This window comes from Pseudomonas sp. URMO17WK12:I11 (assembly GCF_007677725.1).
GTDB lineage: Bacteria > Pseudomonadota > Gammaproteobacteria > Pseudomonadales > Pseudomonadaceae > Aquipseudomonas.
This window is the reverse complement of record NZ_VEDF01000008.1, coordinates 108,916-166,084: the sequence shown is the minus strand read 5'-3', so window position 1 is coordinate 166,084 and position 57,169 is coordinate 108,916. Positions and strand designations below refer to the sequence as shown.

Sequence of the window (57,169 nt, the reverse complement as noted above, 5' to 3'; positions counted from 1 at the left end):
ATCTATCGCTATCAGGCAGTATTCCAGAAAACTTTTTATGCCTCTCGAATTCCAGCCCTTTGCCAAGCCCCGCAGAGCCAATGATGGCTGCAACCTCACTCATCTCCCCCGAATCCCCACTGGATTTCGAGACGAAAGTTAGCACGATCGCTCCCGAACTACCTTTTTGAAAAAACCCATGATGAAAATTAATAAAGTAAACTGACTTTGAAACGCCCAATACAACAGATGTTGCAACACCCGGAATCACCCCTCTCATGACCCTCAGAGCGATCAGCTTGTGCACCTGGGCCTTTATTCGATCTCGATTCAGACCAGTAGCCTGGGACAGCCTGGATACTCCGATTCCCCGTACAATCCCAAATTGATCGGCGTATAGAAGCAGAGTGGACAGTAGCAACCGATTACAAACACTCAAGCCACCCTTACAATTTTCCGCAGAAGGGTTCAGTACGTGGTCAATTCTCGGTCTATTTATCACATGGAGCTTTTTGTTTTCGTCTTCTAACAACCTAGACAACTTACTTGACGCCCGATACCCACTCTTGGGGCGTCCCCGCCCGCAGACGATAGGTGTGCGTATCAAAAGATCTTCGGCCACCAATTCAGACAGAGCGCTAGTTACCACACGATCCGTAGCACCTGAGGCCTTGGCTAACTCCTTAACCCCGATTGTGATCGACTCCCACAGCCCGTACAGCTGCACGAACCTTACAAGGACAAGCTTCGTCTCAGGGCTGATCCCAGCCAATTCCATCCCCAACAGAACGCAGTGCATCACCCACCCTCACCTTTTCAGGAAGGCAGCTATTAAATCGCAGAATAACACCCTGTTTCAAGAGCATAAAAAATAGACTACGCTACTACGTAACGTCACTCCGTAACGCAACATTAAAAATCATTCTATATAACCTTTAGTTCTAATAAACGCATTAGCGAGGGATTCATTGAAAAAAGCACAAAACAGACTTGGATGGATAGAAAAAGACAACCCAAACATGCTGAAGTGGGCCATCCGATACCTAAACAACCACAGAGCAAATATTCCCGAGCAAACCACCTACGACGGGCTTATAAGGGAATCTGAGAAATGGCCTGAAAGCAGTGAAATACGAGAGCTTTTAAGAAAAATGAAAGGCGCCTGGCGCCAAAAGAAACTGAGAGAAAGCCTAAATGGGAAAAAGCCCAGCAACTTCATACTTTCGACTTCAGCAAAAAAATGCCTGGAAAATTTAGCCAAATCAAGACGCAGCAACATAACTGAAACACTGGAATGGTTAATTAAAAATGGACTTGAAGTAAAAAGCCAATACCGCGACCAACTCAACGAATTAAACAAGTCCCACCGCAAACAACTCGACAGTTATCAAGTAGCAGCTGTCACTCTCACTGAAAAACTAAGCGAAGCCCTAACCGAAAGCTGCAAATTAACGCTTCAAATTGAAACACTAACCCCTTCCCCAGAAAGTCTCCCAACCCCACAAAAGGACCAGATCGAAAAACTTTTCAGAAAGAAAAAATCAACACTCTTGAAATCAAATACAATCATCAAAAGAGACGCCATACGAACACACGAAAGACAGATACAACCAATAACCCATTACCTTGAGCAGGAGCAGGAGCAATGAAGAGATCATAGAAATCACCCGACCAGTTTTGCAACCGAAAAATCATCAATAACCAGGACGATAGGCGCGCCCTGCGCTCAGCATTTTATATCCGTTTTATAGTTATCCTGTGATCGTTTTTTATTTCGGCACAGCACTGTAATTACACCGGTAATTTTCAATAAAATTCACTTGCCAGCCCGATGCTTCCTACTTCTGAAGATACGACTTGGAGAAGCACCAAGACCAATCTTTAGCATATCATCCACCACCTTCTTACGGACTTCCCTAGCCTGACCACTGGTACCAAATCACACCCATACTGGGAAAGCACCCCTGCCATAACCAAGTTCTCAGAAGTATTCCGTCAAGTCTATTACGGGAGATGCTGCGCTATCACTTTAGGTAGTCTTGAAGGAAGCTCCGCCAGTTTAGCAGCACTAGTCAGATCCATTTTTTTAGTAATTTCAAAACCCTCAAGGTCTATCTTCATATAGACGACAAGAAAACACTTAAAAGCTAAACCTCGATCAAAGTTTTCCGAGCCTGCTCTTCATTGATTGGCCATTTCAGTCAAGATACCCCCAACACCTGAGCGTTCGGACCGACAGAAACATTCCGAGGTAGCAGCTAATAGAAAATACAAATTCTTTATGCCTCGCAAGGTGGGTGCCTTCAGGGTGACGACTGACCCATCGCATATATTCGTAAGCGTCAAGAAAGGTCATACTAATCGCATGACTAGCTCATTACAGTCGAGCGAAAGCCAATTTCCTGCTAGAAAATGAGTGATCAACCACCAAGGACATCCTTATACAACCAAAAACGAAGACATCAATCACGCTTTATCATTCATGACCATAGCGTCGGCCATGTAAGCCTAAGACTGCATCACCTGACGAAACTCGGCGAGATATCCAGCCTGATTATAACTTGTCCGGATTTTTTGCTTCTCTCGGCATGCGCCAATTCACCCTCGATCACGTCCGAGAGAGATCCCATCTAGTTGAGCATGGTCCAGGCGCTGACGCGAATGCCATGGGCTGAAAAGCCGATGTGGTCCTTACCATTCAATGCCTTCGGGTGTTCGACTCAATGTCGTTGCTGTCATGCACTCGTTCGGCTTGCGATAGTTAGGAAATAGCAGCCGACGCCCTACATACAGGTGGGCAGCTCACGTAGCAACTCGACCGCCGGAAGACGTCATTCGACAGGATCCAGATCAAACCCCGCTCACTGCGCGCATCAGCCAGGCCGATCTCCAGGTAAGTGGTAAAGGAACGATATAGCAAAAGCACCACATCAAGACGCCCCAGGGTACCAAGCAAATCCTATCGGTATTCCAAATGGCATCCCCAAAAACTACCTATTCAGTACTTGTAAAATCACTAGCTTACTCTATCTGTTCAGATTAACCCCGGCGCTCGACTTACCCTACCCAGTCGTCCCCCCTTCAGCCCGAAGTGCATGCAACAACCTCGCTAAGGCTCCCTTCCCCAACATTTCTCTCCTTCCGGGCAAGTCCGGTAACCATGGCAAACAGCCATTAAAACAAGGTAAATTCGCCACAGAAATAAGGTCAACAACCACCGCCCGGCTCAAGACAACAAGGAAGTAGCGATGCTCATCCCTAGGGAACCCCCTCCCAAGCACCTGCCCCTGCCGCACCTGACTCCAGCCATCCCGTACTACCGCTCTCCACAAATGCTGCTCGAAAAGCAGCATGGCCGTAGATAGGAAGCCTTCATGCCTCAACCATTCCGTTTCCAGAGTGCACTGCCCGCCGGCTCCAGCGCCACAGAAGCTAACATCTTCATCCACGGCTACAGCGCCGGGCATAGCGATGAGGACAAGCAGCTTCTTCTCGACAAGATCCCCGAGCAGCTAAAGCACTACACCAACATTTTCGCGTTCTGGCCTTCGAATCATATCTTCCGGTTCGACAAATCTTCGCTCTGGAAAATTGGTTCAGCTGGTCTAGGTGCCGGAGCCACGTTCATCGGCGCGCCCATGGGTTCTCTAGGACTTGTGGGCACTCTCGCCCGAGACCGGTTGGGTAACTTCACTCAGGCTCGCGCACGCGCGGAAAGCATGGGTACGGTATTACTCGACCAACTTCAGGACTACCTGAACAGCCACCATCCACAGATCAAGACCATCAACCTGATCGGCCACTCGCTCGGCGGCCGACTGGTCATCAGCAGTCTGAAAAGTTTTTCGAGCAGGCAACAGTTGATCATCAACGATGTACTGCTGATGGCGGCAGCCGTCGAGGTCACCGCTATCGAGGCACGCAAAATGCGCGGCGCACTTCAGGGCCGATTGATCAATGCCTATTCGAAGGCAGACAAGACCCTGCTGCTGAACGTGGGTGAATCTTGCCTAGGGCGTAACGAAGCCGAGCACTTCGAGAGCATCGAGATGAATGACTTCGGCCACACCGATTACTGGGAGCGGCTGCCCGAAGTACTGACCAAATCACGCTTCAAAGCGTGCTTACCGCCCTCCCCAGAGCCCACTCAATCATCCGCTCCAGAAAAAAAGCCAACCCGCGCGCCCAAACAACCCGCCAAAGCAAACACGATGAAACTCGAACTGAACAGCCCACGTGACGTTTACCAGCAAATCAATGATGAACTGGCACTGATCATTGCTGAACTGCGACACCCTTCGGAAGACGAGGCCTTGAACCAGGCCCGAGAAGAGGCGCTCCAGCGCCTCAACGAACATCGCACAGCCCTTTACGAGCGGCTCGCCGAACTTGAGAAGAACGCCGAGTGGAACACATTCACCATTGCATTCTACGGAGAGACCGGCGCGGGCAAGTCGACCCTGATCGAAACCTTGCGCATTCTGCTACAAGAGCCCGGCAAGCGGGCCAGCCAGCAAGCATTCCGCAAGTTGCGCGAGCAGTATGGGATGACCGAAGAAAAACTGCACCAGCTGCAACAGGACATCAAGCAAACCGAAGCGCAACTTGACGAACTGACGCAGCAACTGAGTGCCACAATGCGGCAGTTCGAACAACCCTTCAGTGAAGCCCAGAGCGCACTCGACCAAGCTGATGCCCGATCCAGCGAATTGCATCAACAACTTGGGACGGAGTTCGAACAACACGAGCAGGCGCATAAGGATGCCCTCGCGGCCGTTACCAGGCTGCATGCGCTTCTCGCCACACGCAAAAGCACCGCCTCTCTCTGGCAGAAGCTCTTGAGTCTGTTCAGGAAGATGCCCGAAGAAATCGAGCTGAACAAGGTCACCGCCTCACTGGCCGAGACCACTCAGGCACGCGACAACGCCGCAGCTATCCTAAACGCCGAACAACAGAAGACCCGCCAAGAACGCCTTGCGCTAGAGTGGCAACTGGATTCGGTAACTGTGGCGCGCGACGACGCCAGTGCGGCACTTGCCGCCCAACAGGCACAGGCAGCCCAACAGCAACAGACGCTCGTTCAGCAGCGCCTGGAAAGTGAGAGCCAGCTGGCAGACCTGGTTGGACAGCTACAGCTGCATGCCGATGGTGAAATCATCGGTGACGGCCGTGCCGACTATACCCGAGAGACACAGCGCTACGAGTTCGAGCTAGACGGCCAGCCATTCGCACTGCTGGATGTACCAGGTATCGAGGGCAAGGAAGGCCTGGTACTCGAGCAGATAGAACGTGCAGTGCAGACGGCTCATGCAGTGTTCTATGTCACTAACCAGCCAGCACCGCCTCAAACGGGCGATGGGCAACACCAAGGCACACTGGAGAAGATCAAGCAGCACCTGGGGGCGCAAACCGAAGTCTGGGCCATTTTCAACAAGAAGATCACCAGCCCCAGGCATTCTTTGGGCAACAGACCGCTGGTTTCCGATGACGAAAGCATCAGCCTTGCTGGGCTGAACGAGAAGATGGGCGAGCAGCTTGGCAAACACTATCAGGAGGTGTTTCCACTAAGCGCGCTGCCGGCATTCCTCGCCTCCACCGACCATCTTGCGCCAGGCTCGCAGAATGCCAAACGTCGCATCAAAGCGCTTGAGGACTTCGGCGCCGACGAGTTGCTGGAAAAGTCCCGCCTGCGTGCCTTCCTGCAGTTGCTGGGTGACCGGTTGATCCTCAACGGCAAAGCCAAGATCGTCCGGGCCAACTTCAACAAGGCCAATGATGCGCTCAACCAGACCACCACGACACTTTCAGGCGTGCAACAAACCCTGAGCGCCCTGTCGAGAAAGCTCTCTCAAGAAGAGCAAAGTGCCAAAAGTCAGCTGAGCAGTAGCTACCAAGCGCTGAAAAAACGGCTGGAAGCCTGCGGCGAGACTTTGATCGATGACTTCGCCAGCACCGTGCGCAACAGTGTCTACAAACAAATCGAAGCAGATATCAGCAACGACGCGTTCAAAAGCACCTTGGCCGAGGAGCTTGAAACCCAGCAAAAACTGCTGGGCAAGCAGCTACCGGTGGCTGTGAACGCAGAAGTCGGCAAATTCCAGAAGGCGGCCGAAGATATTCTCAAACGCTTCGAAAAACATGCTCAGGAACTGACTGCAAGCTATGCAAAGCTGGGCAGCATGCGCTTCAACGAGCATTTCAACCTCAACATAAAAATCGATAACGGCATCAACGTGATCGGGCTACTGGCCAGTCTTGCGGGGATCGCTGCGGCACCATTTACTGGCGGGGCCAGTCTCTGGTTCGTCGGCGCCTCGGTAGTTGCCGCACTCGTCTCGGTCGGTAAAGCCATTTTTAGCGCGCTCAGCTCGGACTACAAAAAGTCCCAACAACGTCTGGCCCTTGATAAGAATCTGCGCAGCGCTACCGAGCAACTGCGCGAAACACTACACGCAAGCCTGGACGCTGCCCTAAACGATATGCAGGAAACGATCGAGCAACTCGACCACGCACTGGAAGCACCTGCCAAACAGGCTGCAAACCAGGTGAACACGCTGACTCGCTCGACCAACCGCCTGAAAATCCTCTCCCGCCAAATCGAAATCGCAGGAAACCTGTAATGGAAAACACCCTCAAGACGTTCAAGGCCCAACAGGCGAGCGCACTGACATTGCTCGACAGGCTGCAAGAGTTTCTCGGGCAAGGCGCACAGGCCGGAATACCGATTGATCCTGCGTTGATCGGCAAGCTGCAGAATGTCATCAGTGGTATGTCTGGTGAAAAACTCAAGGTCGCTCTGATTGGAGGCTTTTCCGAAGGCAAGACCTCTATCGCGGCGGCCTGGATGGAGAAGCTGGATAAGACCAGCATGAAGATTAGCCATCAGGAGTCCTCCAATGAGGTGAAAGTCTACGAGGTCGGCGAAGACTTCGTGCTGATCGACACCCCTGGGTTGTTCGGCTTCAAGGAGCAGGAAAATGCCGAAACGCACAGCCTCGAAAAGTACAAGGACATTACCAAGAAGTACGTGAGCGAATCGCACCTGGTGCTTTACGTGATGAACTCGACCAACCCTATCAAGGAAAGCCACAAGGATGACCTGACCTGGTTGTTCCGCACTCTGGGCCTACTGCCCCGCACAGTGTTCGTCCTCAGCCGCTTCGATGAGGTGGCCGATGTAGAGGACGAGCAGGACTACCAGTCCAACCTGCAGGTCAAACGCGACAACGTGGTAGGTCGACTTCGTGAACAGATCGGACTGACTGACAAGGAGGCGACCGAGCTGTCCATCGTCGCCGTCGCCGCCAACCCCTTCGACCTGGGTGTCGAACACTGGCTGGCCAACCTCGAGCAATTCAAAGAGTTGTCGCATATCGAAACCTTGCAGACGGCTACCACAGGCAAGATCCAGCAGAACGGAGGCAGCGTCGCGCTGGCCAACGAAATGCGCGCCAGCGTGATCCGTGACGTGCTCAACAACCAACTGCCTGTTGCCATCGAGAACGATGAGAAGGTTGCACAGGAGGTTGGCCGGCTTGACGAGCTCAACACGCGTCTGGTCAAACAGCTGGCAGTGACTGGGCAGCAAATCGAAGATGCACGCATCAACCTACGCAACTTTGCCACACGCTACTTCTCTGACCTGATCCTTCAAGCCAAGGGTTCCAGCCTGGAAACCTTCGGTGACTTTTTCGAGCGAGAAATTGGCGCAGAAGGCATTATCGTGTCCACTCGCCTGCAGAACGAGTTCAGCCGTCAAACCCAGTCGATCACGCTTGAGGTCGAGAAAATGCAGGTTGGCTTCGACAGTGAGGTCAACCACTTCAATACCACCGTCAAGGCGCTGGGCAAACAAGGCATCAACCATGTGCTCAAAGGCAACTTGATAAACAACACCACGGTACTGGCCGCGCGCGATGGCCTGACGACGATTGCCAAGACGGTGGGCATGGATATCGGCAAGTACCTGAAGTTCAAGCCATGGGGCGCCGTGAAGTTTGCCAAAGGAGCAAACGGAGCACTGGCCTTTATCGGGGTAGCGCTTGAAGCCTGGGATAGCTGGGAACAATACAAACGCGAAGAAGCGTTCAAGAAGACTGTCGTTGAAATAGTCAGTAATTTCGAGAAGCAGCGTCAGGACTTCCTTGACCTGGTCAACTCCGAACGCTTCAAAGAGCAGTTCTTCCCCGACTACTTGCTGCTCAACACACGTCGACAAGAGCTGCAGACCAATGTGGATGAAAGCCGTTTACGTCAACAGCGCTTCCAAGCCTGGCGCGTTGAGGCCGAAGCCATCGACGCAGAATTCAAGAAATTGAACTGACTGGCTTCAAGCGCCTGCTGCAAAACGCAGCGGGCGCCTGACGACTGAGCGACCCGCTCGGAGACCAGTCGTAGCTGACCTGATCTCGATCAAACAGTCGCTCATGGCTGACAATCACACCATCATCGGCAATAACGACGATCCGAGGGGGATAGAGCCAACTGCTGACCCACTTTCCAGCACAATCGCAGGGTACTGAATAGCGATTGCGAGCCAAGTTGATCAGGGATGTGCTGGAAACACGAACCGTGCCCTCTACATAGCTGTCGAAAGGCGTTGGCATCGGCATCATTCCGACGCGCTCCAGTTCCAAGACTTCGACGACGGTAAGGCCGCTGTACTGCGGGTGGATCAGCTCGTACCACCTGGATCAGTTTTCGATCAGCAGCGACTAATAGCACCACATCAGGACGCCCAAGGCGCCAAGCAAATCCTATCGGCATTCCAAATGGCATTCCAACGAAAAAAATCAACCGATATTATTTATTAAAATCAATATATTAAACAATCTGTTCAGATTACCCCGGCTCTCGCGACGACAAGCCCTGTCGCCCCCCAACCACATCCTCGCACCACCTCCCCCACTCGAATATCTCTCCCATGCCAACCACCCCCCTCCCCTACACCCTAACCTGCCCCAACTGCCCCTGGAAAAAAACCATCCTCCCCCCAACCGAAGTCCTAACCCCAGACCTCCACTGGTTCACCCACTGCCCCAACTGCCAAACCCCATCCCCGCCCCGCCGCGCCGCTACACACAAAGAGACTCTCAAAGCCCGCCTATCCCACTTCCTAGCCCACCACTGCCAACCCCCCGCCCCCCACGCGACACAAACTGTCGCCCCCGTCCCCCACCATAGGCCCACGCCCCAAGAGCCAACCCAATGAACCCCCACACCCAACACCGGCGCCCGAAATATTTGATAGCACAACGCCATCCATTTAAGTACGATCCACCCCATCTTGACGCCATTCTCTTGGCGCCCAGTTGTGACAAATGACAGGAAGTTGAAATGTCCCAAGCCAAGGACACGTTGCTAAGGCTCTTCGCCTTGCTCCGGCTGATCCCCACCGAACCGCATCGGATCGCGACGCCCACGCTGCTGGAAAAGCTCCGTGACAGGGGCTTCTCGGTGACCCTGCGTTCCATCCAGCGCGACCTGAGCCGGTTGTCGATCCCGTTCTCGCTGCAGTGCGATGACAGCGAAATGCCGTTCCGCTGGAGCTTCACCCGCGAAGCGCCGCTGCGGCTGGAAGACATGGACGCGCCCACGGCCTTGGCGTTGTTCCTCTCCGAAGGCCACCTGAGCCCAATCCTGCCGCAAAGCGTGCTGGACCAGCTGGGCCCGCAATTCCGCCGCGCTCGCAACTACCTCTACGGTCTGGGCGGCAATGGCCTGGCGGACTGGGCCAGGCGGGTGCGCTCGCTGCCCAATGGCAAAGCCTTGCTGCCGGCGCCGGTGGGCGCAGACACCTGGGCGCAGGTTTCGGCCGGGCTGTTGGAGCGCAAGCAGCTGCTGGTCAGTTATCACAGCCGCAGCAAGGGCGGGCTCAAGCAGTTCCGTCTGCACCCGGCTGGGCTGGTGTCGCGCCATGCGGTGAGCTATCTGCTGGCGTCGGTGGAGGGCTATGGCGATCTACGCCAGTTCGCCTTGCACCGCATGGCCGAGGTGCGTCTGCTGGATGAGGCGGCGCATGCGCATGAAAGCTTCGATGTGGATGCCTATATCGCCAGCGGCGTTTTCAGCTTCCGCGAGGCCGATGGCCAGGTGGAGTTGATCGCGGATGTGCGTCCGCAGATCGCGGCGCTGCTCAAGGAGACGCCGCTCAGCGAACAGCAGACGTTGAGCGGCGTTTCGCTGGAAGGCTGGCATCGCCTGCACGCCGTCGTGCCGCTGGACCGCGAGACGCTTTGGTGGATTTTTGCGCTGAACGACAACATTCGCCTGCATGCCCCGGACGTCTGGGTGGATGAAGTGCGCGAGCGGATTCGTTCGATGCATGCGCTTTACCAGAACACGTACACAACCCCGCAACTGCAACCTGCCTGACCTTCACAATCAAAAGGACATTGCCATGCCACTTCCCCTGATCCTCGGCGCTGCGGCGCTGGTGAGTGCTGCCTACGGTGCCAAGAAAGGCTACGACGGCTACCAAAAGCACTCCGAAGCCGACGACATCGTCAACGCCGCCAAAGCGCGTTATGCCGAGAAGAAAGACGCCTTCGATGTGCAGGAAAAAGCCACCAATGCCGCACTTGAGGCGCTGGGTCGGGAAGAGCTGGAAATCGGCAAGAAATTCGATGAGTTCAAGACCCTGGCCAACGCGTTGCTGGAAAAGCTCAACGCAGACCGCCAGGACAAGCTGAAAATCAACATTCCCAAGCACAAGCTGCAGAGCATCGAGAGCTATAGCTACACCGCCGTTGGCGTGCTGGGCGCCACGGCAGGGGCCGGTATTGCGGGCGCTGCGGCAGGGTTTGCGGTGTACGGTGGCGTGATGGCGCTGGGTGCGGCATCGACCGGCACGGCGATCTCGTCGCTGGCCGGGGTCGCGGCGACCAATGCGACGCTGGCGGCGATTGGCGGTGGCTCGCTGGCCACCGGTGGTCTGGGCATGGCCGGCGGCACGGCGATTCTGGGTGCTGCCGTGGCAGGGCCAGTGCTGGCGATTGCGGGCTGGGCCTACGACAGCCACGGTGATGAAGCGCTGAAAAACGCCAACAAGGCCGACCGGGAAGTGGACAGCGCGATCAGCAAGTTGCGCAAGGCGCAGAAGCAGTTGAGCAAGGCTGAAGACTACGCCTTCGATATCAACGATGTGCTGAAGTCCGTCTACGGGCAGTTCGACAAGTACTTCGAACACCTCAAGTACGCGGCTCGGCGCATCGAAGACATCCGCTCGCGCAAGCTCGACCCGCAGGCAGAAATGGCCAGCATGAGCGAGAACATCCTGCGCGCGATCAACAACGGTTTCACCTTGGCGGCCATCCTTGTCGACCTGATCACCACGCCGCTGTTCAAGGTCAAGGAAGTCAACGGCAACGTCGTGAAGGACGCCAACGACGTGCCGGTCATGGCCACCGACGCCGACGGCTCGATGATTCTCAACGACGACAAGCTGCAGGCACAGATCACCCTGACCCAGAACAAGGCGGCACACGTCGAGCCTGCCTGATTGCACGGCGGGGCTGCCCGGCCCCGCTGCGCCCCTCCCACATTTGCCAAGGACGCCTCCATGCACGCCGCCGCGCGAGATTTCCCCTGGGCCGAAGAGCTCGAGAAAACCGTCATCACCAGCCTCACCACCAGCTTCGGCCTGGACTTCTTGCTGTTCAAGGATAAACAGGGCGGCGAGGTGGACACCATCCACAACGTGCGCAACGGGGTATGGGCGACGGAGGCCGAGCGCCAGCATTTCGAAAAAGAAACTGCCCACTACGACTCGGCGGCCTATCACAGCCACGCCAACTACGTCGCCACCGGCAAGCGCGATAAGGCCAGCCAGGCAGCGGGTACGTTGGTCGACCCGTATCGCAACACCGTCATGCCTGCGCATGAGCAGCGCAACCTCGATCATGTGATCAGCGCCAAGGAAATCCACGGCGATGCCGGGCGCATCCTCGCCGGGCTCGATGGGGTGGAGCTGGCCAATCAGAGCAGCAACCTGCAGACCACTCACGAGACGGTCAACAAGTCAAAGAAGCAAACACCCATCGATGCGTATCTGAACAAGCTACCGGGCTTGATCAGCAACCACGAAAAGTCTCTAGCCGGCGACCGCACGCGCCTTAGCAGCATGCCGAGGGAAACCCCACAGCAGCAGCACGAAGCGCGGGCGCTGGAAGACAAGATCCGCAAGACCGAGAGCAAGATCAAGGAGCTCAAGGCGGTAGACCCAGATGGCATGCGCAAGCGCGATGCCGAGGCCAGGGCACCCTACGACCAGCAGATCAACGCGGCGTACTACACCAGCAGCAAGTTTCTGCACCAGACTGCCCGCGCTTCGGGCGCCGCAGGCCTGGCCATGGGTACGCGGCAAATGCTCGGCCTGGTGATGGCCGAAGTGTGGTTCGAGCTGCGTGAGCAACTGCCCGCGTTGCTGGACAAGCTCAAGCAGCGCTTCAGCCTGGATGCGTTCGTCGACAGCATCAGCAAGACGCTCGACGGCATCTGGAAGCGCGTGCAGGCGCGATTCAAGGATTTTCTGGTGGCGTTCAAGGACGGTGTGTTTGCCGGGGTGCTGGGTAGCCTGACCACCACCGTGTTCAACATCTTCGCCACCACCCAGGCAATGGCGATCAAGATCATTCGCGAGCTATGGGGGCAATTGGTCAAGGCCGTCAAGGTGATGGTCTTCAACCCCGACCAATTGAGTTTCGTCGAACAGTGCCAGGCGGTCACCTCGCTGCTGTCGGTCGGCGCCGCGACGGTAGTGGGCACCATGGCCTATACGCAGCTGGTGCCGCTCCTGAGCTTCCCGTTCGGCACCGAGCTGGCGGCATTCGCCGGTGCCCTGGTCACCGGGGTGGTGACCCTGGGCCTCAACTACTTCCTGCTGCACAGCGCCATGGCGCACAAGCTCTGGGCCTTCATCGAGTCGCTCACGCCCCATGCCGGCAGCGTTCAGGAATTCCAGGCGATCAACGCCGAGCTGGACCGTTACCTGATGGAGCTGAGCCGGCTGGAGTTCAACCTCGACGTGGTGGAGTTGCAGGCGTTCACCGAGGAGCTCGCTGCGTGCAATGACGAGATCCAACGCAGCGCCATCCTGCAGCAGACCGTGACGGCCCGCGGTATCGATCTGCCATTCGAAGTGGGTAACACTGCGAGCACGCGAAACTGGCTGGCGTCGCTGGTATGACGCCTACGCCGTTCCCTTGCACCCAGTGTGGGCAGTGTTGCCGCAATGTGCACTTGGCGCAGCAGACGCGTTACCTGGATCGCGGGGACGGCGCTTGCCGGCATTACGATGATGCCGGCAAACAGTGCCTGATCTACGCGACACGCCCAGAGATCTGCCGGGTCGACCGGCAGTATCAGCTCAATTACGCCCAGCGGATGAGCTGGGACACCTTTGTGCGGTTGAATGTGCACGTGTGCGAGTCATTGCAGAAAAGCGCCGCCCAACCTGCACCTGAGTTATCAATCGATCATGTCTAGCAGCGAGATGTTCATGAGTATTTTCGAGCGATTCAAACAGCTTTCACCGGCATTGAAGATCTTCGCTTCATTGGCATCGTTCTTGAGTAGCGTGGCCGGTATCGCAGCGTTGTACTTCCTGTTCAATCCGATCACCCCCTTCAACCCTGAGCTCGTAGGGCGCTGGAACAGTGACTACGCCTATCCCATCACCGACGGGACCGTGCATTTCAAAGGCCTTACCAACGTTTTCCACGAAGGCAGATACAACGTCTCTGGTGTCATCACCGTCGAAGGCAGTGTCAAACAGCAGCCGTATACGTTCATCTACAACATCGTCGGCGCTGGCAGTTGGACTGCAGACAGCGAGCGGATGTCGATCACGCTGCAAACCATCAATTCGACGCCGAAGAGCCTCGAGCTGTCTGGAGTCGCGATTGATCCGCTGCTGGTCGAGAAAATCACCGGCAAGCCTCTGCCGGGATTGAGTGACGCGATGCCTAGCGGCATGTCCGACGAATACAAGCTGGAGTCCGTGGCAGCTGATGCGGTCGTACTCCAGGCTACCGATCCGTTTGGAAAGCCTTTTCAGATTGAGATGCATCGTGAATCTTGAGAAGTCAGGCGCCCAACTGCTGCTCGTTGATGGGCCTGGTGCGAGCTAATGAAAGAGGGCGTGGACAGGGGCAAGCCTGTTACGCCCCACCACTCCCCGCCCCCACCCCACGCCGCACCTTCTCCAGCAACTCCCCCAACCGAAACGGCTTCACCAGCATATCCATCCCCACCCCAAGGAACGCCTGCCGATCCATCGCCGCATCGGCATACCCGGTCATGAACAGCACCGGCAACCCCGGTCGAAAGATCCGCGCCATGTCCGCCAACTCGCGCCCGCTCAAGGTCGGCAAGCCCACATCGGTCAGCAGCAGGTCAGGCCCCGGATCCTGGCGCAGTAGGTCCAGCGCTTCATCGATGGTCGAGGCCAGCGAGCAGCGGTAGCCGGCATCGGTCAGGGCTTCGGCGACGGACACGCGCACCGAGGCCATGTCTTCGACGATCAGCACGTGCTCGCCATTGCCCTGCACGTCCGCCTGCACCTCAGGCTCGGCGATCATCGCCGGGTCCTGGGTGGCGGGCAGCATCAGGGTCACTTCGGTGCCTTCGCCGAGCACGCTGCGCAGCACCACGTGGCCGCCGGACTGGCGGGCGAAGCCATAGATGGTCGACAGGCCCAGGCCGGTGCCCTGGCCCAGGGGCTTGGTGGTGAAGAAGGGGTCGAAGACCTTGTCCAGCAGCTCGGGCTCGATGCCGCTGCCGTTGTCGCGCACGCTGACGGCCACGTAGGTGCCATCGCTGAGGTTGGGGTCGCCGTGCACCTGGGCGGTGGCGGTGGTGACCCAGATGCGACCGCCCTTGGGCAGGGCGTCGCGGGCGTTGATCACCAGGTTGAGCACGGCGCTTTCCAGTTGCACCGGGTCGACCAAGGCGGTGACCGGCTGCTGCGACAGGTCGAGGCTGAGGGTGATGCGTTCGCCGATGGTGCGGGTCAGCAATTCTTCGAGCGAAGCAACGCGCTGGTTGACGTCGACCGGGCGGGTGTCCAGCGGTTGCTGGCGGGCGAAGGCCAGCAGGCGTTGCGTGAGCACGGCGGCGCTGCTGGCGGAGCTCAGGGCGGCATCCACGTAGCGCGGGACCTTTTCCGTGCGGCCTTCGGCAACGCGCTTGCGGATCAGCTCGAGGCTGGTGATCACGCCAGTCAGCAGGTTGTTGAAGTCGTGGGCGATGCCGCCGGTCAGGCTGCCCAGGGCGTCCATCTTCTGCAGTTGCAGCAGTTGCGCTTCGGTGCGGGCGCGCTGGGCGACTTCCTTGGCCAGCTGGGTGGTGGCGTCGTCCAGGCGCGCCAGGTGCGAGCGCTCGCGGTGGCGGTGCTCGGTGATGTCTTCGACGAACACCAGGCACAGGCCCGGGGTGCGATACGGCGACAACTGCCATTCAGTCTCGCGCGGCTCGCCGTGCAGGCGCATGCCCAGGTTGCCGCGCCAGCGTTTGCCGGCGCGCAGGTGCTGGCGCAGCTCTTCCAGGGCCAGGGCCTGGCCGTCGGCGAAGCACTCGCGCAGTTGCAACGGGTCGCGGTTGTCTTGCACCAGGTGGGCGAACGCGTGGTTGCACTCGTGCACCTTGAGCTCGGCGTCGAGCACGGCGATCGGCGCCGAGACGCCACGGAAAATCTCCTGGAAGCGCGCCTCGCTCTCGCGCAGGGCGCGCTCGCTGTCGCGCACGCGCATCAAGGTGCGCAGGGTGGCGAGCAGCACGTCCGGGTCCACCGGGTGGATCAGGTAGGCGTCGGCGCCGGCGTTGAGGCCGGTGATGATGTCGCCGCTCTGGATCGATGCTGCCGATACGTGGATCACCGGCAGCAAGGCGGTGCGGGTATCCTGGCGCAGCAGCCGGACGATGTCGAAACCGCTCATGTCAGGCAGGTTGACATCGAGGATCAACGCGTCGATCTGCTGCTCGCGGATCAGCGCCAGGCCTTCGCCGCCGGTGCCGGCTTCGAGCACCTCATAGCCATGCACGCCCAAGCGTCGGCGCAAGGCGTAGCGAGTCGCTGCGTTGTCGTCGACGATCAGCAGGCGCACATCAGGTTTCATCGAGGTTCTCCTGGGCCAGGGCCAGCGGAATGGTTACATGAAAGCATGAACCGATCCCTGGCTCGCTGGTGACCCCGACTTCACCGCCCAGCAGCATGGCGAAGCGCTTGCACAGCGACAGGCCGAGGCCGGTGCCGCGTAGACGTTTCTGCAAGGGCGAATCGACCTGGGCGAAGTCCTCGAACAGGGTGTTGAGCAACTCACCGGGGATACCGATGCCCGTGTCGCTGACGGCGAAGCGGATCATGTCCTCGCCTTGCAGCTGCGCAGACACCCTGACCTCGCCACGGGAGGTGAACTTGACCGCATTGGAGATGAAGTTGCGCAGTATCTGCGCAAGCTTCTTGTCGTCGGTATACAGCCGGGGCAAGCCCACCGGCTCTTCGAAGATCAGGTCCACGGCGCTGGCGTCGACGATCGGCCGGAACATGCCGCGCAACGCCGAGAACAGGTCGAACATGTCGAACCAGGCCGGGGAAATGGTGATGCGCCCGGCTTCGATCTTGGCCAGGTCGAGCAGGTCGTCGACCATGTCCGACAGCTCGCGGGTGGCGGTGCTGATGAACGCGACCTGGCGGTGCTGTTCAGCCGACAAGGGGCCGTCCAGCTCGTCGGACAGCAACCCGGTGATGCTCAGGATCGAGCCCAACGGGGTGCGAAATTCGTGGCTCATGTACGACAGAAAGCGGCTTTTCAGGTCCGAGGCCTGGCGCAGTTGCTCAGCCTGGATGTCCAGCTCGGCATACAGCGCCAGCACGCCTTGGTTGGTCTCGTCCAGTTCGGCGCGCAGTGCATCGTTTTCGGCCTGCAAGCGGTCCAGCAGGGCCGCCTGGTCAGGTAAGGGTTCAACCATCAATGGGCTCCAGGTCGACCACCAGCACCGTCACGTCGTCCCGCCCACGGCAGAAGTCGCGGTGCAGGACGGTCGCAATGACGGCCGGGTGGCGATGCACCAGGCCTGGGTAGTCTTCGAGTTTCCAGCGCGACTGCAGGCCGTCGCTGTACATGATCAGCAAATTGCCATTCACCTGAGCGTAGTCGAAGGCCTGGGCCTTGCGATACTGGCTGCCGACGATGCCCGGGTGCGAGGCCAGGCCACGGGCCTTGACGCCATCGACCAGGTTCGTGCCGATGTTGCCGATGCCGAGAAACACCAGGCGCTGGCTGTCGGCATTGTGCTGGGCGATGGCCACCGCCCCGCCGCGCGTGCCGTTCATGGCCTGGTGCATGCGCTCGAGCAGCAACGTCGGGTCGATGAACGGGGCAGCGCCGAAGGCCTGGGCACCCGCCTGCGCTGCCGCCTCGGCTTCCGGGCCGTGGCCGAGGCCATCGATCACCAGGGCGCTCAGGCAGTTGCCGTCGATCGCCACCTGCCAGGTATCGCCACAGGCAGGGTCATCGTGCAGGGCGTGATGGCTGACGCCAATGCGCAGGTCGGTGTGCTCGCCCTTGCGCCGGTACAGGCGCGCGAGGATCACCGAGCCACGCTCATCGGTGTGCACATCGAACACCTGGGCCAGGCGCGCGATGGCGCCCAGGCCGATGCCTTGGGTGCCGCCGGTGGAAAAGCCATCGGTCATGCAGGTGCCGGTGTCGAAGCCTTGGGCGCGGTCCACTGCCAGCAGCTCGATACCGCCGCCACTGGCGCCCGGCACCGCACGCAGGTGCAACTCGCCGCGCTGGGCGTGCTTGAGCACGTTGCTGCACAGCTCGGTGGCCAACAGCGCCACGCGGCCGGCATCTTCGGCGTCGAAACCTTGCTGTTCGGCAAGCCTGTGCGCAGTGCGCCGGGCGTGGCCGACCTGGCTGGCTTCCTCGAGCGGCAACACCAGCGTGCGACTGGCCAGAATGGTCATGCCCATCGCGTGATCGTCACCCGCGTGCCCTCGCCAGGCACGGTGTCCAGCTCGAATTCATGCACCAGACGGCGCGCGCCGGTCAGGCCCAGGCCCATGCCACTGCCCGAGGTCCAACCGTCGGTCAGCGCCAGCTTGAGGTCGGGAATGCCTGGGCCTTCATCGCGGAACACCAGGCGCAGGCCGAGGCGGCCGATATCGTCGAGCACCTCCCAATCCATGTCGCCGCCACCGCCATAGACCACGGTGTTGCGCGCCAGCTCGCTGACGGCGGTGACCAGCTTGGTCAGGTCGACCAGGCGCATGCCGCACTCGCCTGCCAGCTTGCGTGCCAGCTGGCGCGCGAGCACCACATCCTGCTCGATGCGAACCGGCAGGCTGCCGCTGTCCTTGACGATCATGCGCGCCTCACGATCTGGCTGAGCCGCTGCATGCCCCGTTCCACGTTCAGTGCAGTGCTCACGCCGGGCAAGGTCAGGCCCAGTTCGACCAGGGTGATGGCCACCGCCGGCTGCATGCCGACCAGCATCACCTGGGCATCCATGAGGCGCGACAGGCTGGCGATGTCGGCGATCATGCGGCCGATGAAGGAATCGACCATGTCCAGCGCCGAGATGTCGATCAACACCCCGCGCGCCGAGGTGTAGCTGATACGGTCGGTCAGGTCGTCCTGCAGGCGCATGGCCAATTGGTCATGCATGTCGACCTGAATGGTGACCAGCAGAAATTCGCCCATTTGCAGGATCGGAATGCGTTCCATGCTTTATACCCGCTCAGTGAGGGTGACACCCAGACGCGAAAGGGCCAACTTCAGCGCGTCGGCGAGGTTGGCCTTGGTGGTCAGCGTGCCCAGGTCCAGGCCCAGGTGCACGATGGTCTGCGCGATCTGCGGGCGCACGCCGCTGATGATGCAGTCGGCGCCCATCAGGCGGATCGCCGTGACGGTCTTGAGCAGGTGTTGCGCCACCAGGGTATCGACGGTGGGCACGCCGGTGATGTCGATGATGGCGATTTCCGAGCCGGTGTCGACGATGCGTTGCAGCAGCGACTCCATCACGGTCTGGCTGCGCTGCGAATCGAGGGTGCCGATCAGTGGCAATGCCAGCACGCCATCCCACAGCTTGACCACCGGGGTGGACAGCTCCAGCAGCTCTTCCTGCTGACGCTTGATCACCGCCTCGCGGGTGCGTTGGTAGATACGGATGGTGTGCATGCCCATGCTGTCGAGCAGCTCGGAAACCACCCACAGCTGTTCGGCCAGGCGCTCGGGTTCATCGCGGTAGTGGGCCTGGAGCAACTTGAACAATGGCCCCTTGAGCGCCAGGATGAAGTTCACCGTCTGGTGCGAGTCGTGGCCCAGTTGGGCACGGCTGGTGGAGAGCTTTTCCAGGAAGCGTCGAGTGTCGTCCCAGGCCGGCGCGGCGATGTCGCTGCCCGCGTTTGCTTGCAGGCCGTCGATCAGCAGTTGCAGAAACGCCTGGGTTTCCTGATTGACGGTTTGTTCCTTGATGTTGCGCGTGGCACCGCTGGCTTGCAGGCTCGTGGTCCACTCATTGAGCAGCTGTGCCTGGTGGGTCTTCATGCCATCCAACGTGCTGCCGTGCAGTGCTGCCATGTGCCTTTCGCTCCTGTGCGTTGAGGCCAGCATCCCCCTGTGATCGCTGGCCTGCAAAGAATGACATCTTCGCATTCATTTAGTTGTCATTGCACAGAAAGATAGTCGCATTAGGCCATTGGCGGGGCTGCGGGTGTGGGGGGATGCGTGAATCGAGCGCCGCTTGCGCGGCGCATCGCGAGCTATGCTCGCTCCTACGGGGGGGGCTGGGCGGTCACGGCACCAACCGTAGGAGCGAGCGCAGCTCGCGATGCCGCGCAAGCGGCGCTCACTCTCACAGGCGCAAAAATGCCCCCCTCACCCCACCGTACGCACACCCACCGCCTGCGCATGCCCTCGCGAGGTAACGCTACCGAAGGAGGAAATAACGATCGCCAAGCCCAAGGTCGAGCTCACTTCGGCGCGGTGCTCAGGCGTATACATCATCACCGCCAGGATTCTGCGCGCTCACGGCACCAACCGTAGGAGCGAGCGCAGCTCGCGATGCCGCGCGAGCGGCGCTCAATTTCACAAGCGCAAAATGCCCCCCTCACCCCACCGTACGCACACCCACCGCCTGCGCATGCCCTCGCGAGGTGACGATACCGAGGAAGGAAATAACGATCGCCAAGCCCAAGGTCGAGCTCACTTCGGCGCGGTGCTCAGGCGTATACATCATCACTGCCAATGAAGATGATCACTGCCCAGGTCAGCTTGAGCGGCGCATCGCGAGCTATGCTCGCTCCTACGGGGGCTGGGCGCTCACGGCACCAACCGTAGGAGCGAGCGCAGCTCGCGATGCGCCGCGCAAGCGGCGCTCACTCTCACAGGCGCAAAAATGCCCCCCTCACCCCACCGTACGCGCCCCCACCGCCTGCGCATGCCCTCGCGAGGTGACGATACCGAGAAAGGAAATAACGATCGCCAAGCCCAAGGTCCAGCTCACTTCGGCGCGGTGCTCAGGCGTATACATCATCACTGCCAATGAAGATGATCACTGCCCAGGTCAGCTTGAGCGGCGCATCGCGAGCTATGCTCGCTCCTACGGGGGCTGGGCGCCCACGGCACCAACCGTAGGAGCGAGCGCAGCTCGCGATGCCGCGCAAGCGGCGCTCAATTTCACAAGCGCAAAATGCCCCCCTCACCCCACCGTACGCGCCCCCACCGCCTGCGCATGCCCTCGCGAGGTGACGATACCGAGGAAGGAAATAACGATCGCCAAGCCCAAGGTCGAGCTCACTTCGGCGCGGTGCTCAGGCGTATACATCATCACTGCCAATGAAGATGATCACTGCCCAGGTCAGCTTGAGCGGCGCATCGCGAGCTATGCTCGCTCCTACGAGGCGCTGGGCGGTCACGGCACCAACCGTAGGAGCGAGCGCAGCTCGCGATGCGCCGCGCAAGCGGCGCTAAATCTCACAGGCGCAAAAATGCCCCCCTCACCCCACCGTACGCACACCCACCGCCTGCGCATGCCCTCGCGAGGTGACGATGCCGAGGAAGGAAATAACGATCGCCAAGCCCAAGGTCGAGCTCACTTCGGCGCGGTGCTCAGGCGTATACATCATCACCGCCAACGCGCCTGCAATGAAGATGATCACCGCCCAGGTCAGGTACGGGAACAGCCACATGCGGAACTTCAGTTCGGTGTTCTCGCGCTCCAGGCGGCGCCGCATGCGCAGTTGCGAGATGGCGATGACCATGTACACCAGCAGCGCGATGGCGCCGGAGCTGGCCAGCAGGAACTCGAACACGCCTTTGGGCGCGAAGTAGTTGAGCACCGCGATGGCCGCGCCGATCAGCGTGCTGCCGAACACCGCCGCGCGCGGCACGCCGACCTTGGACGTGTGCTTCAGCAGCGCCGGCGCATCACCACGCTTGGCCAGCGAGTACATCATCCGCGAGGCGATGTAGATCGACGAGTTCATGCAGCTGGTCACCGCCACCAGCACCACCAGGTCGACCATGAACGCAGCGTTGGGAATGTTCATGATTTCCAGTGCCCGTTGGTACGAACCCACCACCGCCAGCTGCGGGTCGTTCCACGGCACCACCGAGATGATCACGAAGATCGACAGGATATAGAAAGTGCTGATCCGCCAGATCACCGAACGCGTGGCCTTGGCGATGTTGCGCGACGGGTCGCTGGATTCCGACGCGGCGATGGTCACCGCCTCGGTGCCGATGAAGCTGAACATCACCGTGATGAACGCGCCGATCACCGCCGACCAACCGTTGGGGGCGAACCCGCCGTGCTCGGCGATCAGCCCGCTCAGGCCGCTCACTTCGCGGTTGGGCAACCAGCCCATCAGCGCGGCGAAACCCAGGCCGATGAAGCCGAGAATCGCCGTGACCTTGAGGATGGCGAACCAGAACTCGAACTCGCCGTACTTGGCCACGCTGAACAGGTTGGTCCCCGCCAGCAACAGCACCGAGGCCAGGGCGAAGATCCAGCTCGGGATATCCGGGAACCAGGCGTTGAGCACATGCCCGGCAGCCAGTGCCTCGATCGGGATCACCAACACCCAGAACCACCAGTACAACCAGCCGATGGTATAGCCAGCCCAGCGGCCGATGGCCTGGTCAGCGTAGGTAGAGAACGATCCAGTGTCCGGGTGCGCGACGGCCATTTCGCCGAGCATGCGCATGACCAGTACCACCAAGGTCCCGGCCACGAAGTATGAAAGTATGGTGGCTGGCCCGGCCGCCGCAATGGCGTGCCCGGAGCCTACGAAAAGTCCGGCACCGATGATGCCCGCAATGGACAGCATCGTTACATGACGTGGCTTGAAACCTTGTGCAAGGTTGCCATCAGATCCCACGGTGTTCATTGATCTTGTTCTCTTTTTGCTGACACAAGGAAGGACGGGCAGGCGTAGGCGAAAAATATCTCCTTTGAAATCAATAAGTCGACAGGTTGCCGGTGTGCTGTTGTTGATCTTTGGCACACGTCACAGAGCAAGATGCCGGTGCGGTTCGGGGTTCATTTAAGCCCCGCGAGGCTGTGGGAAATTACACGAGAACGCCTCGGAACTGTTCGATCACGACAGGGCTTTTCCAGAAACGCCAGATGTCGCGAATGGCATGTCCGATCGCGCCACGGGTCCGTCTGGAGCTTTCGTTTTTCATTTGAATGTGTGTCTGGGCAGTCATCATCGGGCACAAAAAAGCCCCGGTCTCCCGGGGCCGCTGTCGCTCAGGCGTCTGCCTACGCCTGCCCAGTCCGCTCGAAGCGCCTGGCCAGCAACAGGTAAGCGAAGATCCCCAGCACGCCATGGGCGGCCACGAACCACAATGCGTTGTTGAACGAGCCGGTACTGGCCACCACGTAGCCGATCACCAGCGGCGTGACGATGCCGGCGACGTTGCCGATGCCGTTGAACACCCCGCCGCACAGGCCGACCATTTTCTTTGGCGCGACATCCGACAGCACCGCCCAGCCTACCGCTGCCAGGCCCTTGCCGAAGAAGGCCAGGGTCATCATGGCGATCACCGCGGCGTTGCTGTCGACATAGTTGGCCAGCACCAGGCTGGTGGACAGCGCCATGCCGATGACGAAGGGTGTCTTGCGCGCCTTGGAGGGATGCACGCCCCGGCGGATCAGGTAATCGGAGACGAAGCCGCCGAGTATGCCACCGGTGAAGCCGCAGATCGCCGGCAGTGCGGCCACCCAGCCGGCCTCCATGATGGTCATGCCGCGGCCCTTGATCAGGTAGATCGGGAACCAGGTGATGAAGAAATAGGTGAGCGCGGTGATGCAGTACTGCCCCAGGTACACCGCCCACAGGTTGCGGCTGGTGAACAGTTGCAGCACTTCGGCGCGGGTCGGCTTGCTCGTGGCGCTCTTGCGCGCTTGCTCGAGGTCGACCAGGGCGCCGCCTTCGCGCATGTAGTCGAGCTCTTCCCGGCTCAGGCCGGGGGCGCTGTGCGGTTCGTGGTACAGGCGGAACCACACCACGCTCAACAGCAGGCCCAGCACGCCCATCCAGACGAATACCTGCTCCCAGCTCAAGGTGTGGGTCATCCACGCCATCAATGGGGCGAACACCACCACTGCCATGTACTGCGCCGAGTTGAACAGCGCCGAAGCCGTGCCGCGCTCGCGGGTCGGGAACCAGCAACTGACGATGCGCGAGTTGGCCGGAAACGCCGGCGACTCCACCAGCCCGAGCATGAAGCGCATGGAGAACAGCGCCACCGCTGCCGACGCTCCGGCCAGGCCCATCCAGCCAACCGTGCCCTGCAGCAAGGTGAACAGCGACCAGAGGATCAGGCTGATGCCGTAGACCCGGCGCGCCCCGAAGCGGTCCAGCAACCAGCCGCCGGGCACCTGGCCGAGGGCGTAGGCCCAGGCGAAGGCCGAGAAGATCATGCCCAGCATCACCGGGTCCAGGCCCAGGTCCTTGAGCACTTCGGTGCCGGTGATCGACAAGGTGGCACGGTCGGCGTAGTTGATCACGGTGATGACGAAGATCAGCGCCAGGACCAGGAAGCGATGGCGACCGACCCCGGCCACGACCGGGGATGCGGCGACGGCGGATTTGCTATTCATAGGACCCTCTTGCTTCTCGTTGGAAGCGATTGTTCTTGTACAGAGAAGGTGTGGCCCGCAGGGCCTGGTGCTACCTGTGCCCGCGCACGGGCCCTACAGGTCGATCACCCGATTGGGCGGTGCGTCACCGCGAAAACAGGCCGCAAGGTTGTCCAGCACCATGCGCCCCATCTCCAGGCGGGTCTGCAGGGTGGCGCTGCCGCGATGGGGTTGCAGGCTAACCTGGTTCAGGTCGCGCAAGGCCGGCGGTACGTAGGGTTCATCGACGAACACATCCAGCCCGGCGCCGGCGATGCGCCGTTCCCGCAGCGCCTCGACCAGCGCCTGCTCATCGACCAGCTTGCCCCGCGCCACGTTGATCAGGTAGCCCTGCGGGCCAAGGGCATCGAGCACGTCGGCCGTGATCAGCACCTGGCCGCCATCGGCGGAGGCGGCGACCACCAGCACATCCACCGAGCGCGCCAGCGCCAGCAGATCGGCCTCGTAGCGGTAGCCGCTCGCCGGTTGTTCGTGGCGAGCGTGATAGGCGATGCGCATGTCGAAGGCGGCGGCACGCCGCGCGATGGCCTTGCCCACTGCGCCCAGCCCGACGATCCCCAATGCGCTGCCACTGACCTTGCGCGCCAGGGGCAGGTTGACCGTCCCCCACAAACCCTCGCGCACCAGCCGCTCGCCCTCGCCGAGCCGGCGCAAGGTGCTGATGATCAGGCCCATGGCCAAGTCAGCGACATCGGCGGTGAGCACGCCGGGCGTGGTGGTGACCTGAATGCCGCGTTCGGCGGCATGGACCAGGTCCACGGCGTCGGTGCCGATACCGCTGATGGCGATGATTTCCAGGGCGGGCAGCTGGTCCATCAGCGCGTTGCCAAGCCCTTTCGCGCCACCGGTGACCACCGCGCGGATGCGTGGGCCGACGGCGTCGAGCAGGCGCTGCGGATCATCGTGCTCATACAAGCGGTGCACCTGGTAGGCGCTCAGCAATTCGGCGTCGATGGCCTCTGGCACGGGCTGGGTGAGCAGCACGTCGATGGGAAGATTGTTCATCGGGAGCATCCGGCAGTTCGAAGACATGAGTCGATGCTAGGCCGGCATTTGATACAGGTCTAATATAGATGCTGGATCGAATAATTCAGGAATTGAATCATGGAGCTGCACCAGCTGCGCTGTTTCGTGGCCGTGGCCGAAGAGCTGCATTTCGGCCGCGCCGCCACCCGCCTGCACATGACCCAGCCGCCGCTGAGCCGGCAGATTCAGCTGCTGGAGCATTCGCTTGGGGTGCTGTTGCTCGAACGCAACAACCGTCAGGCACGCTTGACCTTGGCCGGGCAAAGCTTTCTCGAAGACGCCCGGCGGATCCTCCAGGTGGCCGAGTCGGCCAGCCAGTCGGCAAGGCGCATCGCCCACGGCGAGGCGGGTCGGCTGACGCTCGGTTTCACCGCTGTCGGCAGCTACAGCATGATTCCGCGGCTGCTGGTGCATGCCGGGCAGAGCTTGCCGGATATCGAACTGGTGCTCAGCGAGCGTATTTCCTCGACCCAGGTACACGACCTGGAAGCCGGCCTGATCGATGTCGGCCTGGTGCGCCAGGTGCTGCCCAGCGCGCGGGTGGAATACCTGCCCATCCACCGCGAGCCCTTCGTCGCTGCCCTGCCCGCCGGGCATGCCCTGGCGGGGCGCGAGCGGCTGCGCCCGGCCGACTTCGATGAGCAGCCGTTCGTGATGTACAGCGCCAATGAAGGGCGTTACTTCCACGACCGCATCGCCAACCTGTTCGCCCGCCACCAGGTGCAGCCGCGTTACCTGCATCAGCTGGGGCAGACGCATTCCATTCTGGGGCTGGTCAATGTCGGACTGGGTTGCGCCGTGGTCCCGGCATCGGCCCAGGCCTTGCGCCTGGAGCAGGTGGTGTTCAAGCCGTTGGTGGGGATGGAACAGCAGGCGGAGATTTTTCTGGCTTTCTGCCGCGATAACCCCAACCCGGTACTCGGGGCATTCGTGCAAATGGCGCGGGCGTTTTTCGAGGCGGGTTGATGCTCGGTTTGGCGAGCAGACACAGGCCTGTCATTTCAAAACCCAACGCACTGTTCGTCGGGCCAACTGTCTTGCTCAATTCATCACTCAGCGAGGCACGTGTGGGAGCGGCCTTGTGTCGCGAAAGGGCCGCAAAGCGGCCTCGGCAATGCTTGCTGCGAAGCTGTAATCCTGGGGGCGCTACGCCCCCCTTTCGCGACACAAGGCCGCTCCCACAGGAAAACTGCTCTGGTCTCTAAAGCAACGGTTGCGCTGGATGCTTAACGCACCAGACAAGGCCGCTTGTTATCGAAGCTCCACCCCGGAATCAGGAACTGCATCGCCACGCTGTCATCGCGCGCGCCGAGGCCCATGTTGCGGTAGCACTCATGGGCCTTGGCCAGTTGGTCTTCATCCAGCTCCACACCCAAGCCCGGCCGCTGTGGCACGCGTACGTGACCGTCGACGATCCGCAGCGGGTCGCGCGTCAGGCGCTGGCCGTCCTGCCAGATCCAGTGGGTGTCGATCGCGGTGATCTCGCCCGGCGCCGCAGCGGCCACCTGGGTGAACATCGCCAGGGAAATATCGAAGTGGTTGTTGGAGTGCGAACCCCAGGTCAGGCCCCAGTCGTGGCACATCTGCGCCACCCGCACCGAGCCCTGCAGGGTCCAGAAATGCGGGTCGGCCAGCGGGATGTCCACCGATTGCAGCTGAATCGCATGGCCCATCTGCCGCCAATCGGTGGCGATCATGTTGGTGGCGGTCGGCAAGCCGGTGGCGCGTCGGAACTCGGCCATCACTTCTCGGCCGCTATAGCCGTTCTCGGCACCGCACGGGTCTTCGGCATAGGCCAGCACCGCGTGCTTGTCGCGGCACAGGGCGATGGCCTCTTTCAGTGACCAGGCGCCATTGGGGTCCAAGGTGATGCGCGCCTGCGGAAAACGCTCGGCCAGGGCAGTGACCGCTTCCATTTCCTCCTCACCGCGCAGCACGCCGCCCTTGAGCTTGAAGTCGCTGAAGCCATAGCGCTGCTCGGCAGCCTCGGCCAGGCGCACGATCGCCTCCGGGGTCAGGGCTTTTTCATGCCGTACGCGCAGCCAGTCGTCATCGGCATCGGCTTCGTTGCGGTAGGCCAGCTCGGTCTGCTGACGGTCGCCGATGTAGAACAGATAGCCCAGCATCTTCACCGCTTCGCGCTGCTGCCCTTCACCCAGCAACGCGGCCATCGGCACGTTCAGGTGCTGGCCGAGCAAGTCGAGCAGCGCCGCCTCGATGGCGGTGACCGCGTGCACGGTGATGCGCAGGTCGAAGGTTTGCAGGCCGCGCCCGGCCGCATCGCGGTTGGCGAAGGTCTGGCGCATGGCATTGAGCACGCGCTGGTAATGCCCGATCGGCTGGCCGACCACCAGGCTGCGGGCGTCTTCCAAGGTCTGGCGGATCTTCTCGCCGCCCGGCACTTCCCCCAGGCCGGTATTGCCCGCGCTGTCGCGCAGCACCACGACGTTGCGGGTGAAGTACGGGCCGTGGGCGCCACTGAGGTTGAGCAGCATGCTGTCGTGGCCCGCCACGGGGATTACGCGCAGGTCGGTGACGACGGGGGTGCTGCTGTGAACGGCGGGTTGGGTCTGCATATTCATCAGGGATTCTCGCTGTCAGTGGGTCTGGCCCAAGGCCGACGGGGCCTTGAGGTCATCGCTAGGGGCGCCCTTGGGGCGAATGCGCACGAAGAACACGGCAATCGCCGCCAGCACCGAGGTCACGGCCAGGCCATACAGGCCGCCTTGAATCGACCCGGTCTGCTGTTCGAGCAAGCCGAAGGTGGTCGGCGCGACGAAGCCGCCGAGGTTGCCGACCGAGTTGATCAGCGCGATCACCGCCGCCGCGATGCGCGCATCCAGGTAGCCCTGGGGAATCGGCCAGAACAGCGACGAGGCCGACTTGAAGCCGATGGCGGCGAAGCACACCGCGACGAAGGCGAAGACCGGCCCGCCAGTGGTCGACAAGAACATGCCGATGGCGGCGATCAGCAGCGCCCCGGCCACCCAGGCCTGCTGGAATTTCCAGCGGCTGGAGCCGGCCGCGAAGACGTACATGGCGATGATCGAGATCAGCCAAGGGATCGAGTTGAAAAAGCCGACCTGCAGGTCGCTCAGTTCACCCATGCGCTTGATGATGCTCGGCAGCCAGAATGTCGCGGCGTAGATGGTCAGCTGGATGCAGAAGTAGATCAGGCAGAACAGCACGATCTGGCGGTCCTTGAGCAGGCTCCAGGCCGACGGTTTCACCGCACCGACCGCCTCGCGTTCACGTTGCTCGCGGTCGATGGTCGCCACCAGGGCGTCCTGTTCGGCCCGGCTCAGCCACTTGGCATCATGCGGCTTGGAGTCGAGCCAGAAGAACACGAAGAAGCACAGCGTCACCGAGGCCATGCCCTCGATGAACAGCATCCACTGCCAGCCATGCAGGCCCAGACCCTGGATCTGCATCAGCGCACCGGCCAATGGCCCGGAAATCAGCGAAGCCAGCGCCGAGCCGCTGAGGAAGATGGCAATCGCCTTGCCGCGCTCGGCCCCCGGCAGCCAGCGGGTGAAGTAGTAGATCACGCCGGGGAAGAAGCCAGCTTCGGCGACCCCCAGCAAAAAGCGCAGCACATAGAACTGGGTTTCGTTCTGCACGAAGGCCATGGCGGTCGCCACCAGGCCCCAGGTGAACATGATGCGGGTCAGCCACAAGCGGGCGCCGACCTTTTGCAGCAGCATGTTCGAGGGCACCTCGAACAGCGCGTAGCCAATGAAAAACAGCCCGGCACCGAAACCGTAGGCGGCAGCGCTGATGCCCAGGTCGCTTTCCAGGTGCGGGCGGACGAAGCCGATGTTGACGCGATCGAGGTAGTTGACGATGAACATGATGACGAACAGCGGCAGGACGTGGCGCTTGACCTTGGCCACGGCGCTGGCCAGGGCCTCGCCTTGGTTGCGGGCAGGCGCAGAGAGGGTGTCGTTCACGAGTGAATCTCCCACTAATTGTTTTTGTGCGGGTCGAGTTGTCTGGCAGGGCAGTGAGACGGAGCATATGCCGGCCACAGTTGTACGACAAGATGTCAATCTTCGCTGAAGTGGCAAAGTACAAGCTGATAAATGGTTATTTAGTCGTGAAAATGTCGCGATTTGATCAGTCAGCGGAATTCGCCGCGCAGAAAAAACACGCTGAAATTATTTTTATCCGTTAACTTGTCATACAAGTTGACCGCCTCAAGGATCCGCCATGACCCAGCCCCTGGCCAAGCGCAGCCATAGCCGCACCCACGACCTGGTTTCGAGCCTCACCCAGCAGATCCTGCTCGGCACCCTCAAGCCCGGCGACAAGCTGCCCTCGGAAAACACCCTGGTTCGCGAGCACGGTGTCAGCCGCACCGTCGTGCGCGAAGCGCTGTCGAAATTGCAGGCCTCGGGGCTGGTGGCGCCGCGCCACGGTATCGGCTCGTTCGTCATGGCGCGCCAGGACCCACCGGGGCTGCGCGTCGGCGCCGAAAATGCGGCGAGCGTGCGCGACTTGCTGGAGCTGCGCATTGGCCTGGAAGGCCAGGCCGCCGCCCTGGCCGCCCTGCGCCGTACCGACCAGCACCTGGCGCGCATGCGCAAGGCGCTGGATGACTATCAGGACCTGGCGGCCGCGGGGGACAGTTGCATCGAGGCCGACCGGCGTTTCCATCTGCTGATCGCCGAGGCCACCGGCAACCTGTATTTCAGTGAAATGATGGCGCAACTGGGCAATGGCCTGATCCCGCGCAACCGCATGGCCCTGGCCGAACGCAGCGGCGCCAAGCTGGCGCGCCAGGCGTATCTGGCCAACCTCGAGCATGAGGCGATCCTCAATGCCATTCGCCGGCAAGACGCGGATGCCGCGCGGGCGGCGATCTGCCTGCACCTGTCCAACAGCCGGGACCGGGTGCTTGCGGACTGAAGCCCGCAGGCTGGGGGTTGCAGGCCGCCCCGCGTTCAGGCCAAGGCGCGATCCACCAACACTTGCAAGCGCCCGCGCGAGCAGCGCTCGACCCGCGCCTGCACGCCATACACCTCGGCCAGCAACTCGGCTTGCAGCACCGCTTCTGGCGCCCCGCACGCCACCACCCTGCCCTCGCGCAGCACCACCAGGCAATCGGCATGACTGGCCGCCAGGTTGATGTCGTGCAGCACCGCCACCGCCAGCAGACGGTGCGCCATCACGCGCTCGCGCACCGCTCCCATGACCCGCAGCTGGTAATGCAGGTCCAGCGCGCTGGTTGGCTCATCGAGCAGCAGCACCTGGGGATTGCGTGCCAGCAGTTGGGCCAGCGCCACCAGTTGCCGCTGGCCGCCGGAAAGGCTGTCCAGCGAGCGCTCGGCCAGCGCCTCGATGCCGAGCTGGCGCAGGGCGTCGTAGGCATGGCCGAGCAGGTCGTCGCCACCGCCCACGCGCAGCGCCGCGACGATGCTTTCCAGCACCCCCAGGGCAATGCCCGGCGGCAACTGCTGCGGCATGTAGGCCAGACGCCGCGACCGCTCGGCAAAGCTCAGCCGGGTGACGTCCTCGCCATCCAGGCGCAAGCCGCCGCGCATGCGCTCGAGCCCCGCCAGCGCACGCAGCAGGGTCGACTTGCCCGCGCCATTCGGCCCGACCAGCGCCACCAGGCTACCGGGCGCCAGCGGCGGCAGGCTCACCCCGTGCAGAATCTGCCGCGCGCCGTAGGCGACCGCGACGTTGTCGATCAGCAGGCTCACAGTTTTCTGCCCCGGCGGAACACCAACAGCACGAACACCGGCACCCCCACCAAGGCGGTGACGATACCCACCGGCACGATCACCCCAGGCAGGATCAACTTGCTGGCAATCGACGACAGCGACAGCATCAACGCCCCCACCAGGGCGCTGGCTGGCAGCAGAAAGCGCTGGTCCTCGCCCACCAGCAGGCGCGCGATGTGCGGCCCGACCAGGCCGACGAAGCCAATGGTGCCGACGAATGCCACGGCAGTGGCCGACAGCAGGCTGATGCGCAGCAACGAGGCAAAGCGCAGGCGCCGAGTGTCGACGCCAAAGCTGCGGGCACGGTCTTCGCCCATGCGCAGCAAGGTCATGGCCGGCGCAGCGCGCAGGGAGAACGGCAGCACCAGCGCCAGCACCAAGGCCAGCATGGCGAGCTTCTGCCAGTCGGCGCGGGCCAGGCTGCCCAAGGTCCAGAACACCAGCTGCTGCAACACATCTTCCGTGGCCAGCAGCTGCAGCAACGACACCAGGGCATTGCAGCTGAACACCAGGGCGATGCCGAACAGCACCAGGCTTTCCACCCCAGCGCCGCGCAGCCGGGACATGGTCTGCAGCAGCACCACCGAGAGGCAGGCGAACACGAACGCCATTACCGTCACCTGCGCGCTGGGGGCCAACCAGGCGATGCCCAGCGGGTAGGCAATGGCCAGCGACGCGCCGAGCGCTGCCGAGGACGACACGCCCAGGGTGAAGGGGCTGGCCAGTGGGTTGTCGAGGATCGCCTGCATCTCGGCACCGGCCAGGGCCAGCGCAGCGCCCACCAGGATGGCCATCAGCGAGTACGGCAGGCGTACGTTCCAGATGATCACGCGCTCGGTGGCGCTCAGCGTCGCTGGGTCGAACACCCCTTGCAGCAAGCGCCCCAGGCCCATGCCGGAGGCACCGCTGGCCAGGTCGCCGAGCACCGACACCAGCAGCAACATTGCCAGCGCCAGCACCAGCGCGGCGCGCCGCCAGAGCACCCGACGGTAGTGCCAGGCGGCCAGTGCGGCGCCGTCATGGGCGAGCGCGGTCACTGCGCGTCGACCCAGTACTGGCCGTCCAGGCCGACCTTGAGCATCTGGTTGATCTCGGCCATGGTCGCCTGCGGGTCGACGTCCTTGAAGCGTTCAGGGTGCACCCAGCGGGCCATGGCTTCGATGGCGAGGATGTTGAACGGCGAGTTATAGAAGTCATGCCACAAGCCATGGGCCTGCCCCGCCTGGATCGGCCGCAGCGGGGCGAACTCGGGCCGGGCGGTGATCTTGGCCAGGCTCTGGCGTGCGGTGTCGAGCGATACTCCAGCGCCCAACAGGACGCCGGGGGCGCGGTTACCGGTGGCGATGTACACGTCCGGATCGGCCTGCAAGACGTATTCGACGCTGACATCGCCCAGCGCACCGGGCACCACATCGGCGCCGATGTTATGCCCGCCCACCGCTTCGACCACACTGCCCAGGCCGCTCTTGCCGGTGGTGTGGCCAGGCGCCTGCCAGACGCCCGGAAGCAATTCGAGGAATACCTTCGGCCGCTGCGCGGCGGTGATGCTGGCCACGCTGTCGGTGACGTGCTTGAGGTGGCGGTCATACAGGCTCAGGTATTCCTGAGCCTGCTGTTCACGGCCAAGCAAGCTACCCAGCGCCTGCATGCTGACGTGGGTGTTGCGCATCGGGTGCACACGGAAGTCGATGAACAGCACCGGTACGCCGGCCTTCTCCAACAGGTCGGCCACCGGGCTGTGCTGGGTCGGGCCTTCGCCAGCGATGCTGAAGATCGCCAGGTCCGGCTTGAGCGCGAGGATCTGCTCGGCGCTGACGCTCTGTTCCGAGGCCTGGCCGATCAACGGCAGCTTGGCCACTTGCGGGTAGGCCTTGGCGTAGACTTCGTAGGTATGCGGGTCGAGCAGGCGCATGTCGTTCTGCCAGCCGACCACGCGCTGGAAAGGGTTGTCGCGGTCGAGCAAGGCCAAGGCGAAGAACAACCGCCCTTCACCCAGCACGATGCGCTGCGGCGCATGCTCGAGCGCGACCGTGCGGCCAAGCACATCGGTCACCTGCACGGCGCTGGCGCTGGGGGCGAAGGCGCTGGCGCTGGCCAGCAACAGGAGGGCGGGCACAAGGCAGCGCCGCAGACGAGACAACAGGCACATCGGGGAAATCCTCTTGAAGAGAATCAATCGCATCTGGAGCCGGGCATTCTAGCCAGCCCCATCCCCTGTCGATGTGCGCAAATGTATTGGCTTGTCAGCCGCTCATTACACGCAAGACCGCAAGCCGCTCCTCAACCCAGCAGCACCTGCAACGCTCGGCAATCGGCAGCGTGCCAGTCGGTCAGCGCCGGCCAGGGGTTATCCGGCAGGTTGACCAGCACCGTACGCGCGCCAGCGGCCCGGCCGCAGGCCAAGTCGAATTGATGATCGCCCACCATCACCATCTCGCCCGGCGCCACGCCCCAGGCCCTGGCGATACTCACCAAGCCGTCGGGGCTCGGCTTGGGCTCGGCCTCATCACGCCCGAGGATGTGCTCGACCGCAAAGCAGTCGGCCAGGCCGATCGCCTCGAGGGTCACATGGGCCAGCTCGCGGGCATTGCGGGTAAGAATCCCCAGCCGGCAGCCGCGCCCGGCCAACTCGCGCACCAGCTCCACCGCGCCGGTGGCTGCCGTCGATGCCAGCGCCAGGTCGCGTTCATGCTCCAGCAGCCAGGCATGCTTGGCGGCGGCCTCGGCTTCAGGCAGCGCCGCCAGGTGCCCGAGAATGTCGTCTTGTGGCGGGATGTCCAGGGCCACGCGAATGGCCGCGAAGTCATGCACGGCGACGGTGAGGGTGCCGTCCATGTCGAACACCCAGTTGCGTACCTGGCCCAGGCTCATGCCCAGTCCTTGCGGTGGCGAATCAGCCCTTCCTGGGTCGACGAAGCGACCAGCTGGCCGGCGCGATTGAAGATGCTGCCGCGGCAGAAGCCCCGCGCGTTGCCGGCCCAAGGGCTGTCGGTGGCGTACAGTAGCCACTCATCGGCGCGCAGGTTGTGGTGGAACCACAGCGAATGATCGAGGCTGGCGATCTGCATGTCGCGCTGCCACACCGATTTGCCATGGGGCAGCAAGGAAGTGGTCAACAGGCCGAAATCCGAGGCGTAGGCCAACAGGTATTTGTGCAGTGCCGGCACATCCGGCAGCGTGCCATCGGCGCGGAACCAGGCGTATTTCACCGGGTCGCCAGGCTTGGGGTTGAACGGGTCGCGCTCGCTCACCGGGCGAATCTCGATCGGCTTGGCGCACAGCACCTTGTCGCGAATCCGCTCGGGCAGCTTATCGGCATGGGCACGCGCCAGCTCGACCTCGGTGGCGAGGTTCTCCGGGCCGACCACATCCGGCATCTGCACCTGATGCTCGAAGCCTTCCTCGTCATATTGGAACGACGCACTGCAGGTGAAGATCGGCTGGCCCTTCTGGATCGCCGTCACCCGCCGGGTGCTGAAGCTGCCGCCATCACGCACGCGATCGACCGAATACACCACCGGCAAGCTGGCATCGCCGGGGCGCAGGAAGTAGCCGTGCAGCGAGTGCACGTGGCGGGCATCTTCTACCGTCTGGCTGGCCGCCGACAGCGACTGGCCCAGCACCTGGCCGCCATACAGCTGGCGAAAGCCAAGGTCCTGGCTGCGCCCGCGAAACAGGTTCTCCTCGATCGGCTCGAGGCTCAACAGGTCGACCAGGTCGTCCAACACATGACTCATCGGGGGTTCTCCTCGTAGGAGCGAGCCTTGCTCGCGATGCGCCGCGCAGCGACGCTCGATTTCACAGGCGCTGAACATCTTTCGGCAAGCACCTTTCAGGGATGAGAAATGATACAGGGTTTGTCATCGGCGCCGCGCGTGGCCGTTCATTCAGTGCGCAAGGTCCGTTCCCAGTGCGCACGGTCCATGCGATACAGCACATGCCGACGCAGCGGATGATCGGCCGGCAGGCGTGGGTGATCGAAGCTGCCCGTCAGGTCCTGTTGCATGCCGATCGCCTGCATGACCTTCTGCGACGGCAGGTTGCTCTCGGTGGTGAAGGACACCACCTCCTCCAGGCGCAACTGCGCGAAGGCGCAGCGCAGGCAGGTCCACGCCGCCTCGCTGGCAAAGCCCAGGCCCCAGTGACGCCGGGCCAGGCGCCAGCCGATCTCCACCGCCGGGCCGAACGGCGCCTCGAAGTTGACGTTGAGTAGCCCGGTCATGCCGATGAAAGCGCCACTGTCCTTGCGCTCCAATGCCCACAGGCCGAAGCCGTACTCGTTGAAGTGGCCGCGAATACGGCCGATCAACGCCGCCGCCTCCAGGCGCGTCAGCGGCGCAGGAAAATAGCGCATCACCTGTGGGTCGGCGCACATCGCGGCGAATTCGCGCAGGTCGTCGTCCTGCCATTGGCGCAATACCAGGCGGGCGCTCTCCAGGTGGAGTATGGGGGTCATGGGGTGTACTCCGGCTTTACCGACGTTCAGTCTACAGCGTAGGCGCGGCCTGGCGCTTTACCCAGCGCGCGGCCAGGGTTGGCCAGCGCGGGGCAATAACTGGCAAGATTGGCCCTGGCCCTGACTGCGAACCACCCATGCCGCTGCCGCTGATCTACCACGATGACTACAGCCCAGAATTCCCAGCCGAGCATCGCTTTCCGATGGACAAGTTCCGTCTGCTGCACGACCACCTGGTGCACAGCGGGCTGACCACCGACGAGGCCCTGCTGCGCCCGCAGATCTGCCCCAACGACATCCTTGCCCTGGCCCATGAGCCGAGCTACATCGAGCGCTACATGAACGGCGAGCTGTCGCGCGAGGACCAGCGCCGTCTCGGTCTACCGTGGAGCGAGGCATTGGCGCGGCGCACCGTGCGCGCAGTGGGCGGCTCGCTGCTGACCGCCGAGCTGGCACTGCAGCATGGCATTGCCTGCCACTTGGCCGGTGGCACCCACCATGCCCACTACGATCACCCGGCCGGTTTCTGCATCTTCAACGACCTGGCGGTGATCAGCCGTTACCTGCTGGCGGCCGGACGCGTGCAGCGGGTGCTGATCTTCGACTGCGATGTACACCAGGGCGATGGCACTGCGCGCATGCTCGAAGACACGCCCGAAGCCATCACCGTGTCGCTGCACTGCGAACAGAACTTCCCGGCGCGCAAGGCCCAGAGCGACTGGGATATCCCGTTGCCGCGCGGCATGGGCGATGCCGCCTACCTGCAAGTGGTGGACGATGCGCTCAACTACCTGCTGCCGCTGTACCAGCCCGACCTGGTGCTGTACGACGCGGGTGTCGATGTGCACAAGGACGACGCCCTGGGCTATCTGCAACTCACCGATCAAGGCGTGGCAGCCCGCGATGAGCGGGTGCTGCGCCATTGCCTGGGGCGTGACATCCCGGTAGCCGGGGTGATTGGTGGCGGCTATAGCAAAGACCGCGAGGCCTTGGCCAGGCGCCACGGCATCCTCCACCACAGTGCCGCGCGGGTCATCGGTTGTTCACAATGACTGTGGAGCCGCTTGTGGATAACCTGCGGGAAAGGCGCTGCAGCCCAATGCCGGCAAGCCCTGCAGGACTGTGATCATTTTTTGACCAGTGCTCGCAGGTGGCGTGCTGCGTTAGAATGGCGATCTTTTCCACAGCCTGCCGTCGACCATGCCTGATAAATCCCCCGCATTCCCCTCCTCGGCCGTCGTCATCGGCGGCGGCCCTGCCGGCCTCATGGCCGCCGAGGCCATGGCCCAGGCGGGCATCGACGTGCAGGTGTTCGACGCCATGCCCTCGGTAGGTCGCAAGTTCCTGCTGGCCGGGGTCGGCGGCATGAACATCACCCACTCGGAAGCTTATCCACAGTTCGTGGCGCGTTACGCTGAGCGCCAAGGCGAGATCGAACAGCTGCTGCGCGGGTTCGATGCCGATGCGCTGCGCCAGTGGATCCACGACCTGGGCATTGAAACGTTCATCGGCACCTCGGGCCGCGTGTTCCCTACCGACATGAAAGCCGCGCCGCTGTTGCGCGCCTGGCTCAAGCGCCTGCGCGACCAAGGCGTGGTTATCCACACCCGCCACCGCTGGCTGGGCTGGAATGATGATGGCAGTCTGCGCATCGCTTATCCACAAGGCGAGTTGCGTGTGCACGCCGATGCCGTGGTGCTCGCCTTGGGTGGCGCAAGCTGGGCACGCCTGGGTTCCGATGGCAGCTGGCAACCCATGCTTAGCGAACGTGCTGTGGATATCTCGCCGCTGCGCCCGAGTAATTGCGGATTCGAGGTGCAAGGCTGGAGCGCACTGCTGGTGGATAAGTTCGCCGGGGCGCCACTCAAGAACATCGCTCTGAGCATGCCCGGCATGACCCCGCGCAAAGGTGAGTTCATCCTCACGGCGCAAGGCGTTGAGGGCAGCCTGGTGTACGCCTGGTCGGCGCAACTGCGCCAGGCCATCGAACGCACCGGGCATGCCCAGCTGCTGCTCGACCTGCTACCGGACAAGCCTGTGGACAAGATCGCCCAGGCACTGGCCAAGCCGCGCGGATCGCGCTCCATGGCCAAGCACTTGCACGGTCAATTAGGCATCGATGGGGTCAAGGCAGGGTTACTGCGCGAACTGACAACGCCTGCGACCTTCACTGATCCACAGGCGCTGGCGCAGGCGATCAAGGCATTGCCGATCACCTTGATCAGCACGCGGCCGTTGGATGAGGCAATCAGCAGCGCCGGTGGCGTGCGCTTCGAAGCGCTGGACGCCGGCTTGATGCTGCGCGCCATGCCAGGCGTGTTCTGCGCCGGCGAGATGCTCGACTGGGAGGCGCCGACCGGCGGCTATCTGCTCACCGCCTGCTTCGCCAGCGGGCTGCAGGCTGGCCGAGCGGCGGCGGCATGGCTGCACGCGGCGCGCTGAGCACGCCGGTGCTTACGCAGCTCAGGGCTTGCGCTTGCGCGGGCCACCTTTGAAGCTGGGCACCTTGCGCACGGCCTTCACCGCTGGCTCACTGGCACTGCCGTCGGCACTGTCCATCCAGCGCCCCAGGCCACGCTTGGCGGCGTTTTCCTTGGGTTTCTTAGGCTTCTTCGGCTTCTTGATCACCTGGCCGCTGGCGTCGGTCATCGGCACCCGGTGCTCGGGGATGAAGTCCGGTTCTTCGTGGCGCGGCAGGGTCTGACGGATCAGCACCTCGATGGCCGAGAGCATCTGCACCTCATCGGCGCACACCAGCGAGATGGCCTCACCCTTGTTACCGGCACGCCCGGTGCGGCCGATGCGGTGCACATAGTCTTCGGCGACGATCGGCAGGTCGAGGTTGACCACCAGCGGCAAGTCGTCGATATCCAGGCCGCGGGCGGCGACGTCGGTGGCGACCAGCACCTGGATCTCACGCGCCTTGAAGCTGTCCAGGGCGCGCTGGCGGGTGGCCTGGGGGCGGTCACCATGGATACCGTCGGCGTTGACGCCTTCCGCGAGCAAGCGCTCGACCAGTTGATCGACCCCGTTGCGGGTCTTGGCGAACACCAGCACCTGCTTCCAGCGCTGCTTGCGCAGCAAGTGGCAGAACAGGTCGGCCTTGCGCTTCTTGTCCACCGGCACCAGCCACTGCTTGACCGTGTTGGCGGCGGCGTTGCGCGGGCTGACCTCGATGCTCAACGGATCGTTCAGCGCCAGCCCGGCAAGCACGCGGATCTGCTCGGAGAAGGTGGCGGAGAACAACAGCGTCTGGCGCTTGCGCGGCAGCGCGGCGTACACCGCCTGCAGTTCTTCGGCAAAGCCCAGGTCGAGCATGCGGTCGGCTTCATCGAGCACCAGGGTCTGTACCTGGTTGAACTTCAATGCGTTCTGGCGAAACAGGTCGAGCAGACGCCCGGGGGTGGCCACCAGCAGGTCGACCCCACGGCGCAGCCTCATCATCTGCGGGTTGATGCTGACCCCACCGTAGACCGCGTAGGTGCTCAGCGGCAGGTTCTCGGCATACTCACGGACATTGGCGTGCACCTGCTCGGCCAGCTCGCGGGTCGGCACCAGCACCAGCGCGCGGATCGAGTTGCTGGCGACCTTCTCACCCTCCAAGGCCAGGCGCTGCAACACCGGCAGGGCAAAGCCTGCGGTCTTGCCAGTGCCGGTCTGGGCGGCGGCCATCAGGTCGCGCCCTGCCAGTACGGCAGGGATGGCCTTGGCCTGGACGGGGGTGGGCGTGCTGTAGTCGAGCTGCTGCAAGGTGCGCAGCAGCGGTTCGATCAGGCCGAGTTGGGCGAAATTCATGGCAATACCGTCAGGGGGGTTCAGCGAAGGCGGCAAGTTTACCCCAACCACCCCGGCTACTTGCAGATTTCGCCCTGCAACGGCCGCACCGGCGCCTTGCGCCACTGCGGCAAGCCGATCAGCACCACGGCGCCGATGATCACCGCCATGGCCAGGCATTCCTCGGCACCGATGTGTTCGCCGGCGAAGACGATCCCCAGCAACACCGCCACCGCCGGATTGACGTAGGCGTAGCTGGTGGCGGCCGCCGGGCGCACGTGCTTGAGCAGGTACATGTAGGCGCTGAAGGCGAGAATCGATCCGAACAACACCAGGTAGGCCAGCGCGCCCCAGCCGGCAGCGCTGGGCATCTGCGTCATGCGCTCGCCAGACAGCGCGCTGCCCAGCAGCAGCACGGCGCCGCCCACCAGCATTTCGGCGGCACTGGCCATCGGCCCTGCTGGCAGCGGCAGGCTTTTGCTCCACACCGAGCCGAAGGCCCAGGACGCCGCGGCGAACAGGATCAGCGCCGCGCCCAACGGGCTGGCTTGCAGGTTGGAGCCGAAGTTGAGCAAGGCGATGCCGAGCAGGCCGAGGAGGATGCCGGCCCATTCCAGGCGCGAATTGCGCTGACCGAACAACAGGCCGAAGACCAGGGTGAACAGCGGCACCGTGGCAATCGCCAGTGCCGCGACCCCGGAAGCGACGCCAGCATGTTCGGCCACGGTGACCCCGCCATTGCCACAGCTGAGCAGGAGAAAACCGATGGCGCCTGCCGAGCGCCACTGCGCCCAGGTCGGTGCCGGTACACCGCGCCAGCGCAGAAAGCCGTACAACAGGCCACCGGCGATGATGAAGCGCACCCCGGCCATCAACAGCGGTGGCCACGACGCCACGCCAATGCGAATGAACAGGTAGGTCGAGCCCCAGACCAGGTACAAGGCCAGGAAGGCGCCGATGAGCAACAGCGGGAAGCGACGTGAGGCAGGCATGGCAGGCAACTCTGAAATCCGTTTTCGGGTGACCGAGTCTAGAGCGCCAGCACGGTGAACATAAGCTACAAAACCGCTCGAATCGAGCAGCACACTTTAGCGAATGCGGTCAGGCGTACTTGGCCAGGGCGTCGCGCACCTTGGCCGCTGGCACTTTCTGCAGACGGCACAGCAGATCATGCGACAGCTGCTCGACACCGTGGCTTTGGCGCAGAACCCCGGCCAGGTGCTGCAACAGATTGGCGGCCATTTCCGCATCGGCCATGGCCCGGTGCGCGGTGCCGGTGTGCGGCAAGCCAGCCCAACGGGTCAGGGTGCCCAGCTTGTGGTTGGGCGCGGCCGGCAGCAGACGCCGCGAGAGCAGCAAGGAGCAGGCGAACGACTGGCTGCGACTACGGCCGATGCGGCCCAGCTCGAAGTCCCAGAATTTCTGGTCGAATGCCGCGTTGTGCGCCAGCAGCGGCGTCGCGCCGACGAACTCGGCCACTTCGTTCATCACCTGATCCACCGGCGGCGCGCTGCGCAGCATGGCTGTGGTGATACCGGTCAGGCCGGCCACGAACGCCGGCACCGGCACGCCTGCGTTCATCAGGCTCTGGTAACGCTCGACGATGCGACCACGCTCGAGCATCACCACCGCCACTTCCGTGGCGCGGCAGCCGGTACCAGGGGAAATGCCGGTGGTTTCGAAGTCGATGACAGCGATGCGTTCCATGAAGACCTTCAGTGCTTGAGTAACAGTGCGCCCTCGATGGGCACGTAGCGGCTGGCGGCGCGCACCAGCGACAGGGCGGTAAGGCCGGGCACGCCATACACCACCGCCTCGGTGCCGTGGCGCTGGATCACGCGTTCGAGCAGCAGGTCGAAATCGCCATCGCCGGAGGCCAGCACCACCTGATCGACGCGGCTGGCCGCATCGATCACATCCAGGGTGATGCCCACGTCCCAGTCGCCCTTGGCCGAGCCGTCGCTGCGCTGGATGAACGGTTTCAGGCGCACCTCGAAACCCAGGTTGCGCAGGATCTGCTGGAACTGCTGTTGCTTGCTGTCACCCCGATCGATGGCATACGCCACCGCCTCGACGATCTGGCCTTCGGCGCTGACCGCCTGCCACAGCGCGGTGTAGTTGAAATGGCAGCCATGGGCCTGGCGCACGGTGTAGTAGAGGTTCTGCACATCGGCGAACAGCGCGATCTTTTTCACCTTCAAACCTCGTCACGACGGGCGCCACACGCCCTTGCAAGGCCGCCAGTATGCCAGAGCGATCAGACGAAGGTATCGTCATCGGAGAAGAAGCCGCCATCATCGCTGCCGTAATCGGTGTCGGCCCAGCCGCCCTGGTCGTTGTTCCAGGCGCCATCGTCGGCGACCTGCTGCTGGGCGCCGGGGTCGTTCCAGCCCCCTGTATCGCTGGCAGGCGCCGGTTCTTCCTTGAGCACCTCGACCACTTCTTCAGGTTGCGCATGGTGGTTGAACAAGCTGCTCACACCTTGCGCCAGCAGAACGCCGCCGGCAACGCCTGCGGCGGTCTGCATGGCGCCACCGAGGAAACTGCTGGCCCCGCCACGGGCCGGCGCTGCAGCGAAGCCGGGTTGCTGCGACTGCGCTGGCGCTTGGGGCTGGGCAAAGCCCGGCGCGCTGGGTTCGCGCCAGCCACCGCCTGGGGCGGCCGCGGCACTGGGGCGCTGCGCCTGTGGCTGAGGTTGCGCGGCGGGCTGCGGGTCGCGGGCGCCAGCACCGAAGATGCTCGAAAGGAAGCCACCGCCACTGTTGCCACTGCTGCTGCGGCTGGCTTCGAGTTGGGCACGGGCCTGCTTGAGCTCGGCCTCCAGCTGCTTGTTCTGCTCGTCCAGCCGCTTGAGCGCCGCTTCCTGGACCAGAATGGCCTGGGCCATGTAGTAAGGCGCCGCCGGTTGCGCGCGCACATGCTCTTCGATGCGCGCCTGCGCCTGCGCGTCGCGCGGCTGGCTGGGATCCTCGGCTTGCTTGATGCGGCCGAACAGGCCGTCGATCAGGGTTTGTTCATCAGTGTTCATTGCGGCTACCTCATGGGCGAGCAGGACATCGGACAGGACTAAGATGGGGCGCGCCGGGCGCGTATTCAATCACGCCGCCGGTGAAACTTTTTTCAGCAAGCGAGCGCGCTGGGCTAAAGTTAGGCCCCTGTTTTGACTGTCCTGCGATGTAGACCGATGAATCCGCTGAGCGTACTGCGCGACTCCTTTTATTTCTTCCGTGGCCACCTGGCCAGCATCATCAGCCTGTGCCTGCCGCTGGTGATACTCGAAGCGTTCACTACCCAGGTGCTGTACCGCCAGCTGGGCGAGCAGGCGTCACCTGCCTACGGCATGCTGATCAGCCTTTTGTTCTACCCGTTGTACAGTGCCGCGCTGATTCTCTACCTCGATACTCGCAGCAACGGACAAGACGTGCCCAAGCGCGACCTGTTCGCCCGCGCCGTGCAGCTATGGCCGCCGCTGGCGCTGATGATCATGATCAGCTCGCTGCTGATCATGGCTGGCCTGGCGCTGCTGGTGTTCCCGGGCATCTGGATCATGATCAACCTGGTGTTCGCCGAATACCTCCTGGTGCTGCGCGGGTTGCCCGTGGTGCAGTCGATGCGTGAAAGCGCGCGCATGACCACCGGGCATTTTCTGCGCATCATGATCTGCGTGCTGGGCGTGTTGGCACCGATCTGGCTGATCGATGGGCTGCTGCTGATGGCCTTCCCGGAGCCGGCACCGGCCGTGGAGTTGGCGCTGAACAGCCTCAGTGGCTTCTTGCAACTGTTCAGCACGGTGGTGCTGTACCGCTTGTTCATGTTGCTGGAAAGCAACGCCAGCTGAACCGCCAATGCGCGGAAATTGTTCAGGCTGCGGGTGCAGCGCACCCACGGTCAGGCTCTGGGTTCACATCACCACCGAGAGCCATCATGGATTCAGCACTCAAAGCCCAGTTCGCCCGCTCGTTCAGCGGCCGTTTGTATGTTCGTATCGACGGCTGGGATGCGCCACTGTGCCCAGGGCAGGCCAAGGCCTGGGATGCCACCACCAGCCTGCTTGCCAAGATGCACGACGGCTGGCTCACGGCCGGGGGGCACGAGGAGGCAGCCGCGCTTCAATTCGACTTCGACTCGATGACCGATGACCGCCTGCACTACCACATCAGCCTGGTCGGTGCCGGCGCGCCGCAGAAATTGGGCATCAGCCGTAATGGCTATCTGGGTTTCTACCGGGTCGCCGAAGTCACCGACTACTGGAAGATCGAGCCCTTGCGAATGACCGCCCAAGGCCTGGTCTGCAACTTGCGCGACCATCAGGGCCAGCGCGCCGCGGTAGCCGCCGACACCCGCCTGGGCGGCTCGGGTGAAATACCGCGCGATGGCAGTCAGGCCAAAGCGTTCATGAATGTCAGCCATGGCGAGACGTTCGAGTTTCTGCTGAAAGTGATCAGCTAAGCCGGGGCTCTGGAGGAAGCCGTTCAAGCTCCAGCCAGGCCGTTCCCACCCCTTAGAGTGCGATCTCGTCCAAAACGGAGATTGCACCATGGATCAAACCCTACAGGACACCTACGGCAAGTCGTTCACCGGCCGGCTCTACGCCATTGCAGTGGAACAGCTCGTTCCGCTGCGATTGAGCCGCAGTTCGGATAAGTGGAACTGGGGCTTCACGCCCCAGGACGATTGGCTGATGGCTGGTGGCGAAGCCAGCTCGATCAACCTTCAGTTCGAGTTCGACTCGCACACTGACGACCGCCTGCATTACCACATCAGCCTGCCCAACAGCGGCAATCCAGCGAAGCGACTGGGCCTGAGCCGCAACGGCTACCTCGGTTTCTACCAGCTGGCGGAGGTCACCGAGTACTGGAAAGTCGAGCCGCTGGAGATGACCGACGAGGGGCTGATCTGCTACCTGCGTGACCATCGGGGTCACCGGGTCGCGGCCCTGCGGGACGAGCCGCATCACAGTCGGCAGGCCATGTACCTGCTCAACACCCAGGAAGGCGAAGTCCTCACCTTCCTGCTCCAGCGCAACGCCTGAAACCCGTGCTCAGGTGCCGCGCGGCTTGGCCCGCGCGGTGGCCTCGGCGACCAGGGGGTCGTCTGGCCAATAGTGTTTCGGATAGCGCCCCTTCAAATCCTTCTTCACTTCGGCATAGGTCGTGCGCCAGAAATTGGCCAGGTCCTGGGTCACCTGCACCGGCCGGCGCGCAGGCGACAGCAGATGCAGCTTGACCTGCTGGCGGCCTTGGGCGATACGCGGCGTGTCCGCCAGGCCGAACAGCTCTTGCAGGCGCACCGCCAGGATGGGCGGATGCTCGCTGTAGTCCAGGCGAATGCTCGACCCTGAAGGCACGGCCAAGTGGGTCGGTGCCCACTCGTCCAGGCGTTGCGGTAACGGCCAGGGCAGCAGGTTGCGCAGGATCGACGCCAGGTCTAACGCGGCAAAATGGCTCAGCCGCGTGACCTTGCCCAGGTAGGGCTGCAACCAGCTTTCCAGATCAGCCAGAAGCGCATCATCGCTGAGGTCGGGCCATTCGCTCTGGCTGTCCTTGGCAAGATCCAGTTGCCGTAACAGCTCCACCCGCGCCTGCCACTGGCGCAGTTCCGCCGTCCAGTTCAGCAGGTTCAGCCCCTTGCGTCGCAGCAGACCGATCAGCGCCTTGGCGCGGGCTTCGTCGTCCAGGCCTGGTAACGGCTCGCGGCTGACGATCAGCTCCCCGACCTTGGTTTGACGCTCGGCCACCAGCACCTGCTGGCGTTCATCCCAGTCAAGCACATCGACCCGCTCGACCTGCTCGGCCAGCACGTCGTCGAGCAACTGCGGATCAAAGGCGGCTGCCAGGTAGATGCGCTCCTCACGCTGACCTTGCCGGCTGCCCAGGTCGGCGATCACCAACCATGGGTACTTCATCAAGGCATCGGCTTCGCCGAACAGCGCCGCGCGGCCATTGGCCAGGCGATATTCGGCGCTGCCTTCACGGCGCTGCTGGGCGACGCGGTCCGGATAGGCCAGCGCCAGCAAGGCGCCCAGCCAACGCGGATGCTCCGGATCGGCGACCACCGCCGTGGCCGCGCCGCGCAGCAGGCCCTGATACTGCCTGGCAAGCTGGCGCACACGCTGCACGCCGCCCTGGCTGGGCCGAGCACGCTTGCCCGGGCCGCTGAGCAAAGCCAGGCGACTGTGCAGGTCGGCACCGCCGCCACGCTGAATGTCACGTTCGCCGAGCAGGGCGGCAACATCGCAGGCCATGGGTGCCAGGCCCAGCGCCTGGCCCCTCAGCAACAAGTGAGCGATGCGTGGATGCGCCGGCAGTTGCGCCATGGCCTGACCGTGCTCGCTCAGGTGCTCACGGCTGCCCGGCCGGTAGGCGCCGAGGCGCGCAAGCAGATCCTGGGCTTGGGCGAAGGCCGCCGCAGGCGGCTGGTCGAGCCAGCGCAACTGCGCAGGGCTGACACCCCAACGGGCCAACTGCAGCGCCAGCCCAGCCAAGTCAGCCTGCATGATTTCTGCCGTGCCATGGGCGGCCAGCTGTGCATGCTGGGCCTCGGACCAGAGCCGGTAGCACACCCCCGCTTGCAGACGCCCGGCACGGCCGGCACGCTGAGTGGCGCTGGCGCGGGAGATGCGTTGGGTGTCCAGGCGCGTCATGCCACTGCCGGGATCGAAACGTGGCACGCGGGCCAGGCCTGCATCGATCACCACGCGCACGCCATCGATGGTCAGGCTGGTCTCGGCAATGTTCGTGGCCAGCACGATCTTGCGCAACCCCGCGGGTGCCGGGTCGATGGCGGCGCGCTGGGCATCGAGGTCGAGCTCGCCATGCAGCGGGCACAGCACGAGGTCGCGGCGATCGCCCAGTTCATCCTGCAGGCTCTGGTGTACCCGGCGGATTTCGGCCTGGCCCGGCAGAAACACCAACAGGCTGCCGGGCTGCTCGGCCAGCGCCAGCAGCACGCTTTCCAGCACCCGTGGCTCGATGAATTCACCCGCCTGGAATGGCCGGCTCCAACGGATATCGACAGGATGCATGCGGCCCTCACTGCTGACCACCGGTGCATCGTCGAGCAGCCGCGACAACCGCTCGCCTTCGAGGGTCGCGGACATCAGCAGAATCTTCAGCGGTGGGTCGTCACGCAACAGTTCTCGACCATTGAGGCACAGCGCCAAGGCCAGGTCGGCGTCCAGGCTGCGCTCATGAAATTCATCGAAAATCACCAGCCCCACCCCTTCCAGCGCCGGATCGGCCTGCAGGCGGCGAGTCAGGATGCCTTCGGTGACCACTTCAATGCGTGTACCAGGCCCCACCTTGCTGTCCAGCCGAATACGGTAACCCACCGTCTGCCCGACCTTCTCCCCCAGCTCGCTGGCCAAACGCTCAGCCGCCGCCCGAGCGGCCAGGCGGCGTGGTTCGAGCATGATGATGGTCTGCCCGGCCAGCCACGGCTGGTCGAGCAGGGTCAGCGGCACGCGGGTGGTCTTGCCGGCGCCGGGGGGCGCTTCGAGCACGGCTTCGTCACGGGTGTGCAAGGCCTGGCGCAAGGCAGGCAGGGCGGCATCGATCGGTAATGAAATCATGGTGGTCCTCGAACAGTGACGCGAGTATAACGGCGAACCGGCCCTGCCCTGTCATGGTCTTAGCTGCAGGCGCTGGCGTTTCGCTTGCCCCGCTCGACACCCTTTTGGAGATTCACATGCGTATCCCCTCCCGCCTCATCGGTGGCGCCCTGATCGCCACGCTGCTGACCCAGCTGACGGCCTGCGGCACGATTTTCTACCCTGATCGCCGTGGCCAGATCGGCGGCAAGATCGACCCGGTGGTGGCTGCCATGGACGCCATCGGCATCCTCTTCTACGTCATCCCTGGCCTGATCGCCTTCGGCATCGATTTCGCCACCGGCGCCATCTACTACCCCGGCGGGCATACCGCCCAGGTCGATCCCGCCAAGCTGCATGAAGCGGTCGGTGCCGACGGCAAGGTCGACAACTTGAAGTTGCAGGCGATTCTGCAAAGCGAACTGGGCCAGCGCCTGCCGCTGGACGATCCGCGCCTGATCCAGCACCGCGGCAGCGTCGAGCAGCTGGCCGGCCTGGGCCTGGCGCCTGCCGCCTGATCCGCCCAGGAGCCGTTCTGCCGTCATGATCACGCCCGCTGAACACCAACGGCTGCTGCGCCTGGCCACGCGCGCCTCGCTGGCCGTGGCCAGCCTTCTGGTGGTCAGCAAGGCCGTGGCCTGGTGGCTCAGTGGCTCGGTCAGCCTGCTCGCTGGCCTGACCGATTCGGCGCTCGACGCGGTGGCTTCGTTTCTCAATCTGCTGGCAGTGCACTACGCGTTGCGCCCGGCCGATGATGACCACCGCTTTGGCCATGGCAAGGCCGAAGCGCTCGCTGGCATGGCCCAGGCGCTGTTCATCGGCGTCAGTGCGGTGCTGATCGGGGTGCAGGCCGTCAGGCGCCTGCAAGACCCGCAGCCGCTCGGCGATACCGGCATCGGCATCGGTGTGATGCTGCTGTCGCTGGTGCTGACCATCGGCCTGCTGGCATTGCAAGCCAAGGTCATTCGCCTGACCGGCTCGACCGCGGTGCGCGCCGACTCGCTGCACTATCGCTCCGACTTGCTGCTCAACGGCAGCATTCTGCTGGCGCTGCTGCTGGCGCGCGTTGGCTGGCCGCAACTGGATGCGCTGTTCGGCCTGGGTATCGCGCTGTACATCCTCTGGAGCGCGCTGCAGATCGCCCGCGAAAGCACCGCGATCCTGATGGACCGCGAGCTGCCCAGCGAGATCGGTGAGCAGATGACTCAGCTGGTGCTGCAGATTCCGGGGGTACTGGGCGTGCACGATGTGCGCACGCGGGTGTCGGGCAACCAGTGGTTCGTGCAATTGCACCTGGAGCTGCCCGGCCAGTTGCCGCTGCACGAGGCGCACACTTTGTGCGTGCGTGCCTCGGAAGTCATTCGCCAGCACTATCCGCGCGCAGATGTGATGGTTCACGCCGACCCTGTCTGAACTCAATCGACGCTGTAACCGCGACCGCTCAGGCAGGCGCTTAGCGCTCGCCGGTAGTTGCTCGCCACTTGAGCGGCCGGTGCGTAGGGCGCAGTGGCGGGATCGAAGCCCGACTCACTGACGGCCCAGCGATGGCACTGATAGCGATCCTGGTCCTGCTGCTCCGGCCCTTGGCCATGCATGGGGTAGGCAATCACATCATAGCCAGTGCTCGGTGGGGCGGCGGCGGGCAGCGGGGGTGGAGCGCTGGCAGGCGGATTGACCACCACGTACTGCTGGGCGTCCGCCAAGTATTGGTAGTAGGTGTCGGCGACCAGGAAGAACAACGCGCCGCCCAGCCAGACCTCTCGTGCATAGGGCGGCAGGTAGTCGACGCGCACGCCGCGCGGCGGCGCCACCACCACATAGCGATCACCGTGGGGGCGGTACCAGTAGCCAGCAGAATAATAGTATTGCTCGCCGCGGTACGGCACCTGCCAGTACCGGTCGGGAAAACGATCGATGCTGTGCCCCGGCCGATAACGCGGTCCCGGCCCCCAGCCATTGCCATGGCCATCTGGCCGTCCCTGCCAGTCGCCACCGGGGCGCTGGCCCGGGCCGCCTGCTTGCCAATGGCGGTTATTGCCGTTGTAACGCGGAATGTCCTGGTAGTAACCGGGCCGAGCGGGCTGCGTTTGCTGCACCTGATCGCGGGAATTGAGCGCTCGGCCAGGGCCGCCATCGTTGCCATGCCCCTCACCCGGCACCTCTGCCAGCGCCCCGAGGCTGATGCCCAGGCCCAGCACACCAACACCTGCCAACTGCCAGATGCGCGACTTCATGTTGTTCCTCACGGTCTAGTGAACGCACGGCTGCCAGTCTAACGCGCGCGCGCCGTGGGCAGATGAAATCGCGGCCATGAAAAAAGGGAGGCCTGGGGCCTCCCTTTGGGAATTGTCGTCCGTGCTCGGCGCTTGTGGCCCCGGCTCACCTCACAGCGTCTTGTAGAAGCCGTGTAGCCCGGGGGCCTGCAGATCCTGTTGGATGGCTGGCCGCGACCGCCCGCCTAGGGCGCGTCGCCGTGGACTGATGTCCGGGCAGTGATTCTGTTGATAAAGATAAGGGAACGGGCGCGGCAGAGGATTGCGAATATTGCTCGGATAAATAGCGCTTGCGCAATTTTTAACCCTGGATTGATAATTCACCGCAATCCGCAAAGAAACGAGGCTTTCCATGAGCAAACTTGATCGCTACGACCTGAGCATCCTCGCCGAATTGCAGCGCGATGCGCGCATTTCCAACCAGGAGCTGGCCGAGCGCATCGGCTTGTCGCCCTCGCCGTGCTCACGCCGAGTCAAGCAACTGGAAGACGACGGTTACATATCGCGCCAGGTCGCCTTGCTTGACCGCAAGAAGCTCGGCCTTAGCCTGACCGCCTACGTGCTGATCGGCATGGACCGGCATACCCCTGAACGTTTCGAAACCTTCGAAGCGGCCATCCGCAACCTGCCGCAGGTGCTCGAATGCAGCCTGGTGACGGGTATGGATGCCGACTACCAGCTCAAGGTGGTGGTGCCTGACATGGACCACTACCAGAAACTGTTGCTCGGCAGCCTCACGCGCATCGAGGGTGTCACCAGCGTACGCTCGAGCTTCGTGCTCAACCAGGTGCTGGCGAGCACCGAGATGCCGTTGACCCACCTGCGCTAAGCGCGCTGCCGTTCACCACTGCTTATCTGCCTGGAGGCCTCGATGGATCCCGCCGTATTCGAAGAATGGATGATGATCGTGCTGGTCAGCGTACTGATCGGCTTCATGGGCTTCATCGTCTGGGACCTGGCGAAAAAGTCCAAGGCCGGGCGCTTCGGCACGATGATCCTGTTCTTCGTGCTCGGGCTCGGCGTATTGGCTTTCATCATCAAGAGCGTGGTGGTGGGCTTCATCGAAGGGGTCTAGGCGCTGGAGCCTGTCCCGCTTCTGTAAGGCTACAGCGGCACTTCGCGCCAGCAGCCCTGCGCCAGGCCATCGAGCGTCCAATCGCCGATGCGCACCCGCACCAGCCTCAACGTCGGCAGGCCCACGGCCGCCGTCATGCGCCGTACCTGACGGTTGCGGCCCTCGCGAATCACCAGCTCCAACCAATGGGTCGGCACGCTTTTGCGAAAACGCACGGGCGGGTTGCGCGGCCATAGTTGCGGCTCGTCCAGGCGGCGCGCCTCGGCCGGCTGGGTCGGTCCGTCATTGAGCTGCACACCGTCGCGCAAACGCTGGAGCTGTTCCTCGCTCGGCTCGCCCTCGACTTGTACCCAGTAGGTCTTGGGCAGCTTGTGCTTGGGGTCGGCGATACGCGCCTGCAACTTGCCGTCATTGGTCAGCAGCAGCAGGCCTTCACTGTCCCGGTCGAGGCGACCGGCCGGGTAGATGCCCGGTATGTCGATGAAGTCCTTGAGCGTCGCGCGCCCTTCGCCGTCGCTGAACTGCGTCAGCACATCGAAAGGCTTGTTGAACAGGATCAAGCGCGGCTCGGCCGGGGGCGCCTTGGCCTGGCGACGCGGGCCGGAGGGCCGCGCCGATGGGCGGCGCGGCTTGGAACGGGGTGGCAGGGGCATGGATCCTCAGCGGAACGGCGGCTCATCGAAGCTGCGCAGTTTACGCGAGTGCAACGAGTTGAGCTCGGTGCGCAGCAGATCGAGGGCGGCGATGCCGATTTTCAGGTGCTGGCTGACGGCGCGGTTGTAGAACGCGTTGGCCGAGCCCGGCAGCTTGATCTCGCTGTGCAGCGGCTTGTCGGACACACACAGCAAGGTGCCATAGGGCACCCGCAGGCGGTAACCCTGGGCGGCGATAGTGCCGCTTTCCATGTCTACCGCCACGGCGCGCGACAGGTTGATCAGCGGCCGCTCCTGCGCCCAGCGCAGCTCCCAGTTGCGGTCGTCGTAGGTCAGCACGGTGCCGGTGCGCAGGCGCTTTTTCAGCTCTTCGCCACGCTCGCCGGTGACCTGGGCTGCCGCTTCCTGCAACGCCAGCTGCACCTCGGCCAGGGCCGGGATGGGGATGTTCGGCGGCACCACGCGATCGAGGATGCCGTCACGGCGCATGTAGGCGTGTGCCAGCACATAGTCACCGATGGTCTGCGACTGGCGCAGGCCACCACAGTGGCCAATCATCAGCCAGCAGTGTGGACGCAGGACCGCCAGGTGGTCGGTGATGTTCTTGGCGTTGGAAGGACCCACGCCGATATTCACCAGGGTCACCCCGTCACCGTCACCGGCGATCAGGTGATAGGCCGGCATCTGGTAGCGGTGCCACACCACCCCGGCGACCAAGGCCTGGGCTTCGCCGTGGTCCATGCCCTTGTCGATCACCACGTTGCCCGGCAACACCATGCGTACGAAGCGCGGGTCGTCGCGCAGCTGCTCGAGGCCATGGCTGATGAACTGATCGACATAGCGGTGATAGTTGGTCAGCAGGATCCAGGGCTGTACGTGGCGCCAGTCGCTGCCGGTGTAGTGCACCAGGCGGCGCAGGGAAAAGTCCACGCGCGCGGCGTCGAACAACGCCAACGGCAGGGTTTCGGCATTGCCCCAGTCACACAGGCCGTCGGCGATGTCGTCGGTGGCTGCGGACAAGTCGGTGCTGGGGAATACGCGCGCCAGCTGAGCGGCGGTGATGCCGCTGCCGGCCAGCTCATCGCCCTGGTCGACCACGTACGGATAAGGGATATTCTGCTCACTGACACCGACTTCCACGGTCACCGTGTAATCGGTCATCAACGGGCGCAATTGCTCGAGCAAGTAGCCGCGAAACGCCGCAGGCTGGGTGACGGTCACGCTGTAGGTGCCGGCGACCTGCACCTTGGCATAGGCCCGCGTGGTCGCCGCCACTTCGCCGTGGCTGTAGTAGGTCAGGCGCAGCGCCGGGTAGCGATACAGGGCGCGCTCGTCGGCGTCGGGCTCGCTGCGATCCTTCAGGTAACGCTTGAGGGCCTGGCTCAGTGCCCCGGTGGCCTGGTCATGCAGGGCCGCCAAACGGTCGACGGCCTGTTCGGGAGTATCAACGACTACAAAAGCTTGGCTCACACTGGGCTTCCTGTCTGGACATGCATGTCGTTCATCTTGCCTGCCTTCTTGGTTAAATACATCCCCATTGATCGCGGGCGTGATTGGCACCTGGGCCTACGCCGCAGCCAATCCACTCAGCCGAGCCAGGCCGGGGTTGCCCGGGCCACCAGCGCCTGGGTATCGACCCCGCGCGGCAAGGCCCCATAGGTGCGCCCACCGGCGCTGCTCAGGCGACTGCCGATGAAGGCGTCGCTGACGGCGGCGTTACCGGCCTCGAGCAGCAGCTTGGCTTGCAGCGCCAGGGCGATCACCTCGGTCAGCTGCCGCGCGCGGTACTGGATATCGTCAGTATCGGCGAACGCGCCTTTGAGATTGCCGATGTACGCCGCCAGGCGCGGGTCGCCGTGGCCATCCCCAAGCTCGGTGAACAACGCATCGAGCACACCCGGCTCCTTGGACAACGCGCGCAGCACATCCAGGCATTGCACATTGCCTGAGCCCTCCCAGGTCGAGTTGACCGGCGCCTCGCGATACAGGCGCGGCAGAATGCTGTCTTCGACATAGCCGGCGCCCCCCAGGCACTCGGCGGCTTCGTTGATCATCGCCGGCGCGCGCTTGCAGATCCAGTATTTGCCCACGGCGGTCACCAGCCGGGCGAAGTGCGCCTGCTGCGGATCGTCGAGCTGTTCCAGGGCCTGGCCCATGCGCAAGCTCAGGGCCAATGCCGCTTCGCTTTCCAAGGCAAGGTCGGCCAGTACGTTCTGCATCAAGGGCTGTTCGTTCAGCACCCGGCCACCGACCTTGCGGTGGGCGCAGTGATGGGTTGCCTGGGTCAGCGCCTGGCGCATCAGGGCACTGGAGCCGACCATGCAATCGAAGCGGGTCATGGCCACCATCTCGATGATGGTCGGCACTCCGCGCCCCTCTTCGCCCAGCATCCACGCCAATGCCCCGCGGAACTCGACCTCGCTGGACGCATTGGAGCAGTTGCCGAGCTTGTTCTTCAGGCGCTGGATATAGAACTGATTGCGCCCGTCGTCGGGCCGGTGGCGCGGCAACAGGAAGCAACTCAAGCCTTTGTCGGTCTGCGCCAGGGTGAGGAAGGCATCGCACATCGGTGCCGAACAGAACCACTTGTGCCCCACCAGCTCGTAGGCCTGTCCGGGGCCAGCGCTGCCGACGGGGTAGGCACGGGTGGTGTTGGCGCGCACGTCGGTACCGCCCTGCTTCTCGGTCATCGCCATGCCCACGGTGACGCCGGCCTTGTGGCGGTCGCCGACATTGCGCGGGTCGTATTCGCGGGCAAGGATCTTCGGCAGCCAGTACTCGGCGAGCTCAGGCTGCACGCGCAACGCAGGTACCGCGGCGAAGGTCATGGTCAGCGGGCAGCCGCTGCCGGCTTCGGCCTGGCTGTGCAGGTAGGTCATCGACGCGCGCGCCACGTGGGCGCCGGGGCGCGGTTCGGCCCAGGGCAGCGAAGGCAGGCCGTGTTCGACGGCGGTACGCATCAGTTGGTGGTAGGCCGGGTGAAATTCCACCAGGTCGATACGATGCCCGTAGCGGTCATGGCTGCTGAACTCAGGCTTGTGCGCATTGGCCAGGAAGCCCGCTGCCATCAATGGCCCGCCGGCCAGAGCGCCATAGGCGTCGATGCGCGCCTCGGCCCAGCCGGCGCCGAAGCGGCGCGACCACTCCTGCAGCGGCAGGTCGATGCGGTAGAGGTTGGCGCCATCGAGCGCAGGCGGCTGGTTGGTGACCTCATGGGTTTCAGCGTACTGGTGCAGGTTCATGGGCAGCTCCTGGGGCCGGGCATGGCTGAAACACCCAGTGAAGCACTCCCAGCGACCCCGTCAAAGGGGCATTCATGACGAAAGATGTGTCATCGCCCCAGGGCGCCTGCCTTCAGCCTTTGTATGAAACCGCCCTGCCCGGCGGCATCTGCACTTGCGCGAGCGCCACATTCAGGCTCAGCTCGAAGCGGCTGCCCAGGCCGCGGGTCGATTCGTGGGAGATCCTGCCGCCCAGCACCTCGGCCAACTGCCGGCAGATCGACAGGCCGATGCCCAGGCCGCCGTAACGCCGGGTCATGGAACCGTCGACCTGGAAGAAACGCTGGTACAGGATCGCCTGGTCGAGGTCGTCGAAACCGATGCCGCTGTCGCTGACACTGAAGGTCAGCGCCAGGCTGCACGGCCCCAGCCGCCGGCCACGCACCTGCAGCATCACGCCGCCCTGGTGGGTGAATTTCAGCCCGTTGTTGATCAGGCAACCCAGGCAGCGCGACAGCTTCTGCGCGTCGCCGAGCAGTTCATCGGGAAGCTCTGCCGGAATATCCAGGCTCAGGTACAGGCCCTTGCCCAAGGCGGTACCGGCGTAACCGGCGCGCAGGTCCTGCAAGGTGCGACGCAGGCTGAACGGCATGGCCTGGGCGCGCAGGCGTCCGGCTTGCAGCTCGCTCAGGGTCAGAATGTCGTCGACCATGTCCATCATGTCTTGCGCCGAGCCATTGGCGGTGCGGTGGTACTGGGCCATTTCCGCGCTCATTGGCAACGTCTGCATCAGTTCGAGCGAGCCGATCACGCCATTCATCGGGGTGCGCAACTCATGGGTGACGCTGGCCAGGAATTCATCCTTGAGGTGATTGCTGCGCGCCAGTTGCTGGTTGAGGTTCTCCAGCACCTGGCCGGTGTCGCGCAGGGTCTGCGCCTGCTGCTCGCGCATGCTGTTGATGCGGTCGGCCAGCGCCAGCGACAGCAGCGCGACTTCCAGCGCAGAGCCGAGCTGGCTGGCATACATGGTGATGAACAGGTTTGGCAGCAAGCCCAGCACCATCAAGGTGTTGACCAGCCCGCCGACGAGGAACGCGGTCCACGCGATGATGAACCAGCGCGCCACGCGCAGGCCGCGCAGCCAGGCATACAGGCCGGCCGCGAAGATGCTCAAGGTGAACAGCAGCGCCAGCAGCGTGGCCACGCGCAAGGCGATGCCGTAGCGCACGCTTACCGCCAGCAGCATGACCAGCACGCCACCGGCCATCAACCCCTGCAGCAGCCGATCGAAGGCCTTGCTGACCTTGGCCAGTTGCAGGAAGTGGCGCGCGAACTGGCAGCCGAACAGGCCGGCGGCGCCGATGAAGAACGGCGTCGCGGCGTTGGCCCACCACGGGCTGTCAGGCCAGAAATAAGCGACGCCTGCGCCGTTGACCGAGACTTGATACAAGCCGAACGCGGCAATGTAGAGGATGTAATAGAGATAGCTGACATCGCGCACGCCGAGGTAAACGAACAGGTTGTACACCGCCATTACCAGCAGCACGCCGTAGATCATGCCGAACACGTAGAAGCGCGTCGGCTGCGCTTCGATGTAGGCCTCGGCCGACCACAAGGTCAACGGCGCCTGAATCGAGCCTTGGCTGCTCAGGCGCAGATAGACGGTGGTCGGCTGCCCTGGGGGCAGGTCCAGGGCGAACAGGTAGTTGTTCTGGCGGATCTGCCGGCTGTCGTAGGGCAATGCATCGCCCGTGCGTTGGGCCAGGCGAAACGCGCCATCGCTGCCGGCCAGATACAGCTCGATGTGGTCCATCGGCGGGTAGGCAAGCTCCAGCAGCCATTGGCGCGGCAGCGCATCGACCGAAGCGTCATACTGCAGATCGACCTTCAGCCAGAATACCGAGGTCGAATAGCCCGCATTGAGGACATCGGCCTGATGTGGGCGAAAGCGGCTGAAGCTCGGCGCGCTGACCTGAGCGATGGTGGCGCTGCCGTCTTTGTCTTCGTAGACCTGCATGGCTTTGCCCAACGGAAGTTGCCGGGTCGTGGCGTCGAATTCGACGGCTCCGGCCAGCACGGGCAGCAAGCCCAGCAGCATTATCAGCAAATAGCGCATACAGCCCCAGCCTGGCCTTTCCGGTCGCGTCGCGATGGCCTCCGATCCTTTTGAGACGACGAAATCCGGCAGAGCCCGTTTGTCGAGTTATCCCAGCACTCTAGCATAGCCTGCGAGGCTGGCCACGGGCCATTTGGATTTTCCATCCAAACGCTCTAGGACAGTACTTTCAGCGATCATACAGGCATCTTCCTGACCGATCGATCAACAAATTGCCGTGCGCTGGCGATTCGCACAAATAGGTTTGGTGGTAAGCTCGCCGACCATGAATACCTACAGCTCCCGCCCCGTTGTCCTCTGTCTCTCCGGCCACGACCCAAGTGGCGGCGCCGGCTTGCAGGCAGATATCGAAGCCCTGATCGCCCAGGGCTGTCACGCCGCGCCCGCCGTGACCGCCCTGACCGTGCAGGATACCGTCAACGTTTCCGACTTCCGCGTGCTCGACCGCGAGTGGGTGCTGGCCCAGGCCAACGCCGTGCTGAGCGACTCGACCGTCGCTGCGGTGAAGCTCGGCATGCTGGGCTCGATCGCCATGGTCGACACGGTGGCCGAACTGCTGGCCGCCCACCCGCATCTGCCGCTGGTCTGTGACCCGGTGCTGCGTGCTGGTGGCGGCGGACGCCTGGGCAAGGACGAAGTCGGCTATGCCGTGCGCGAGCGCCTGCTGCCGCTGGCGACCATTGCCACGCCGAACCTGCCGGAGGCGCGTATCCTGGCCGAGCTGCCTGACGGCAGCGCCGATGAATGTGCCGACAAACTGCTGCCTTATTGCCAGCACCTGCTGATCACCGGCGGGCACGGCGACGAGGATGAAATCCACAACCGCCTGTACAGCCGTGATGGCCAGCAGCACACCTGGACCTGCCAGCGCCTGCCGGGCAGTTACCATGGCTCGGGCTGCACCCTGGCCAGCGCCCTGGCCGGCCGCCTGGCCCTGGGCGAGCAATTGCAAAGCGCGGTACGCAGTGCGCTGGACTACACCTGGCGCACCCTGCGCGACGCCGAACAGCTGGGCAAGGGGCAGTTCGTCCCGCGCCGCCTGCCGCTGGATTTCTGCTCCTGACACGAGGCCTTCGATGAAGCTACGCGGTCTGTACGCAATCACTGACAGCCAGCTGCTCGCTGG

50 protein-coding genes and 4 pseudogenes (2 of these 54 running past the window's edge) are annotated in these 57,169 nt (G+C 63.0%); 21 read left to right on the top strand and 33 right to left on the bottom strand.

The features are described from left to right. Positions 1-286: the 5' end (the start) of a hypothetical protein gene (locus FS665_RS16660; protein WP_124084220.1), read on the bottom strand. 575 nt of this gene lie to the left of the window's left edge; 286 of the gene's 861 nt are visible here — the first part of the coding sequence; the start codon lies at positions 284-286; the stop codon falls past the left edge of the window. 661 nt (positions 287-947) lie between these two features. On the opposite strand from FS665_RS16660, the gene FS665_RS16655 reads away from it, so the two are divergent. From FS665_RS16655 to FS665_RS16645, 3 genes are all read left to right on the top strand, one after another. Further along, positions 948-1,628 (top strand): hypothetical protein, encoded by a 681-nt coding sequence (locus tag FS665_RS16655; RefSeq protein ID WP_124084221.1) that lies wholly within the window; start codon positions 948-950, stop codon positions 1,626-1,628. Between the two features lie 1,725 nt (positions 1,629-3,353). Continuing rightward, complete coding sequence (locus FS665_RS16650) at positions 3,354-6,599, top strand: DUF726 domain-containing protein (protein ID WP_034100798.1); 3,246 nt, start codon at positions 3,354-3,356, stop codon at positions 6,597-6,599. Beyond that, a complete protein-coding gene (locus tag FS665_RS16645) occupies positions 6,599-8,302 on the top strand; it encodes a LeoA/HP0731 family dynamin-like GTPase (protein WP_145190681.1) in 1,704 nt (567 codons plus the stop codon). Before FS665_RS16650 ends, FS665_RS16645 begins: the two co-directional genes overlap by 1 nt. Positions 8,303-8,327: 25 nt before the next feature. Here FS665_RS16645 and FS665_RS16640 read toward each other — a convergent pair. Beyond that, positions 8,328-8,666, bottom strand: a pseudogene (locus tag FS665_RS16640) (IS21 family transposase); the annotation flags it as partial. 649 nt (positions 8,667-9,315) lie between these two features. On the opposite strand from FS665_RS16640, the gene FS665_RS16630 reads away from it, so the two are divergent. The 5 genes from FS665_RS16630 to FS665_RS16610 are packed head-to-tail and all read left to right on the top strand — an operon-like array spanning position 9,316 to position 14,059. Beyond that, positions 9,316-10,353, top strand: coding sequence for a YafY family protein (locus FS665_RS16630; RefSeq protein WP_145190678.1), 1,038 nt, complete (start codon positions 9,316-9,318; stop codon positions 10,351-10,353). Positions 10,354-10,378: 25 nt separating this feature from the next. Further along, positions 10,379-11,479 (top strand): chemotaxis protein, encoded by a 1,101-nt coding sequence (locus tag FS665_RS16625; protein WP_145190675.1) that lies wholly within the window; start codon positions 10,379-10,381, stop codon positions 11,477-11,479. Positions 11,480-11,539: 60 nt separating this feature from the next. After that, positions 11,540-13,165, top strand: coding sequence for a hypothetical protein (locus FS665_RS16620; RefSeq protein ID WP_145190672.1), 1,626 nt, complete (start codon positions 11,540-11,542; stop codon positions 13,163-13,165). Continuing rightward, the gene (locus tag FS665_RS16615) at positions 13,162-13,464 is read left to right on the top strand and encodes a YkgJ family cysteine cluster protein (RefSeq protein WP_145190669.1); all 303 of its coding nucleotides are present in this window, start codon (positions 13,162-13,164) and stop codon (positions 13,462-13,464) included. Before FS665_RS16620 ends, FS665_RS16615 begins: the two co-directional genes overlap by 4 nt. Positions 13,465-13,477: 13 nt before the next feature. Next, complete coding sequence (locus FS665_RS16610) at positions 13,478-14,059, top strand: hypothetical protein (protein ID WP_145190666.1); 582 nt, start codon at positions 13,478-13,480, stop codon at positions 14,057-14,059. Positions 14,060-14,138: 79 nt separating this feature from the next. Here the strand turns inward: FS665_RS16610 and FS665_RS16605 are convergent, their stop codons facing one another. The 12 genes and pseudogenes from FS665_RS16605 to FS665_RS16550 form a co-directional block, all read right to left on the bottom strand. Next, on the bottom strand, positions 14,139-16,094 hold the full coding sequence (locus tag FS665_RS16605) for a response regulator (RefSeq protein ID WP_145190663.1): 1,956 nt from the start codon (positions 16,092-16,094) through the stop codon (positions 14,139-14,141). Continuing rightward, positions 16,084-16,947 carry a sensor histidine kinase KdpD gene (locus FS665_RS16600; RefSeq protein WP_145190660.1) on the bottom strand — a complete coding sequence of 288 codons (864 nt, stop codon included), beginning with the start codon at positions 16,945-16,947 and terminating at the stop codon, positions 16,084-16,086. The genes FS665_RS16605 and FS665_RS16600 overlap by 11 nt, the downstream gene beginning before the upstream one ends. Further along, the gene (locus FS665_RS16595) at positions 16,940-17,950 is read right to left on the bottom strand and encodes an ATP-binding protein (RefSeq protein ID WP_145190883.1); all 1,011 of its coding nucleotides are present in this window, start codon (positions 17,948-17,950) and stop codon (positions 16,940-16,942) included. The genes FS665_RS16600 and FS665_RS16595 overlap by 8 nt, the downstream gene beginning before the upstream one ends. Next, positions 17,947-18,351, bottom strand: coding sequence for an anti-sigma regulatory factor (locus FS665_RS16590; RefSeq protein WP_145190656.1), 405 nt, complete (start codon positions 18,349-18,351; stop codon positions 17,947-17,949). The genes FS665_RS16595 and FS665_RS16590 overlap by 4 nt, the downstream gene beginning before the upstream one ends. Beyond that, on the bottom strand, positions 18,348-18,710 hold the full coding sequence (locus tag FS665_RS16585; RefSeq protein WP_145190653.1) for an STAS domain-containing protein: 363 nt from the start codon (positions 18,708-18,710) through the stop codon (positions 18,348-18,350). Before FS665_RS16585 ends, FS665_RS16590 begins: the two co-directional genes overlap by 4 nt. A 3-nt stretch (positions 18,711-18,713) precedes the next feature. Continuing rightward, complete coding sequence (locus tag FS665_RS16580; protein WP_145190650.1) at positions 18,714-19,565, bottom strand: STAS domain-containing protein; 852 nt, start codon at positions 19,563-19,565, stop codon at positions 18,714-18,716. Between the two features lie 529 nt (positions 19,566-20,094). Beyond that, positions 20,095-20,257: pseudogene (locus FS665_RS16575) on the bottom strand (GABA permease); the annotation flags it as partial. Between the two features lie 134 nt (positions 20,258-20,391). Continuing rightward, a pseudogene (locus FS665_RS16570) lies at positions 20,392-20,554 on the bottom strand (GABA permease); the annotation flags it as partial. 131 nt (positions 20,555-20,685) lie between these two features. Continuing rightward, positions 20,686-20,848, bottom strand: a pseudogene (locus FS665_RS16565) (GABA permease); the annotation flags it as partial. Positions 20,849-20,983: 135 nt separating this feature from the next. Beyond that, the gene (gene gabP / locus FS665_RS16560; protein WP_145190647.1) at positions 20,984-22,375 is read right to left on the bottom strand and encodes a GABA permease; all 1,392 of its coding nucleotides are present in this window, start codon (positions 22,373-22,375) and stop codon (positions 20,984-20,986) included. A gap of 377 nt (positions 22,376-22,752) precedes the next feature. Further along, a complete protein-coding gene (locus FS665_RS16555) occupies positions 22,753-24,096 on the bottom strand; it encodes an MFS transporter (RefSeq protein ID WP_145190645.1) in 1,344 nt (447 codons plus the stop codon). 93 nt (positions 24,097-24,189) lie between these two features. Next, positions 24,190-25,140: a 2-hydroxyacid dehydrogenase gene (locus FS665_RS16550; RefSeq protein ID WP_145190642.1), complete on the bottom strand. Its 951-nt coding sequence runs from the start codon at positions 25,138-25,140 to the stop codon at positions 24,190-24,192. A gap of 99 nt (positions 25,141-25,239) precedes the next feature. On the opposite strand from FS665_RS16550, the gene FS665_RS16545 reads away from it, so the two are divergent. Then, positions 25,240-26,127: a LysR substrate-binding domain-containing protein gene (locus FS665_RS16545; protein WP_145190639.1), complete on the top strand. Its 888-nt coding sequence runs from the start codon at positions 25,240-25,242 to the stop codon at positions 26,125-26,127. Positions 26,128-26,387: 260 nt separating this feature from the next. Here FS665_RS16545 and gudD read toward each other — a convergent pair whose 3' ends face one another. Both gudD and FS665_RS16535 read right to left on the bottom strand, forming a co-directional pair. Beyond that, entirely contained in the window at positions 26,388-27,743 is a 1,356-nt protein-coding gene (gene gudD / locus FS665_RS16540; RefSeq protein ID WP_145190636.1) for a glucarate dehydratase, read from the bottom strand. Positions 27,744-27,758: 15 nt separating this feature from the next. Beyond that, positions 27,759-29,111 carry an MFS transporter gene (locus FS665_RS16535; RefSeq protein ID WP_145190634.1) on the bottom strand — a complete coding sequence of 451 codons (1,353 nt, stop codon included), beginning with the start codon at positions 29,109-29,111 and terminating at the stop codon, positions 27,759-27,761. 259 nt (positions 29,112-29,370) lie between these two features. Between FS665_RS16535 and FS665_RS16530 the strand changes: the two genes are divergently transcribed. After that, on the top strand, positions 29,371-30,069 hold the full coding sequence (locus tag FS665_RS16530; protein ID WP_145190631.1) for a FadR/GntR family transcriptional regulator: 699 nt from the start codon (positions 29,371-29,373) through the stop codon (positions 30,067-30,069). 35 nt (positions 30,070-30,104) lie between these two features. Here FS665_RS16530 and FS665_RS16525 read toward each other — a convergent pair whose 3' ends face one another. From FS665_RS16525 to FS665_RS16500, 6 genes are all read right to left on the bottom strand, one after another. Further along, positions 30,105-30,866, bottom strand: coding sequence for an ABC transporter ATP-binding protein (locus FS665_RS16525; RefSeq protein ID WP_145190628.1), 762 nt, complete (start codon positions 30,864-30,866; stop codon positions 30,105-30,107). Next, the gene (locus FS665_RS16520; protein ID WP_218570369.1) at positions 30,863-31,924 is read right to left on the bottom strand and encodes an iron ABC transporter permease; all 1,062 of its coding nucleotides are present in this window, start codon (positions 31,922-31,924) and stop codon (positions 30,863-30,865) included. Before FS665_RS16520 ends, FS665_RS16525 begins: the two co-directional genes overlap by 4 nt. Beyond that, complete coding sequence (locus tag FS665_RS16515; RefSeq protein WP_145190623.1) at positions 31,921-33,036, bottom strand: ABC transporter substrate-binding protein; 1,116 nt, start codon at positions 33,034-33,036, stop codon at positions 31,921-31,923. Before FS665_RS16515 ends, FS665_RS16520 begins: the two co-directional genes overlap by 4 nt. A 131-nt stretch (positions 33,037-33,167) precedes the next feature. Next, on the bottom strand, positions 33,168-33,758 hold the full coding sequence (locus tag FS665_RS16510) for an HAD family hydrolase (protein ID WP_145190620.1): 591 nt from the start codon (positions 33,756-33,758) through the stop codon (positions 33,168-33,170). Continuing rightward, positions 33,755-34,624, bottom strand: coding sequence for an acyl-CoA thioesterase II (gene tesB / locus FS665_RS16505; RefSeq protein ID WP_145190617.1), 870 nt, complete (start codon positions 34,622-34,624; stop codon positions 33,755-33,757). Before tesB ends, FS665_RS16510 begins: the two co-directional genes overlap by 4 nt. 146 nt (positions 34,625-34,770) lie before the next feature. Then, on the bottom strand, positions 34,771-35,343 hold the full coding sequence (locus tag FS665_RS16500) for a GNAT family N-acetyltransferase (RefSeq protein WP_145190613.1): 573 nt from the start codon (positions 35,341-35,343) through the stop codon (positions 34,771-34,773). Between the two features lie 137 nt (positions 35,344-35,480). Between FS665_RS16500 and FS665_RS16495 the strand changes: the two genes are divergently transcribed. Continuing rightward, complete coding sequence (locus FS665_RS16495; protein ID WP_145190611.1) at positions 35,481-36,395, top strand: histone deacetylase; 915 nt, start codon at positions 35,481-35,483, stop codon at positions 36,393-36,395. A gap of 148 nt (positions 36,396-36,543) precedes the next feature. Next, positions 36,544-37,785 carry a TIGR03862 family flavoprotein gene (locus tag FS665_RS16490; RefSeq protein WP_145190608.1) on the top strand — a complete coding sequence of 414 codons (1,242 nt, stop codon included), beginning with the start codon at positions 36,544-36,546 and terminating at the stop codon, positions 37,783-37,785. A gap of 21 nt (positions 37,786-37,806) precedes the next feature. Here the strand turns inward: FS665_RS16490 and FS665_RS16485 are convergent, their stop codons facing one another. The 5 genes from FS665_RS16485 to FS665_RS16465 all read right to left on the bottom strand — a co-directional run bounded on the left by FS665_RS16485 (position 37,807) and on the right by FS665_RS16465 (position 42,145). Then, positions 37,807-39,138 carry a DEAD/DEAH box helicase gene (locus FS665_RS16485; protein ID WP_145190605.1) on the bottom strand — a complete coding sequence of 444 codons (1,332 nt, stop codon included), beginning with the start codon at positions 39,136-39,138 and terminating at the stop codon, positions 37,807-37,809. 56 nt (positions 39,139-39,194) lie between these two features. Beyond that, entirely contained in the window at positions 39,195-40,109 is a 915-nt protein-coding gene (gene yedA / locus FS665_RS16480) for a drug/metabolite exporter YedA (protein WP_145190602.1), read from the bottom strand. A gap of 109 nt (positions 40,110-40,218) precedes the next feature. Then, positions 40,219-40,824, bottom strand: coding sequence for a PolC-type DNA polymerase III (locus FS665_RS16475; RefSeq protein ID WP_145190599.1), 606 nt, complete (start codon positions 40,822-40,824; stop codon positions 40,219-40,221). A gap of 8 nt (positions 40,825-40,832) precedes the next feature. Further along, a complete protein-coding gene (locus FS665_RS16470; protein WP_145190596.1) occupies positions 40,833-41,312 on the bottom strand; it encodes an NYN domain-containing protein in 480 nt (159 codons plus the stop codon). Positions 41,313-41,374: 62 nt separating this feature from the next. Then, positions 41,375-42,145, bottom strand: a complete 771-nt coding sequence (locus FS665_RS16465) for a DUF2076 domain-containing protein (protein ID WP_145190593.1) — start codon at positions 42,143-42,145, stop codon at positions 41,375-41,377. Between the two features lie 156 nt (positions 42,146-42,301). Here FS665_RS16465 and FS665_RS16460 point away from each other — a divergent pair, with 156 nt between their 5' ends. The 3 genes from FS665_RS16460 (at position 42,302) to FS665_RS16450 (ending at position 44,149) form a co-directional block, all read left to right on the top strand. Next, a complete protein-coding gene (locus FS665_RS16460; RefSeq protein ID WP_145190590.1) occupies positions 42,302-42,955 on the top strand; it encodes a YciC family protein in 654 nt (217 codons plus the stop codon). An 86-nt stretch (positions 42,956-43,041) separates the two neighbouring features. Continuing rightward, positions 43,042-43,566 (top strand): hypothetical protein, encoded by a 525-nt coding sequence (locus FS665_RS16455; RefSeq protein ID WP_145190587.1) that lies wholly within the window; start codon positions 43,042-43,044, stop codon positions 43,564-43,566. A gap of 88 nt (positions 43,567-43,654) precedes the next feature. Further along, the gene (locus FS665_RS16450; protein ID WP_145190584.1) at positions 43,655-44,149 is read left to right on the top strand and encodes a hypothetical protein; all 495 of its coding nucleotides are present in this window, start codon (positions 43,655-43,657) and stop codon (positions 44,147-44,149) included. Between the two features lie 9 nt (positions 44,150-44,158). Here the strand turns inward: FS665_RS16450 and hrpB are convergent, their stop codons facing one another. After that, complete coding sequence (gene hrpB, locus FS665_RS16445; RefSeq protein WP_145190581.1) at positions 44,159-46,687, bottom strand: ATP-dependent helicase HrpB; 2,529 nt, start codon at positions 46,685-46,687, stop codon at positions 44,159-44,161. A gap of 116 nt (positions 46,688-46,803) precedes the next feature. Between hrpB and FS665_RS16440 the strand changes: the two genes are divergently transcribed. Together FS665_RS16440 and FS665_RS16435 are read left to right on the top strand one after the other, a co-directional pair. Further along, positions 46,804-47,223: a polyribonucleotide nucleotidyltransferase gene (locus tag FS665_RS16440; RefSeq protein WP_145190578.1), complete on the top strand. Its 420-nt coding sequence runs from the start codon at positions 46,804-46,806 to the stop codon at positions 47,221-47,223. Between the two features lie 25 nt (positions 47,224-47,248). Continuing rightward, positions 47,249-48,118, top strand: coding sequence for a cation diffusion facilitator family transporter (locus FS665_RS16435; RefSeq protein ID WP_145190575.1), 870 nt, complete (start codon positions 47,249-47,251; stop codon positions 48,116-48,118). 2 nt (positions 48,119-48,120) lie between these two features. Here FS665_RS16435 and FS665_RS16430 read toward each other — a convergent pair whose 3' ends face one another. Next, positions 48,121-48,939: a DUF6515 family protein gene (locus FS665_RS16430; protein WP_145190572.1), complete on the bottom strand. Its 819-nt coding sequence runs from the start codon at positions 48,937-48,939 to the stop codon at positions 48,121-48,123. Positions 48,940-49,330: 391 nt separating this feature from the next. On the opposite strand from FS665_RS16430, the gene FS665_RS16425 reads away from it, so the two are divergent. Beyond that, complete coding sequence (locus tag FS665_RS16425; protein WP_016712159.1) at positions 49,331-49,807, top strand: Lrp/AsnC family transcriptional regulator; 477 nt, start codon at positions 49,331-49,333, stop codon at positions 49,805-49,807. 42 nt (positions 49,808-49,849) lie between these two features. After that, entirely contained in the window at positions 49,850-50,053 is a 204-nt protein-coding gene (locus FS665_RS16420; RefSeq protein ID WP_145190569.1) for a DUF2788 domain-containing protein, read from the top strand. Positions 50,054-50,082: 29 nt separating this feature from the next. Here FS665_RS16420 and FS665_RS16415 read toward each other — a convergent pair whose 3' ends face one another. The 4 genes from FS665_RS16415 to FS665_RS16400 all read right to left on the bottom strand — a co-directional run bounded on the left by FS665_RS16415 (position 50,083) and on the right by FS665_RS16400 (position 56,043). Then, a complete protein-coding gene (locus FS665_RS16415; RefSeq protein WP_145190565.1) occupies positions 50,083-50,706 on the bottom strand; it encodes a pseudouridine synthase in 624 nt (207 codons plus the stop codon). A gap of 6 nt (positions 50,707-50,712) precedes the next feature. Beyond that, positions 50,713-52,176, bottom strand: a complete 1,464-nt coding sequence (amn, locus tag FS665_RS16410) for an AMP nucleosidase (protein ID WP_145190563.1) — start codon at positions 52,174-52,176, stop codon at positions 50,713-50,715. A 116-nt stretch (positions 52,177-52,292) separates the two neighbouring features. Then, positions 52,293-53,948, bottom strand: coding sequence for an acyl-CoA dehydrogenase family protein (locus FS665_RS16405; protein ID WP_145190560.1), 1,656 nt, complete (start codon positions 53,946-53,948; stop codon positions 52,293-52,295). A 112-nt stretch (positions 53,949-54,060) separates the two neighbouring features. Next, positions 54,061-56,043 (bottom strand): hybrid sensor histidine kinase/response regulator, encoded by a 1,983-nt coding sequence (locus FS665_RS16400; RefSeq protein ID WP_145190557.1) that lies wholly within the window; start codon positions 56,041-56,043, stop codon positions 54,061-54,063. A 265-nt stretch (positions 56,044-56,308) separates the two neighbouring features. Here FS665_RS16400 and FS665_RS16395 point away from each other — a divergent pair, with 265 nt between their 5' ends. After that, positions 56,309-57,106 (top strand): hydroxymethylpyrimidine/phosphomethylpyrimidine kinase, encoded by a 798-nt coding sequence (locus FS665_RS16395; RefSeq protein WP_145190554.1) that lies wholly within the window; start codon positions 56,309-56,311, stop codon positions 57,104-57,106. 13 nt (positions 57,107-57,119) lie between these two features. Then, positions 57,120-57,169, top strand: the 5' portion of a protein-coding gene (gene thiE / locus FS665_RS16390; RefSeq protein WP_145190551.1) for a thiamine phosphate synthase. The gene runs 571 nt beyond the window's last position; the window shows 50 of its 621 coding nt (coding positions 1-50); the start codon lies at positions 57,120-57,122; the stop codon falls past the right edge of the window.

What these genes read in the sequence shown, in the direction of transcription:
- FS665_RS16615 (WP_145190669.1), top strand. Translation starts at nt 13,162, where the DNA reads ATGACGCCTACGCCGTTCCCTTGCACCCAGTGTGGGCAGTGTTGCCGC.
- FS665_RS16475 (WP_145190599.1), bottom strand. Translation starts at nt 40,824, where the DNA reads ATGGAACGCATCGCTGTCATCGACTTCGAAACCACCGGCATTTCCCCT.
- FS665_RS16600 (WP_145190660.1), bottom strand. Translation starts at nt 16,947, where the DNA reads ATGGTTGAACCCTTACCTGACCAGGCGGCCCTGCTGGACCGCTTGCAG.
- FS665_RS16485 (WP_145190605.1), bottom strand. Translation starts at nt 39,138, where the DNA reads ATGAATTTCGCCCAACTCGGCCTGATCGAACCGCTGCTGCGCACCTTG.
- hrpB (WP_145190581.1), bottom strand. Translation starts at nt 46,687, where the DNA reads ATGATTTCATTACCGATCGATGCCGCCCTGCCTGCCTTGCGCCAGGCC.
- FS665_RS16590 (WP_145190656.1), bottom strand. Translation starts at nt 18,351, where the DNA reads ATGATCGTCAAGGACAGCGGCAGCCTGCCGGTTCGCATCGAGCAGGAT.
- FS665_RS16425 (WP_016712159.1), top strand. Translation starts at nt 49,331, where the DNA reads ATGAGCAAACTTGATCGCTACGACCTGAGCATCCTCGCCGAATTGCAG.
- FS665_RS16400 (WP_145190557.1), bottom strand. Translation starts at nt 56,043, where the DNA reads ATGCGCTATTTGCTGATAATGCTGCTGGGCTTGCTGCCCGTGCTGGCC.
- FS665_RS16645 (WP_145190681.1), top strand. Translation starts at nt 6,599, where the DNA reads ATGGAAAACACCCTCAAGACGTTCAAGGCCCAACAGGCGAGCGCACTG.
- FS665_RS16530 (WP_145190631.1), top strand. Translation starts at nt 29,371, where the DNA reads ATGACCCAGCCCCTGGCCAAGCGCAGCCATAGCCGCACCCACGACCTG.
- gabP (WP_145190647.1), bottom strand. Translation starts at nt 22,375, where the DNA reads ATGAACACCGTGGGATCTGATGGCAACCTTGCACAAGGTTTCAAGCCA.
- FS665_RS16580 (WP_145190650.1), bottom strand. Translation starts at nt 19,565, where the DNA reads ATGGCAGCACTGCACGGCAGCACGTTGGATGGCATGAAGACCCACCAG.
- gudD (WP_145190636.1), bottom strand. Translation starts at nt 27,743, where the DNA reads ATGAATATGCAGACCCAACCCGCCGTTCACAGCAGCACCCCCGTCGTC.
- FS665_RS16515 (WP_145190623.1), bottom strand. Translation starts at nt 33,036, where the DNA reads ATGTGCCTGTTGTCTCGTCTGCGGCGCTGCCTTGTGCCCGCCCTCCTG.
- FS665_RS16630 (WP_145190678.1), top strand. Translation starts at nt 9,316, where the DNA reads ATGTCCCAAGCCAAGGACACGTTGCTAAGGCTCTTCGCCTTGCTCCGG.
- FS665_RS16610 (WP_145190666.1), top strand. Translation starts at nt 13,478, where the DNA reads ATGAGTATTTTCGAGCGATTCAAACAGCTTTCACCGGCATTGAAGATC.
- FS665_RS16455 (WP_145190587.1), top strand. Translation starts at nt 43,042, where the DNA reads ATGGATTCAGCACTCAAAGCCCAGTTCGCCCGCTCGTTCAGCGGCCGT.
- FS665_RS16495 (WP_145190611.1), top strand. Translation starts at nt 35,481, where the DNA reads ATGCCGCTGCCGCTGATCTACCACGATGACTACAGCCCAGAATTCCCA.
- FS665_RS16465 (WP_145190593.1), bottom strand. Translation starts at nt 42,145, where the DNA reads ATGAACACTGATGAACAAACCCTGATCGACGGCCTGTTCGGCCGCATC.
- FS665_RS16620 (WP_145190672.1), top strand. Translation starts at nt 11,540, where the DNA reads ATGCACGCCGCCGCGCGAGATTTCCCCTGGGCCGAAGAGCTCGAGAAA.
- FS665_RS16440 (WP_145190578.1), top strand. Translation starts at nt 46,804, where the DNA reads ATGCGTATCCCCTCCCGCCTCATCGGTGGCGCCCTGATCGCCACGCTG.
- FS665_RS16415 (WP_145190565.1), bottom strand. Translation starts at nt 50,706, where the DNA reads ATGCCCCTGCCACCCCGTTCCAAGCCGCGCCGCCCATCGGCGCGGCCC.
- FS665_RS16545 (WP_145190639.1), top strand. Translation starts at nt 25,240, where the DNA reads ATGGAGCTGCACCAGCTGCGCTGTTTCGTGGCCGTGGCCGAAGAGCTG.
- FS665_RS16420 (WP_145190569.1), top strand. Translation starts at nt 49,850, where the DNA reads ATGGATCCCGCCGTATTCGAAGAATGGATGATGATCGTGCTGGTCAGC.
- FS665_RS16605 (WP_145190663.1), bottom strand. Translation starts at nt 16,094, where the DNA reads ATGAAACCTGATGTGCGCCTGCTGATCGTCGACGACAACGCAGCGACT.
- FS665_RS16650 (WP_034100798.1), top strand. Translation starts at nt 3,354, where the DNA reads ATGCCTCAACCATTCCGTTTCCAGAGTGCACTGCCCGCCGGCTCCAGC.
- FS665_RS16500 (WP_145190613.1), bottom strand. Translation starts at nt 35,343, where the DNA reads ATGACCCCCATACTCCACCTGGAGAGCGCCCGCCTGGTATTGCGCCAA.
- FS665_RS16490 (WP_145190608.1), top strand. Translation starts at nt 36,544, where the DNA reads ATGCCTGATAAATCCCCCGCATTCCCCTCCTCGGCCGTCGTCATCGGC.
- FS665_RS16595 (WP_145190883.1), bottom strand. Translation starts at nt 17,950, where the DNA reads ATGACCATTCTGGCCAGTCGCACGCTGGTGTTGCCGCTCGAGGAAGCC.
- FS665_RS16405 (WP_145190560.1), bottom strand. Translation starts at nt 53,948, where the DNA reads ATGAACCTGCACCAGTACGCTGAAACCCATGAGGTCACCAACCAGCCG.
- FS665_RS16510 (WP_145190620.1), bottom strand. Translation starts at nt 33,758, where the DNA reads ATGAGCCTGGGCCAGGTACGCAACTGGGTGTTCGACATGGACGGCACC.
- FS665_RS16550 (WP_145190642.1), bottom strand. Translation starts at nt 25,140, where the DNA reads ATGAACAATCTTCCCATCGACGTGCTGCTCACCCAGCCCGTGCCAGAG.
- tesB (WP_145190617.1), bottom strand. Translation starts at nt 34,624, where the DNA reads ATGAGTCATGTGTTGGACGACCTGGTCGACCTGTTGAGCCTCGAGCCG.
- FS665_RS16555 (WP_145190645.1), bottom strand. Translation starts at nt 24,096, where the DNA reads ATGAATAGCAAATCCGCCGTCGCCGCATCCCCGGTCGTGGCCGGGGTC.
- FS665_RS16450 (WP_145190584.1), top strand. Translation starts at nt 43,655, where the DNA reads ATGGATCAAACCCTACAGGACACCTACGGCAAGTCGTTCACCGGCCGG.
- FS665_RS16585 (WP_145190653.1), bottom strand. Translation starts at nt 18,710, where the DNA reads ATGGAACGCATTCCGATCCTGCAAATGGGCGAATTTCTGCTGGTCACC.
- FS665_RS16395 (WP_145190554.1), top strand. Translation starts at nt 56,309, where the DNA reads ATGAATACCTACAGCTCCCGCCCCGTTGTCCTCTGTCTCTCCGGCCAC.
- FS665_RS16435 (WP_145190575.1), top strand. Translation starts at nt 47,249, where the DNA reads ATGATCACGCCCGCTGAACACCAACGGCTGCTGCGCCTGGCCACGCGC.
- FS665_RS16625 (WP_145190675.1), top strand. Translation starts at nt 10,379, where the DNA reads ATGCCACTTCCCCTGATCCTCGGCGCTGCGGCGCTGGTGAGTGCTGCC.
- yedA (WP_145190602.1), bottom strand. Translation starts at nt 40,109, where the DNA reads ATGCCTGCCTCACGTCGCTTCCCGCTGTTGCTCATCGGCGCCTTCCTG.
- FS665_RS16460 (WP_145190590.1), top strand. Translation starts at nt 42,302, where the DNA reads ATGAATCCGCTGAGCGTACTGCGCGACTCCTTTTATTTCTTCCGTGGC.
- FS665_RS16430 (WP_145190572.1), bottom strand. Translation starts at nt 48,939, where the DNA reads ATGAAGTCGCGCATCTGGCAGTTGGCAGGTGTTGGTGTGCTGGGCCTG.